Genomic DNA, 57,671 nt, shown 5'->3' with positions numbered 1-57,671 from the left:
AAGCAGCCTCCAGGACGAAATCGCGAGAATCCACCGGGAAACGGGCATCACCGTGCTCTTTGTCACTCACGACATCAAGGAGGCCCTCAAGCTCGGCACCAAGGTCATGATCATGGATCATGGCGAAATTCAGCAGTACGATACCCCTGACGAAGTACTCGCCCATCCGGCTAATTCTTTCGTCGGAAGGTTTTTCCGAAACGAACGACACATCTGCACGATGCCCGACGACAAAATCGGCGAATGTGCATACAACCGCGTTCACGCGTAAAAAAGCGGGGTACCTGCCCCGCTCAATTTTTATCAAAATTTACAAATACCTTCCCGTCACGCTTTCCGCACAATTTTTAACAGCTTCCACCGTCCCGGCCGCGACGATGCGCCCGCCTTCTTCACCGCCGCCCGGCCCCATATCGACGAGGTAATCGGCGTTGTGAATCACGTCGAGATCGTGTTCGATGACCACGATCGTCGCGCCGAAATCGATCAGCGTCTGAAAAACCGTCAGCAGTGTTTTCACGTCGAGGGGATGCAGGCCAATGGTCGGTTCGTCGAAGACAAACAGTGCGTCCTTTTGAGGCCGCCCCATCTCGCTCGCCAGCTTGAGGCGCTGGGCTTCGCCGCCGGAAAGCCCCGGCGTCGCCTCGCCCAAGGTGAGATAGCCCAGGCCAAGATCGTGCAGCACCTGAAGACGCCTGCACACCGCCGGCAGGCCCTGACAGGCTTCAAGCGCCTCGTCGACGCTCATCGCCATCAGCTGCGGCAGCGTCAATGCCCTTTTCGCTTTATTGTGCCAATGGATGTGGTCCGCCTCCGCGCTGTAGCGCGTGCCGTCGCAGTCCGGGCAGGTGATTTCCACATCGGGTAAAAACTGCACGTCCAGGCTGATCGTGCCCGTCCCCTCACAGGTCGGACATTTGAGCGCGCCGGTATTGTAGGAAAAGGCACCGGGCTTAAAGCCAGCCGCCTTCGCTTCGTCTGTCTGCGCGAAAATCTTGCGCAGCCTGTCGTGAACTCCCGCGTACGTCGCCACCGTCGAACGGACGTTGATGCCAATGGGCGTCGCGTCGATCAGCTTGACCTGCTCAATCCCCGACGCCTCAATTCCTTTGACGTGCGCCGGAAGCGGACGGCCCTCGATTTGCGCCGTCAACCCCGGAATGAGGCTCTCCAGAATCATCGTCGTTTTGCCCGAGCCGGACACACCGGTGACCACAGAAAGCCGGCCCTTCGGAAAAGCGACATCCAACGGCTTCACCGTGTGAATCGGCCCGGTTTTCATGCGAATGGCCCCGTTGTCAAATACCGCCGATTCCGGGCAGTGCTTTCGAACCTGGACGGTTTCTCCCGAAAGGTAAGGCCCGATAATCGACGCCGAATCCTTTTCCATTTTTTCAACTGCTCCCTGGGCGATGACCTGTCCACCGTCGGCGCCGGCCTTCGGTCCCATTTCAATGAGCCAGTCCGCCTGTCTCAAAACCTGCGTGTCGTGATCCACCAACACCACCGAATTGCCGTCGTCAATCAAATCGCCCATCACCCCGGTGAGCCCTTCGATATTGGCCGGGTGCAGCCCAATCGACGGCTCGTCCAATACGTAAAGTACACCGGTCGTCCGATTGCGCACGGCCCGGGCCAACTGCATCCGCTGACGCTCGCCAGTCGACAGCGTCGACGCGGCGCGGTCCAATGTGATGTAGCCCAGCCCCAGATCCAAAAGGCGCTTCGCGGTGCCTTCAAAAGACGCACAGATGCTCGCCGCCATCGGCCGCATCTCGTCCGGCATCGTCCCCGGCACGCCTTTGACCCACCCGCAAAGGGCGGTAAGCGTCATTTGGCAGGCCTGATCCAGCGTAATCCCTCTGAGCTTCGGCGCCCGTGCCGCTTCGGAAAGCCGAGTCCCGCCGCAGTCCGGGCAGACTGCCGTCTTTAAAAATTTTTCGACCCGTTTCATGCCCTTCTCGTCCTTGACGTGGGACAGCGCGTTTTCCACAGTGTATTTAGCGTTGAAATAGGTGAAATCCATGTCGCCGGACGCGCCGCTGGTTTTGTTCTGATAGATGATGTTCTTTTTGACGGCTGGGCCGTTAAACACGATGTCCCGCTCTTTGGGCGTCAAATCCTTGAAAGGCACGTCGGTGCGCACGCCCATTTCTCTGGCGATGTCCTTCATCAAAGACCACATCAGCGTCTGCCATGGGCGCACAGCGCCCTCGTCGATGGACAGGGTTTCATCTGGCACAAGGGTCGCCTCGTCGACAGTACGCACCAGCCCCGTGCCTTCGCAGGTCGGGCAGGCGCCGCGGCTGTTAAAGGCCAGATCTTCCGCGCCTGGCCCGTAAAACTGCGCGCCGCACGTCGGACAAGTAATGGCCTTCATCGCCGCCACATTGAGCGACGGCGGCACGTAATGACCGTTGGGGCAGCGGTGGCTGCCCAATCGGGAAAACATCAGGCGCAGGCTGTTCAAAAGCTCGGTCGCTGTGCCAAAGGTGCTGCGCACCCCTGGCACCCCCGGGCGCTGCCGCAGGGCCAGCGCTGCTGGAATATAGCGGACCGCCTCCACCTCTGCCTTTTCCGCCTGGGTCATGCGCCTGCGCGTGTATGCGGAAAGCGCCTCCAAATAACGGCGGGAGCCCTCAGCGTAAAGCACGCCCAGCGCCAGAGACGACTTACCTGATCCCGAGACGCCGGCGATGCCGACCACTTGATTGAGCGGAATGTCGACATCGATGTGCTTGAGATTGTGGACGTCCGCACCCCGCACTTCGATTTTATTTGGAACTTTTTCGCGATTCTGCGCCATTGGCCTGCCTCCTTTATTCTACTTAATGTGCTTTTATTGTATCACTTTTTTTACATTTCTCGTTATCATCATTGACCAAATCGGATTGAATCCAAAGTTATTTGACAAAAATTTTTTCGTCGTCTAAAATAAAACACAAGTCATTCAAATGGCCTTCGGGCTGTTTGTTCCGGCTTTTTTATTTTGGCACTTTTTCGTGTCTTTCATTTCACAACAAATCACAACAAAATAAAAGACAGCTCAAAGCGGTTTTCTTTTTTTTAAAGAAGGCTGTTGTCTGGCGCGTTCGGCCAGTCCTACGTCTATCGATGTCGCGATCTGTCACAGGAAAGGAGTTTTTTTATGAACAATCCAAAACCCGTGAAACACGCGGCAGCCGTTCTGACGGCCATTGCCATCGGCGCTTTTCTGGCAACTTTTAACGAAACCTTTTTAAACGTCGCCTTGACGCCGATGATGCACACCTTTCACATCAATTCCGGTCAAGTTCAATGGGTCTCCACTGCCTACATGCTGGTGGCCGCGGTGACGGTGCCCATGATCAGCTTTTTATACCGAAGTGTGCCTACCCGCCGCTTAACCACGGTGGCCTTTATCTTTCTGCTGGCAGGCTCTTTAATTGGCGCTTTCTCAACAGCTTTTCCCGTTTTGATTGTCGGCCGCTGTGTCCAGGCCGTGGGCACTGGCATGATCGTCCCAATCGGCATGAACCTGACACTGCTCATCGCACCCAAGGGGCGCCTCGGCACCTATATGGGCGTCGTCAGCGCGGTGACGCTGCTGGGTCCGGCATTCGGCCCCATCGCTGGCGGCCTGTTATTGTCCGTCTCTGACTGGCATCTCTTATTTTTCGTTTTTTCCGCGCTGACTGCGGCTGCACTCGTCTTCAATGTCATTTTCATCGACGATTACGCTGCCCTCAGCCAGCCGAAACTCGATGTCCTCTCTGTCATCTTGATCAGTCTGACACTCATCGGGATCATGTACGGCATTTCGACCATCTTCTCGCAAAGCGTCATCGTCGCGATTCTGGCTTTTGTCATCGGGGTCGTCAGCGCGGGCTTGTTTGTCCGGCGTCAGCACCAGCTGGACGAGCCGCTTTTGGACCTGCGTCCCTTTAAGGATGCGTCCTTTGTCAAGGGCATTGCCGTTGTCTTCATCGCCTTCATGTCGGTCTTCGCGATGAACATTCTGCTGCCGCTCTACATGCAGAACGCTCTCGGATTCTCAGCCCTCGATGCAGCACTGACTTTATTGCTGCCCTGCTTATCCTGCGTCGTCTTTGCCCCGCTGGCCGGCAGTCTTTACGATCGATACGGCTTTAAACATTCCCTGCCGATTTCCCTTTTGGTGATGGCCGCTTTTCTGCTCCTCATGTCGACAGTGACCGGCACCCACACCGCGGGCGTACAGATTGCCCTCATTTATCTGCCGATTCTCGCCGGCTGCAACTTCAGTATCGGACCGACCCAAAGCTACGTGTTGGACAACTTGTCTGAAGACCTGCATCCCCACGGCGTCACGATCTGCTACACCGCGATCCAAACGGCTGGATGCTTTGGTTCATCCCTTTACGTCGGCATCCTCAGCGCCGTCGAACAGGGGCGGCTCGCCGCCGGTTTTAAGAGCGCACTGGCTGTCACTGGCGGCTTCCATGTCAGCTGCGCCACTGCCGCGGCTGTCGCGCTCATCGGATTCGTCGTCGCATTGTCATTAACCTGGCATCCCTTTGCCGCCGCTCCGAAACAAAGCAGCGAACAGTTGTCATAGTCCATCATTAAAAAGGTCATCTTGTGATGAGATGGCCTTTTGGCTTGCCGCACGATTTTAATGAGATGCGCCGCCTGCAGATCTCCATGTTTTCTTAAGAAGAAATGCGCTAAAATAGAAGCAAAATTGTTTATCTGTTAATTTAAATATGATAAAGGAGAAATGCTATGCCTTGTACTACGCTTTTAGTCGGTAAACGTGCGTCCTACGACGGTTCAACGATGATCGCCCGAAATGACGATTCGGGCGCCGGCCACTACACGCCGAAAAAATTTGCCGTCGTCACACCCGACGCACAGCCCCGTCACTACCGTTCGGTCTTAAGCCACGTCGAAATTGATTTGCCGGACAACCCGATGCGCTACACCAGCGTGCCCAACGCGCTGGCGGGCGAAGGCATCTGGGCCGCGGCCGGCGTCAACGCTGCCAACGTCGCGATGACCGCGACCGAAACCATCACCTCGAACGCGCGGGTGCTCGGCGCAGACCCGTTGGTCCATTATCTGTCGGCTGACGCGTCACCGGACGGTATCGAAAAACCCGGCGGCATCGGCGAAGAAGATTTCGTCACCCTCGTGCTGCCCTATATCTCAAGCGCGCGGGAAGGCGTGCTGCGCCTCGGCAGCCTCCTCGAACAATTCGGCACCTACGAAATGAACGGCGTGGCCTTTTCCGACGCCGACGAAATCTGGTGGATAGAAACGATCGGCGGTCACCATTGGATCGCGCGCCGCGTGCCGGACGACCGCTACGTCGTGATGCCCAATCAGCTCGGGATCGACCAATTTGATCTCGAGGATGCTTTCGGCGAACAGCGCGATTTCCTCTGTTCCTCTGATCTGAGGACCTTTATCGCCGATCATCACTTAAACCTGTCTTTTGACGACAGCCTTAATCCCCGGGAGGCCTTCGGCAGCCACGACGACGCGGATCACGTCTACAACACGCCGCGGGCCTGGTTCATCGGGCGGTATTTCAACCCGACCACGTATATCTGGGACGGCCCAGACGCCGACTTCACCCCTGAAGCCGACGATATTCCCTGGAGCTTTGTGCCCGAACGGAAAATCACGCCGGAGGATGTGAAATACGTCCTCTCCTCTCACTATCAGGGCACCCCCTACGATCCCTACGGCAGCTATGGCGAAGATAACCGCCGCGGCGCTTACCGCTCCATTGGCGTCAACCGCAACGATTTTCTCGCCATGCTCCAGATCCGCCCGGACATGCCGGCACACGCTCGGGCTTTGCAATGGCTGTGCTTCGCGTCTAATCCGTTCAACGCCTGGATTCCGCTGTACACCCAAATTGACACCGTGCCCGCTTTTCTTGCCACGACAGGCGAACACACTTCAACCGACAGCTTCTACTGGTGCAGCCGTCTAATCGCTGCCTTGGCCGACGCCGGCTATTCAAACTGCTTGAATCACATCGAGCATTACCAACAGGCCGTCCAGTCAAAGGGACAGGCCATGCTCGCCCATTACGATCCGCTGTTGAAGCAATCTGACCCCAGCGAAGCTCAGGCCCTTTGCGAAGAGGCCAATGCCGCCGTCACCGACGCGCTGGAAAAGCTGTGCCACAACACACTGGATCTCGTCCTTTTCGAAACCAGCAATTTGATGAAAAACGCCTACGCGCGGTCGGATGCGTAGGTCTGGTATCGTTTCATCGTCTCGAAAAAATTAAGCATGCAATAAGTTCTGTGCATCAATCTGTTCCCGTGAGATTTGAAAGATATGATATACTTTAATTAATCATCATAGAAAATTAATATGGAGGTATGCTATGGAGAAATCCAAGGTTTATTTCACTGATTTTAGAACACGGCTTGGTGTCCCGCTCACGACAAAGCTGCAGAAGCTGATCAAAAAAGCGGGAATCGGCGATATCGACATGCAGGGCAAGTTCGTCGCCATCAAAATGCACTTCGGCGAACTCGGCAATCTCGCCTACCTGCGGCCGAACTACGCCAAGGCGGTCGCCGACATTGTCAAGGAACAAGGCGGCCTGCCGTTTTTGACCGACTGCAATACCCTCTACCCTGGCAGCCGCAAGCACGCGCTGGAGCATTTGGACTGCGCCAATCTCAACGGCTTCAATCCGACCACGACAGGCTGTCAAATCATCATCGGCGACGGACTGCGCGGCACCGACGACGTCGAAGTCCCGGTGCACGGCGGCGAATATTGCCAGACCGCGTTGATCGGCCGTGCGGTAATGGACGCAGATATCGTCATCAGCCTGACCCACTTCAAGGGGCACGAACAGGCCGGCTTCGGCGGCTGTATCAAGAACATCGGCATGGGCTGCGGCTCCCGCGCCGGCAAGATGCTCCAGCACCAGAGCGGCCACCCCCACGTCATCGAGGACGCCTGCCGGGGCTGCCGCCGCTGCGCGACTGAGTGCGGCTCCGACGCCATCGCCTACCTGGAAAAGGAAGTCGACGGCAAGACCGTCACCAAGGCCTGCATCGACCCGGAATTGTGCAAGGGCTGCGGCCGGTGCATCGGGGCCTGCGCCTTCGACGCCATCGAAAATGACAACTGGGACGCTCCGGCGCTCCTCGGCCGGCGCATGGCGGAGTACACCCAGGCGGTCTGCTACGGGCGGCCCACCTTCCACATCAGCCTGATCACCGACGTGTCCCCCAACTGCGACTGCCACGGCGAAAACGACGCGCCGATTCTGCCCGATATCGGCATGCTCGCCTCCTTCGACCCAGTCGCCCTGGATCAGGCCTGCGTCGATCTGTGCGAAAAGGCGGCACCCATCCGCAACTCTCAGCTGGGCGACAACATGGCCGCCGCGGATTTCCACGATCACGGCGACGTGTGGCTCAACAGCAACCCCAACACCGCCTGGAAAGAAACCCTGGAGCAGGGCGAAAAAATCGGTCTGGGCAGCCGGGATTACAAGCTTGTGACGATGAAATAAGGGCTTCTTCGCTACTCCGGCATCGGTTTATCGCCGATACCGGAGTTTTTTGCGCTTGGCTCTATAAATTTTAATTATTTTGCCAGCTCGGGAAAATGCGCGAACACGATGTCATTCAGCTGTTTCCTAATCATTGAAAAATCTTGATTTAAATCGAGCGTTCGCACGCTGATTTGATTGCCGCTCATATGATAGATATGATCGGGTTGGATGGCTTCGTCCGTTTTGGCATATAGCAGCATGCCAGATACTTCGTGTTTTTGATTCGTGAGTGCTGCCTCTTTGTTTTTCACATAGGTGAAAATTTGGTATAAGTTTTGCGAATGAACCGTCCGCTTGTCGAAATGCTGCTGGGTGGTCCGTTCATAATATTTCGCGTCAATGATCAAAATTTTCCCGTGGTGAGACAGCATGATGTCTGATTGCATCGTTGGCAGCATCGCGTTTTCGTCATCATCGAGCTGCCATGGAATCTGCGATGCATTGGCGTGAAGTGCTGGAAACGCCTTTTTGTAATACGCTAAAATAAATTTCTCGTAGAGATGGTACATGTGCTTTTCATCAAAAAAATCCATGAGTTTGACCCGCCCCGAGGTTGTGGTTTGGATTAAGCCTTCAATGATTAAATGACAAATCGCAATCAGCATCCGGTAGGTGCCATTGTGCCGGTTGAATTGCAATCGCCAGTTGATGCGGCGGGGATCTAAAACGTCCACATTTCCGAAATATACAAGGCATTTTTTTAACGCTTTTTTTCGCTTTTTCGAGAGATCCGAACGGAGCAAAAGTGCCATTGTCGTTTTTATGATTCTGTTCATCTCGGTGTTTTCTGAAAAATCATCGAAGGTGCAGATCATTTGTTTATTGAGCAGGCTTCGTGCTCTGATCGATTCAGACATATTGATCTTTCCGCGCACCGCTGAAAAGGCCCCGTTTCTCTCAATATATTCGCGGTCCAGTCCGCGCTTTAATTGAAGCGATACCCCTTTTGTCAAAATCGCCGAGCAGAGTTCTGCCGCATTGTCAAACGACTCTGCTGCGACCTCTCTATACCCTTGCGCGTTGAGCGCCTGAAACACATAGGCGAGCATATAATAGACATTTTTAATCGGAATCACTGAATCGCGCTCCTGAGCTTGTCGCGCCATTCTTTGACTTTTGATGCCTCGTCAAACCAGTATTCTTTCAAAAGCGGGATCAATTCGTATTCAACGATGCTGGACAAGGCCTGATCACTGACCGTCTCTGGCTTGAAGTGACAAAAAAAGCTGTGTCCGATGCAAAAGCCCTTGCCAAGGGAATCATCGTCAGCGATGACGTCATTCAAGGCAGTGACACACGCAATCAGCCGATCGAATTTTTCGTTGTTCAAGCTTTTCTGATACGCTTTGAAACCCTCGGTGTCAAATCCCGGCTCGATTTCGATAAAAGCGAAGCGCCGGCGCAGGGCGTAATCCAGCATCGCAAGGCTGCGGTCAGCCGTGTTCATCGTCCCGATGATGTAGAGCTTTTTTGGAATGGCAAACTTTTCGTCCGAGTAAAGCAGCTGAATCTTGTGCTCCCGCTTGTCCTTCTCAATCAGCATGAACAGCTCGCCGAAAATTTTACTGAGATTGCCGCGGTTGATTTCATCGATGATGAAGAAATAATCGTTGTCGCTGTCGATTTCAGCTTTCTTGCAGAAATTGTAAAACACGCCTTTTTTCAGCTCAAAGCCGCCCTCTGTCGGTCGAAAGCCCATAATGAAATCTTCGTAGGAATAACTTTGATGAAACTGAACCATCATCACACGGTCGATGTCCTTCACGCCCATCATCGAATAAGCCAGCTTCTTAGCAATAAAGGTTTTGCCGACACCGGGCGCGCCTTCGAGAATGATGTTTTTCTTGTGGTGAAGCAAATTGACGATGTCATGGTACTTTTCCTCTGACATATAGACCTCGCTTAAAAAATCATCCTCCGTATACACCGGATAATTGACGGCTTGATCATCGTCCTCGTCGAGCGCATCCCTTTCAAATATGTCCTTTAATTGCTGAACAAAACCGCTATAAGGCGTGATGTCAGTTAACGTTTTCATCGCGGTGCGGTTCTGAATCATCCAGCTTCCGCGGTCGGTCCAATTGACGTGGCGCAGGTGATTGAAATGATCGGTCCGGTCCGGCTCGTATGCGTAATCCGATGTGACGATGCCCCGTCCGACGATTTCGCTCATGCCTTTTTTGACGAAAATGACGTCGCCCGGCTTCATTTCCCGGACAAACTGCCACGTCGCGTGGGCGGAGTTTTTGTAAGAGGTGTCTTCTTGATAAATTTCCTGCATCTTTTTACGCATAGCCGATTTGGATGGAAATACGCTCAGGTCGCCGATCTCGCCCCAGCCGAGCAGCATGATGCCCTTTTGATAACATTCGTCCCATTTTTCCGCGTTTTGACCCGGCGCGTAAGTCCAATAATGAATGGTCGGGACCTCGTCGTCATTTTCCGGCCTGCCCTGTGTCTCAACCCAAGCGGCGTTAGACAGTTCTGGGAAGGTTGTGTACGGATATTGTCCGCTTTCAAAGACGGCTTCGCAGGCGTCAATCATGTCGAGGTAGGCCTCAGCCGGCGGCACCTTGGCGTTTGTCTTGATATAAGGCTGATAACGCGCGACAAAATCTGCCGGCATGTGTTCGCTATTGTAGAGAAATGCGCGATTTCGGGAATCTAAATTAACGTAAAAATACGGCCTGATCCAGTAGAGTCCCATCGTGATGTTCCACTTAATATACCGCTGGGAAAGCGCCGTATCGTACGCTTCGCAAAAAGCTTTTCGGTGGTCGTCGCTGGCATTTCCCGCCAATTTCAAAGCACTCTCAAATAATTGCCAAAGGTGGTCGATATCGTCCGCTTCTCTGTCCCCTTCAAATCCGTAGAATACTGCATTCATATTATTGAGGACCGGAATACCTGATAAAGACTGCGGCACCTCCGCCGAGAGATCAAAGGCATCAGCCATGCCTTTCATGATCTGGATGCGGTTTTCGTCTTTGATGCCTTTGTTGAACAGTCCGAAAACTGTAAACGGATCGATATCCGTCGGGATACCACCTTTTTCCAACTTGGGCAGCTTCATCTCGATCTTTTCGAAAATTTGGCAAATCTTTCGAATCAGCTCGGCACGGTCTGATTTGAAATTGAACAGTTGATCGGCCAGTTCTGTATAAAAAGCCGTCCATTCATAATGGCCTGTTTTCATGTCCATTCCTCCTCGCTCATCTTTATTAAGCAAATTATCCCATTAATAAATGAAATCGACAAGTCTGCCTGTCGGCTTACGGATGATGATGAGGCGCGTGACGATGAAATAAGCGCCATTAAACTCAAAAAGGGAGACACGAAGTCTCCCTTTTTATTTTTAACCTCACCCCAGCACAAAGCCGGTCATGGCGATGGCGCCGAGGTTGCAGACGTCGTTGAAGACGCGGGCCGGCTCGTCCTTTGCGGCGCCCAGGCACATCAAAAGCGGCAGGAAATGGTCCGGCGTCGGCACGGCGTAATCGGCGTGGGGGTGGGTTTCCCAGTGGATCACCGCGTCGTCGTCCCGGGCCATCACCGCCTGGATGATTTCGGCGTTGAAGGCTTCGGTGGCCTCAGACCCGCCGGGGTTGTCCCATTCCACCCGTCTTAAATTGTGCACGACGTTGCCGCTGCCGAGGATGAGCACGCCCTCGTCTCGCAGGGGGGAAAGCTTTTCGGCCATGGCGTAGAGATCGGCCGGGGCGGCTGTGCCGTCGATGGACAGCTGAACCACCGGGATGTCCGCGTCCGGGAACATGTGGACCAGCACCGTCCAGGCGCCGTGGTCGATGCCCCAGTCGTTATTGACCGCGACGTCGTCCCCGAGCAGCGCACAGACGCGGTCGGCCAAGGCGGGGCTGCCGGCCGCCGGGTATTTCACCTCGTAGAGCGCTTCCGGGAAGCCGTACATGTCGTAGATCTGGCGGGGGGTCTCGGTTTGCTGTACGAACGTCCCCCGGGTGAACCAATGGGCCGAGAGCATCAAAATCGCCTTGGGCTTGCCGTAGGTAGCGCGCACTTCCTGGCCGATTTTGCTTAAGGTCTGGGTGAGGGCGTCATCGTCCAGGGCCAGCATCGGGCTGCCGTGTCCGGTGAAGATGACGGGCATGCGTTGGTTTGTTTTCATTTGATTTCTCCTTTTTTTACATACTTTAATTTTCTGACTTGCCTGTATTATATAAAGCTGGTATACTCAAGTCAATCCGGATTTTTTCCTTAAGTTAGTATCTTTATCTTGACCATTAGGAGGTTTCCAATGAAAAAACAGGATTGCGAAAAGGCGGGCGTCTTCGGCATGTGCCCCTTCGTTACCGCCCAGCATCTCCTTTCCGGCAAATGGGCCATTCTCATTTTGCAAAAACTTGCCGACGGGCCCAAGCGCTTCGGCGCCCTTCAGCGCCAGATCGACATCACCCAGGCGACCTTGTCCAACCAGCTCAAGCACCTGGAGGGCGAGGGGCTCATCCACCGCGAGGTCTTCGCCGAGGTGCCGCCCCGGGTGGAGTATTCCTTAACGCCCATCGGCGAGGCCTTCCGCCCCGTGCTCGAAAGCATCGAGACCTGGGGCAACGCCTACATCGCCTATCTCAAAGAAAAGACCGCGCACTGAGAAGGCCCGTCCTCACTGGCCCTCGCTGCCGATGGACAGCCTGTCCGCCGCGTTTAAGGCCGCGTAGTCGGGGCGTTCACTGAACCGCCCCTGCACCTGACTAAAAGTCCTAAAAAAGCGCGTCTGGTAGTCCTGATAGGCGCGCCCGGCGACGTCGCAGCCGGCGAGCATGCGCAGGGTCTCGGGCCCTTCAACGTAGGCGCGCACCGGCGGCGAGAGCTTCTCGAATTCGGCTTTCGCGTTCGAAAGGGAATCCTTGAGCGCCCTCGTGATTTCGGCCCAGCCCTCGGCGGCGGAGAGCTTCGGCACCTTGTCATTCATGATCGCCTTGATCTGCCCCACCGTCGGCGCGAAGGCGTGGTCCCCGTCGATGTATGCCCCCACCGCGTCGAACACCGCCTTGAAATCCACGTCCTTGAACCGCCACGCCCACAGGGCGGCGATGTCCTCGGCGTCGACGCCTTTATCAAAATCCGGATAAGCGGCCTTGAGCATGGTCATGATTCGTCCTGTTTCGTTTAATTTCATCTTTCACCTCTCGCTAATTTTTTGTAAAAATCTACACTGGATGCCGCCTTGGCCTTCGATTTAAAATTATCGAACCGCCCTTCGGCAATTTTCTGGAAATTTTTATCGGCGATCACCCAGTCGAAATCCATGTGCCAGTTGTCGACCTTGCCGCAGAGATAATCCGAACGGGCGGCTTTGTCGAACACGTCGAGGACGCCCTGAGCGCCTTCCCCGCGAATGCGCGCCTGCAGGTTTTGCTTACGGGCCGCGCTCCATTTCGCGCATTCCCTGACCTTCGGCAGGCCGTTGGGCTCGGCCACATGGCGATTCCAATAATCACGGTACAGGGGGAGATCCTCCCCCGGCGCGTCAGCGCCTGAAACCTCGACGCTAGTCGAGGAAAAAGTATCCTCTCCTCTATTCTGTTGTACTGTACTATCTTTTACTGTACTATCCTTTAATTTACTCTGTGAATTTTTCGGCCGATTATTTTCTGTTTCCAATTTTTCGTGGGCCTGCAAATAGCATTTCAAAATGGGCCCCGTCTGACTGATGTCGCGCATGTCGGCTTCGCTTAACAGCCAGATGTCCCAGTTGATGTTCGCCGATTTGCGCTCGCTGACCGCGTTGTAATACGTCCTTTGGATGCGCCGGCTGGTGAGCACCCCGGCCGCGAAACAGCCCTTGTCGAACAGCGCCCGCTCGGCCAATTCTTCGATAATGGCCATAATCTCTTCCGGCTTCACCCTGTCACGCCCGCTGATGAGGTCCGAGACGTCCAGGGCCACATCCTCCCGCACGGATTCGCGGTAGTCGAGATAATAGCCCTTGTCCTGGTAAATCAGCGTCAAAAGCGCGAGATAGGTCAATGCCGCCGCAGGCCCGTGGTGCGCCCGCGGCGCCCTGAGCTTGCGGTCCGTGAGCAGGCCCACCTCAAAGGGAAACCAATCCAGCCCCGTCTTGCAGGGGCGTCCTCTTTTGTTTGTCATTTTTCCTCCTTATGACTATCTATTTCTCACTTATATAATGCGTAAATTTGCCAAAGGGTTGACAAAAATTTTTGCCCACAGGCAAAAAAATTTTGTTCACGAGTAGAATGGGTCCATTTTGCAAAGATTTTTATGACATGAAAAGATAAAAAAAATTGTCTTCCCCTTTAAACAAGAGGAAGACAAAAAGGAAAAAGCGGGGTTCACCCTTACCGGGCGGCGGTAAGCTCCCGGCAGATGGCTTCAATTTGCCCCGAATAGACGCTGCCCTTCTCCCAGATGAAGTCGAAGGGGTGGGTCATGTGAAAATCGTTAAGGGGGATTTCCCGCAGGGTGCCGCAAGCCAGCTCCGGTGCCACCGCAATGCGGTAGAGAAAGGAAATCCCGCAGTCGTTTTTGAGCAGGGCGATGATGGTGTGCATGTTGCCCACTTCGACCGACGCCTTGAAATCCGACAGGCGGATGCCTTTGGCCGAAAGGCTTCGCGCCAGGATGTCCCGGGTGCCGGAGCCGGGCTCCCGCAGGATGATGCGCTCCGCCGGCAGGTCCCCCAGGGCCTTCACCTGGCCCACGGCGAAGCGGTGGCCCGCCGCGCAGACGGCGACAAAGGGCTGGTGGCTGAAGGTCAGGTGGGCGAAGTCGTCTTTGGGATAATAGCCCTCCACCAGCGCGAAATCGATGGTCCCCGATTGAAGCAGGCCCAGCAGCTTCTGGGTATTGCCGAAAACCACGTGAATGCTCCAGTCGGGATGATTTTTTAACAGCGCGGTCAGCGGGCCGGCGATGGCGTACTCCCCGACGGTCATGGTCACGCCGATGGCGATGGACCATTTCCCGGAGCGGACGGCCTGCATCTCCTTGTGGATGCGGGCGTCGTCATTTTTCTGCACCAGCAGCCGCGCCCGGAGAATTTTCCCCTGGGGGGTGAGGGTCAGGGTCTTCTTCTCGTAATGAAAGAGCTTGACGCCGTAATGATCCTCCAGAAAATGAATGTGCTGGGAGACGGCGGGCTGAGTGAGCCCCAGGACCGCTGCCGCCTTGGTGTAGTTCAAGGTCTCGCAGACCGTCAAAAAGGTCTGCACCCGAAAATCAAGCATGGTGATCCCCTTTCCATAAATTTTTCTTATTGTTTTATAAAAATTCATCATTTTACATTTGTGTTGGCTTTCACTATACTAACACACGAATCCAATCAAAAGGAAAAAATGTTTTGGCCCTCTGCCCATGATAAAAACGCATGGGATGAACCAGAGAAAAAGTTTTGATTTAAAAGGGAGAACACCGTGAAAACATTGATAAAAAATTTGGGGCCGGGTTTGGCCGTCTGTATCGCCATCGCCGTCCCGGCTTGGCTTTTGGGGAAGGTCTTCCCCGTGGTGGGGGGCGCGGTCATCGCGATTGTGGCCGGCATGCTCCTCACCCTGTTCTGGAACGACAAGGGCGCCTGTGACGCCGGGATCCACTGGACGTCGAAGGTCATCCTCCAGGCGGCTGTGGTGCTCCTGGGTTTCGGCATGGATCTGGGCGTCATCCTCCAGACCGGGCGCCAGTCCCTGCCGATCATCGTCTGCACCATCGCCACCTCGCTGGTGCTGGCCTGGCTGATGCAGAAGGCGCTGCATATCCCGGGGAAGACCTCGATTCTCATCGGGGTCGGCAGCTCCATCTGCGGCGGCTCGGCCATTGCCGCCACCGCGCCGGTCATCCACGCGGACGACGACGAAGTGGCCCAGTCCATCTCCGTTATCTTTTTCTTCAACGTGCTGGCCGCCATCTTCTTCCCGATGCTCGGCCGCGCCCTGGGCTTTTCGACCGCAAGCGGCGGGCCCTTCGGGATTTTCGCCGGCACCGCCGTCAACGACACCTCGTCGGTCACTGCGGCGGCCGCCACCTGGGACAGCATGTGGCACTTAGGCTCCCAGACCCTGGACAAGGCCGTCACCGTCAAGCTGACCCGGACGCTGGCCATCATCCCCATCACCCTGGTCCTCGCCATGGTGCAGGCCCGGGCCGAAAAGAACGACCGCGGGGAAAGCGGCGGGTTCAGCTTCCGCCGCGCCTTCCCGATGTTCATCCTGTATTTCGTCCTCGCCGCGGTGGTCACCACGGTCTGCGTCAGCCTCGGCGTTCCCGCTGCGGCCTTTGCACCGCTGAAGGAGTTGTCGAAATTCATGATCATCATGGCCATGGCCGCCATCGGCCTCAACAGCAACGTCGTCAAGCTCGTCAAATCCGGCGGCAAGCCCATCGTGCTGGGCGCCTGCTGCTGGGTGGGCATCACCGTCGTCAGCCTCTTGATGCAGCACGTCATGCACATCTGGTAAGGCGCCTGTCTCTCAACAACCGCCGCCCTCACGTGTCTTGGGGGCGGCGGTTTTGCTGTCTGAGATTTCCATGGCGCACAAAAAAAAGACTGCCCGAAGGCAGCCTCGCATCATTCTGGATTATTTCTTCCGCATGACTTCGATCTGGTAGCCGTCCGGATCGGTCAGGAAATAATAATCCTTGGTCGCGCCGAGCCCTTTGAGGGGGCCGACGGTGTAGCCCTTGGCCTGGTGTTCGGCGTGGGCGGCGTCCAAATTGTCCACTTCTACGGCGATGTGGCCGTAGCCGGTGCCGAGGTCGTAGGGCTGTTCCGGGTCGTAATTGTACGTCAATTCCAGCTCGAAATCCGACTGGCCGTCCGACAGATAGACCAGGGTGAACTTGCCCTCCGGCTTGTCCTTGCGGCGGACTTCCTTCATCCCGAGGGCGTCGTCGTAGAATTTAAGGGAGCGCTCCAAGTCGTAAACGCGGATCATTTCGTGAATCATTTTGCATGCTGGCATGGTGTTACCTCCTATTTATGCTTACTGCCCTTATTTTATTGGAGATGGGGCCGCAAATCAACTGAAATTTTCGTGATGACGAATCCCCCTGCAGCCACGCCCAAGCCTCGCCTGTGTCGTGATTGAAAAGCAATTAAAAAACAATCGCAAAAATTTGCGATTGTTTTGCGATTGTTTTGCGGTTGTATTTTCGCTTTTGCGATTGCATTGATGATGATGATTAACTTCCCCTTGACATCCTTTGCCTGCCGTCGTATATTAATCGCAACAGCATACGACGACAGGCGTAATACGTCAGACCATGTATCTTGACGCAACATGAGAAAGGCGGGTCGCCGTCCGAAAACTGCTCGAATCCATTTTTAACGCGAAAGGAGAACCGCAATGAAAAACAAGCGCAGCCTCTGCCTGATTCTGATTGCCGCCGTCGCCTTGGCCGTCATCGCCTTTGGCGCCGGGCAATATCTGGGGGCCGGGCATCTGTCCCTCGACTCGGACAAGGACAATTTCACCTTCCCTTGGACGAAAGCCCACCAGACCACCGTCCGCAAAAAGCTCGACGCCTTTGACCGCGCCGATATCCACCTCGACAACACGGACATCACCCTCCAAGACGGCGACGACTTTGCCATGGTCTATCACGGGCCAAAGGGCACCTGCCCCACCCTCACCGTCACAGACGGAAAGCTCACTGCCAAAGCAGCGAAGACCGCCGTCGGCGCCCATCAGGACGCCGAGCTGACGCTCACGATTCCGAGGGCGCGCGCTGAACTCAAAACCCTCACCCTGGCCGCTGATAACGGCGACATCACCGTCGAGCCCGCCCAAACCTTCAGGACCCTGACCCTCGAGAGCCAAAACGGCGATATCGACATCGACGCCTGTGACGGGACCACCCTGAAGGCCACGACTTCAAACGGGGATATCGACCTCGAAAGCACGGCCTTTACCACCGCTGAGCTGACCGCCGACAACGGCGACATCTCGGCCGCCCCGGCCGACAGTCTCGCTCGCTACACCATCTCTGCCAAAACCAACACCGGCGACATCGATATCGGCGAGCGCGAATACAACGCCGGCACCATCCGCGTCGGCAGCGGTGACAAGACCATCACCGCCCACACCAACACCGGCGACATCGACATCGAAAACGACTGATGTTGATGAATTAAAAAATCCCTGCCGTCTTGAATGTCAAGACGAACAGGGATTTATTTTTATTCCATCTCTACAAAGACTAACGCTTTTTGTTTAGGAATTATTCTCTGTAATGTTTCTCGTTCTTTTGATTATTTGATATATCCATATTATCCTGCCTATACGAGCTAATGTTATCATTTTGTTATCGGCATTGATAACACCTACTCGATAACTGTGGATAATAACTATATGTAGCATGTCAAATTATAAGCTATTTTGCTTAGAGATTCAACACAAAACTGAAATTTTACTTTTCCTTATATTCATCTGGTATTGCTATTTGAAATGTTTCACACAACAGCATCACATCATGCACATCATTTTTATCGTGTTCATATCCCAAATGAAGCATTACCTGACTCAATGGTTCAATACAAGAAACAGTTATATCTCCAACTTTTCCAATACCGGAAAAAGTTTTTGATGGAAATATATCTCCCTCATAAACAATTCCGTCATCTGTAAATTCAAAACAATGTAAATCAATGATTCTTTGTTTATCATCTTTCCAGACAGTATGACCATCCGTTGTATAATCAGTATTTACTTCCTCAAATCCATGCTGCTTAATCACATAAATATAATCATGATAATGTTTCAGTTCAACAAACAAATCAATATCATTGTGTATTCTTGATTCTCTTTTAAGAAGTGCATCAACACCCCATCCGCCATCTAAATATACTTTAATTTCGTTTTGCAAAGCATATTTTATAATTTCACATGCATCTTCTGTACGTACCATAATCTATCCTCCAAATTCAAATCTTTGTATGCTTTCCAACTCACTAAAAGCCTGAAATTTGTCAGTCTTTCATCCTTTTTGTTATCAATCACCAATTAGCTGTAATCCATTAGGATTTAGCTGATATATTTTATCGCACACCTCTTCAATATACTTTCTATCGTGAGAAATGCTAATGACAGCCCCCGGAAATTCTCGGAGCATTTTTCTTATTACCGGACCGGACAATGGTGAAAAATTTCTTGTCGGTTCATCCAGAATAAGAACATTTGCACCACTTAAGCTCATCCTCAAGAGAAGCACTTTCGCCTTTTGTCCGCCTGATAACTCCCGAATCGGATGCTCCATTTCATCTGGTGTGTATTTAAGTGAACCAAGGTATGTTCTAATTCTTGTACGCTCTTCTTTATCTCCTGTTTTATCAAGGTAATCAACCGGTGTAACATCCAAATCCAGCAGGTCTTCATAAGTTTGAGGCATATATTCTGCTTTAATGTCATTCCGATTTAGGAGTTCTTCCGCTATCTTTTTTAGAAGAGTCGTTTTTCCTGCCCCGTTGGCTCCTATCATACAGATTTTTTCTGAACCTTTTATTTTTAAATGAATTCCTTCTGCTAAAATTCTTTTGCCATCCGGAGTCACAAGCTTTGAAAGTTCATATTCTATGACCGTTTTTCCTGCGGGAATGTGTGAGTTTTCATCCCCTAATTTGACAAAGATTGCTTCTTCCTGTTCCGGCATCTGAGTCATATTTTCATCTTCTTTTTCAAATCTTCGTTCCATTGCCTTAACCGTATGCATTTTGTCCTTTAAGTTTTTGGCAACAGACGGTGCTTGTCTGGTACAACTTCTTAATGCACCTTGTACACTCTGCATAACTCTTTGATATTTTTCATCGCGAATCTTTTTCTCCCTACGGTCACTCAGTGCCCGCTGTTTTTGGATTTCAAATTTATGAAGCCGTTCTTCCACATAGCGTCTATAGGGAAGCTTTGCCACGGTATATCTCGCCTTTGTTTTTCGTATAATCTGCTCGATATGTATCACCATGTTGGCAGTACGCTCTATCAGCGTTTCATCGTGTGAAATAAAAAGCACAATGTGCTTCCAGTCATTTATGATTTTTTCCAGTAATGTAAGCGTCGCAATGTCGATGTCATTGGAAGGTTCGTCCAACAACAGCACAGAAACATCGCGAATGAAAAGCCTCATAAGTTGTGTCTTGACTTTTTCGCCTCCTGAAAGACTACCCATTGTCTGGTTACTGTAGAAAAAATCATTTTTCATTCCAAATTTTCCCGCAATAACAGACAATTCTTTAGGCGTTTTCTCCCAGAATATTTCCTCTTCAGAAAAATATTCGTATATTGTTTTTTCCTTATCTTCATCGAGCATCTCCTGCGGAAGATAACCAAGACGTTCGTGTCCCATTATCCTTTCCCCATCTGCTTCTATATAGTTTTCTACAAGCGACGGATTGTATATCCACTTCATTAATGTCGATTTCCCATTTCCCTCTTCTCCAATAATAACTGCCTTATCTCCATCATTTAGCACAAGGTTGAAATCATTAAGAATTATTCTCAGGTCTTTTTTATGTGTTAAATTTAATTTTTTTATCTGCAACATTAAAGTTTCTCCTTTTCGAAGTCTGAGCCAATTATTATTTTGAACACACAAAAACGAGTCTTTTTTGCATACGCAAAAATAGACTCGCTAAATAGACCCTTATTTCTTTTCCAAAAGGAAAACAAAGGAAATGCCTCTTGCGATAATCCAACTTAAGCGTACACAAAACAAACCTATTCTCTACAGGCTCAATAACTATATGTGTCTTACTTAAATCAAATTATCTATTAATCATTTCCTCACCTTACACAAAATGTGCCTTTCTTTCTTCTAATGGCAATACTATCATACTGTATTTTTTGTGTCAATACATTTCACCTTATGGAAGTGCAAATTAAAATTTTCACTTCCTAATTATACATCCAACCATTACGAAATTCAATCTTTCACAACCTCTTTACAACCACAACCACAGCACTCCAGCAAACGCAGGAGCACCATACCGTAAAACGCTTATGTGTAAATCAACTCCGTTCCTACAACTTCCCTCACACAAGCCTGAATATTATTCATTCTTCCAATCCATTCGTAGGGATTATCTTTCTTTAATTGTTCCGTCACATCTTGTCTGTCGGCATATTCCTTTACCAGTCGAAGAAACATATCCTCTGCTTGCTTATCGACTTCTGCAAGATAACTATGCAGCTTTCCGCTTGTCAGCAGGTTCATATATAACACTTTATAGTGTTCCTTTAAATGCCTTGCATGTCGTTTCCCCCATAAACCAATCGGCTCTATTTCTTCTTCGGCTGGTACTGTGATGTTCGGCAATAAATAATCACCCACCTGTCTATAAGTTCCGCCCATTTCTTCAAAAATTGTCTTTGTCATTTTCCTTTTCCTCCTGTGATTTTTGTCTATCGTGATCGTGTATTATCACGCTTGCGACCTTTAACTGTTCTTGCCTGCTCCAACAAATCATCTATCTGTTTGCGACCAAAAACCTTACGGAGCAGGCTGTAATCTTTATTTTCTGCTTTTAGGATTTTGTTTTCTTCGGTCAATCTTTCATTGACTTTCTCCAAACGCTGATTGGTGCGGTATAACTGTGCATTCGCTGTATTCAGCCTATGATAGTTGTCCCACCCCTCAAAGCAGCGGGCAAGCACCGTTTTGACAAGTTGCTTCAATTTCCTTACAACCGGCTCTGCCATTTTGGTTTTATATGCCTTTGCAGTCATAAATTTCTCTGGTTCTGGCAACTGATATTTCGGTGCAGTATCAAGCTCTATTTCAAGATTTGACAGCTCGTCTTTTGCCTTATCATAGTTCAATACTCGTTCCGACAACACATCAAATTCAATCTGTTTCTGCTCGATTTTCGCACCTAATGCCGCCACTTCTTTTTCTCTTTCCTGCTTTTTATAATCCAAAACAGAAAGATGTTTTTCGTGTGTGCCTAAATGTTCCCACTCAATCCCATAACGTTCCATCACCGCCGCAAGCTGTTCTTTTTCGGACTGTATCCATTGCGACCACTCCGTATCGCCACGACTGCCGCCCTTAAAACCTTGCGTTGCAAGAGCCTGCTTTAGTGACACTCTTGTATCAAGTCCACGCTTGCTGCCTGTGGTAAAAGGTACAAAATCTATGTGCAGATGTGGTGTAGCTTCATCCATATGCAGATGAGCCGAGAACACCCGAAGCTGTGGATTTCGCTCCTGAAAACCCTGATAGTATTCATCTAAAATCTGCTTTGCCAGTTCTCCGTTTTCCGTATCGGCGTTCATATTTCCCTTACCGCCCACCTGTAAAATGATTTCGTGGAACGGTTTTTCCTGCTTGGAACTTCGGATTTTTTCATAATAATCTTTTATCTTTCGGTCTGACCTTATCTGCTTGGCATTGTATCTTTCCAATGCTTCATCAAACAATTCGTGATAAACTGTCTTTATATTTTCATTGCAGTAGTCGATATTGAGATGAGTACGAGTTCCGTCTACATTTTCTGCTCGGAACTTTCGGCTATTGTGATTGACCGAGCCTTTACCGACCATTGCACTTATCGTTCTCTGCATTTTTTCATCTCCCATCTGTAAATTTCAACATTCTCAGGTTTTGTTACTTTTGTCAAAAGTAACGCAAAAGCACTTTTGACGGGTACACCCATCAAAAATGCGACCTGTAAACAGGTTTTGCGTTCTCCGAAGGCTCTCCGAGGGGTGAGCGTGTGCCGGTGGCACACACGCCTGCGAACCGACCGAGCCAGCAGGCGAGACCAAAGAGCCGCCTTTGAAAAGGCACTCTCTGCACACTCCCCTAAACTTTATCCGGTGTCAAAGTGTGACGATGGTGACAATGTTTTTCACAGCGTGCTGCTCTCAAAAACATTGACACCTTTGACACCGTTTGTCACGCCGTCTGCTCGGTTTCTTTCCAAAGTGAAACCTTTCTTCCGTCGTGTGTGCGGCTGTTCTGATAACGGATACCGTAATCACGAAACAGCCTGCTTGCGTTGATACTGAGCCTTAAAGAAAGTACATTCGGCTTTATATCCACCGCAAGCCTTTCGCAAAGTTCCGAAGCAGTTCCTTCCCATCTGTCACTTTCCGAAAAGAGCGTATCCGCTATCTTCTCAAGCAGAGGTTCGGGCGGTTCTTTCCACATCTCCGTTTCCGATTTTGCAAAGTTCCACACCAATCGCTCGCTGTCCCTTACAAGATGGATTTTCATATCCTGCTGGTCTCTGCCAGCAACATCAAGTGTGGCATTGTTGGAAGTACGCTTGTCCTTACTGAGAACAAATGCACCGTCTGCCGCACCCATCAGACCATTCGTGCCTGAAATCATATCGAATATATCTTCCGATTTTTGTTTGCGTGTATGATGAACAATAAGCATTGAAACCTTGTAACTGTCTGCCAACGCTTTCAGCCTTGCCACAACATCATAATCACTTGCGTAGCTGTAATCTGCTCCGCCTGCTTCACGCACACGCTTTAAGGTGTCTATGATAATCAAGCCTGTGTCTGGGTGTTCCCTCATAAACCCTCTTATCTGTTCTTCCAGTCCGCCATTGACCGTTTTACATTCCGTTGCGAAATACAGATTGCCTGTCTCCTTTGCACCGAACATCTGAAACAATCGCTTCTGCAAACGTGGGTAATCATCTTCAAGGGCAAAATAAAGCACCGTTGCCTTACGCACCTTATACTCCCAAAGCGGTGTGCCTGTGCTGATATGATAGGCAAGCTGTGCCATCATAAAGCTCTTTCCCACTTTCGGGGAACCTACGAAAAGGTAAGTTCCCCTTTGGAGCAGACCGTCGATAAGTGGTGTCTGAACCTCAAACACCGTATCATACAGCGTTGTCATTGATACTGTTTTCAGATAGGAAGGGTCTAACTGTCTGAGTATTTCCCTTTGCATTTCTTCAAAAGATTGCTCGTACCCCTTGAAATCCGTATCCTGATTGACTATACTATTGTCAGTACATTTGGAAAGTGACTGTTCCGCATCTGTTGCCGCAGATACATTTGGAATAGTCATTTCTTTTTTATTCTCCATTCGCATCCTCTCCTTTCAAACCGCCGAGAATAATGGAAATCAGTTCTATTACACTCAGCAGTTCATCATCCACACCTTTTCCTGCTTCAATCCTTTTCAGTTCCGCAAGGACTGTGGCAAATTCCGTTTTCAACGCCTTATACACTCTCGGATTGCCCTGTACCACCACATCCTGATTTAAGCAACGGCGGTAACAATACTCCTGTTTTGGCAATCCTGATAGAGCTACAGCTCTGTTAATGAGTTCGTTTTCTTCGGGCGATACTCGAAACCCTACTGTGATATTCCTCCAACGATTTTTGTTATCTCTGTTCTTAGCTGACATTTTCAAAATCTCCTTTCCCTAAATCATCTAATTTTTCTGCCATCTCAATCTGCTTTGACGGAAAGAGGTGTGCGTACTGATAAGTAATATCAATACTTTCGTGACCAACTCGGTCAGCAATCGCCACCGCAGAAAAGCCCATATCAATCAAGAGTGAAATGTGGCTGTGACGGAGATCGTGAATGCGGATACGCTTCACGCCTGCCGCCTTTGCCCCTCTGTCCATCTCGTGATGAAGATAGCTTTTCGTCACCGTAAAGATACGGTCTTTCTTCTTCAATCCGTAAAGCATACCGAGATATTCTTTCATTTCCTCACACAGAAACTTCGGCATTTTAATCGTGCGGTTGCTCTTTTTCGTTTTCGGAGAAGTAATCACATCCTGCCCTTTCAAACGCTGATAGGATTTATTGATTGTGACTGTTTCCTTATCAAAGTTGAAATCTGCCGGAGTCAAAGCTAACAGCTCGCCCTCTCGGATACCGCACCAGTAAAGCATTTCAAACGCATAAAAGGAAACAGGCTTGTCCATCATCTCAAAAGAGAATTTCTTGTATTCTTCCTTTGTCCAGAACAGCATTTCCTTGTGTTCCTCACGTCCCATATTTCCCACCTTTGCCGCAGGATTGGAACGCAGTTCATAGTAGCGGACAGCGTGATTGAAAATGGCGGACAACTGATTGTGCAGCGTTTTCAGATACGTCTGTGAATAAGGCTTTTTCTTCTCATCACGATAGGCAAGCATTTCATTCTGCCAAGTAATAATCTCCTTTGTGGAAATCTCGCTGATTTTCAGTTTCCCGAAATACGGAAGTATCTTTGTGCGTATGATATGCTCTTTGGTAAGCCACGTGTTTTCCTTCAAACGGTTCTTCACATCATTGATATAAAGCTCCGTAAAGGCTTCAAAACTCATATCAAGGTCTGAAGAAGTCTGCAATTTGAACATTCTTTCCCATTCCTGTGCTTCTCGTTTGGTAGCAAAGCCACGCTTGCATTTCTGCTTGCGTTCCCCTTTCCAGTTCACATACCTTGCCATCACATACCAAGTACCGTTATCTTCATTCTTAAATACCGGCATTTACATTTCCCCCTTTCCTGCTCCGTAGAGCCTTTCGTAAAAATACTGGCGATTTACACGCCCTGCAATCGTAATAAAGCCCTTTGCTTTCAATTCCTCATTTAATTGTCTGATGAGTTTATATGCATAAGGTTTTGATACGTTTAGTTCCTGAGCCACATCTTCGGCTCGGATAAATCTGTTTTCCATATCCTTTTTCTTCCTTTCTTAAAATAATTTTTTGCTTGCCGCTTTCTCCGTGTTAAAGTTCCAACAGGCACTCCTGCTTGTCGGCAGGCGCTGTGCTGTCCCAATGCACCGCAGTACATCAGGCGCTCGCTCGTATAGGGGTTCCCGAAAAGTCGGAGACTTTTGGGGAAGAGGAGGAGCAGTGCAGCGAATGAGCTTTTGTGCTTGCACACAAGCGAACGATACGGAACTTGCTCCGACGAGGTCTTGGCGGTTTGGCTTTTCGGACGGTCATTCAGTTGTCGCATTAAGCATATTTGTTTAATTCGTAATTTATTTTACTAAACATATTTGCTATTGTCAAGTGGTTGCAAAGAAAATATTAAACATTTTTGTTTCGGTTTTTCTTGACTTCCACTAAACATTTCTGCTATACTTATTTCACTAAATATAAAAGGAGCGTATCATTATGGCTATCAGCGAAAGAATACATTTTTTCAGACTAATGCGTGGTATGACACAAAAGTATCTCGGTACAGCAATCGGTTTTCCAGAAAAGAGTGCTGATGTGCGTTTGGCACAGTACGAAACTGGTACACGCAAACCGAAAGCAGACCTTACAAATGCATTGGCACAGGTGCTTGATGTTTCTCCACAGGCTCTTGATGTTCCTGACATAGACAGCTATATCGGTCTTATGCACACTCTGTTTACCCTTGAAGATATTTACGGTCTTACTGTCAGTGAAGCAGACGGAGAGGTATGCTTAAAGGTCAACAAGGACAAAGGCAGAGAAGCATATGAACTCCTCAAAATGCTGTATGCTTGGAAAGAACAGGCAGACAAGCTATCTTCCGAAGAAATCAACAGAGAAGAATACGATAACTGGCGTTACCATTATCCAGAGTTCGACACCACACAGCGTTGGGCAAAAGTTCCATCACAGGAATTAAGTGACGCTCTCGTGGAAGCATTCAAAGACCACTTGAAAGATAAATAAGCACCTACAGGACCTGCCACTGGCAGCTCCCTACAGATGCTTTGGCAACGACAAAAAAGCCCTTAACTATGGTTATTAACCACAGCTAAGGGCTTAGTTTATAATATGGAATTTGTTCAGAGCCAAGCTCCGAACTTTAGTCTGCAAGCCACCTGTTAATTGTTCCGTTACCCATAAACCACTGGATAACAAGAATAATGGCACTTGCTATGACTGTTATCAATTTGTTATCAAAAGACTAATCGAAATCGCTGAAACCCGCATAAACACTGGCTTTTTTAAGCAACTCGATTTATTCTAACTCAATCGTTCCTGGCGGCTTGGAGGTCAAATCGTACATGACGCGGTTGACCCCTTTGACTTCGTTGATGATGCGGTTCATACACGTCTGCAGCACCGACCACGGGATTTCAGCCGCTTCAGCCGTCATGAAATCCGAGGTGATCACGCCCCGCAGCACCACCGCGTAATCGTAAGTCCGGTCGTCGCCCATGACGCCCACACTTCTCAAATTAGACAGCGCCGCGAAGAACTGGCCTTTGCCCATGTCGATGCCGGCTTTTTCCAATTCTTCCCGGTAGATGGCGTCCGCTTCCTGGGTGATCTTCACCTTTTCCGGCGTCACTTCGCCGACGACGCGGATCCCCAGACCCGGCCCCGGGAAGGGCTGGCGGAACACGAGGTTTCTCGGAATGCCGAGCTCCAGCCCCACTTTTCGCACTTCGTCCTTAAACAAATCCCGAAGGGGCTCGATGGGGGTCTGGTCGAAGCCCAGCTCGACGACCATTTCCTGCGGCAGGCCGCCCACATTGTGGTGGGATTTGATCACCGCACCGCCGTTGCCGGCGCCGCTTTCGACCACGTCGGGGTAAATCGTCCCCTGGGCCATGTATTTAAAGCCGCCTTCGTCGGTCAGCTTTTTGGCTTCTGCGCCGAAGATTTCGACGAACAGAGCGCCAATAATTTTCCGTTTCTGTTCCGGATCGGTCACGCCCTTGAGCTTTTTAAAATAAGTTTCCCCGGCGTTGACCCGGATGAAGTTCAAATCGAAATCCCCCTTCGGGCCGAACACCGCTTCGACTTCGTCGCCTTCATCCTTGCGCATCAGCCCGTGATCGACGAAGACGCAGGTCAGCTGCTTGCCGATGGCCTTGGAGAGCAGCACAGCGGTAACGGTCGAGTCGACCCCGCCGGAGAGTCCCAAAAGCACCCGGTCATCTCCGATTTTTTCTTTGAGGGCCGCTACGGTGTCTTTCACAAAGGTGTTCATCTGCCAGGTGCCGGCGCATCCGCAGACTTTTGTCAGGAAATTCTGCAACATCTTCTTGCCCTCCGGCGTGTGGACCACTTCCGGGTGGAACTGCACGGCGTAGAGCTTTTTGTCCGGATTTTCCATCGCGGCGATCGGGCAGTTGGGCGTGTGGGCCGTCACGGCGAAGCCTTCCGGCGCCTTGGCGATGTAATCCGTGTGGCTCATCCAGCAGACGGTATCCGCGGCCACATCCTTCATGATCAGGCTGTCCGGTCCGTCGATCGTCAGCTTCGTGTGGCCGTATTCGCTCACCGGAGCCTTTTTCACTTCGCCGCCCAAGGTGTGGGCCATGAGCTGGGAGCCGTAGCAGATCCCGAGAATCGGAATGCCCAGCTCGTAGAGCTCTTTCTGATATGTGGGCGAGGTGGCTTCAAACACGCTGTTGGGCCCGCCGGTCAGGATGATGCCCTTGGGCGCCATGGCCTTGAGCTCGTCGATGGGCGTTTTGTACGAATGGATTTCGCAGTACACCTGGCATTCGCGGACACGTCTGGCAATGAGCTGCTTGTACTGCCCGCCGAAATCCAGCACCACCACCAATTCCCGCGGCGGTGCCGATTGCTTTGTCGTCATAATTTTCTCCTGTTCTTTCACGTCTTTTTACTGTTCAATCTGTTCGAAAGCTTCTTCCATGGCGAGGGATAGACTCGGAATCGGGTGAACGATCCGGGCCAAATCCATGGTCGTCCCTTCCATGACCATCAGCGCCTGAACCTGCGCGATGAATTCGCAGGCGTTTTCGCCGATGATATGAACCCCGAGGATTTCGTGGTATTTGCCGTCCACGATGACCTTGACAAATCCCTGCTTGTCGTTTTTAAAGAGGGAGCCCGGTTCGTCGCCGAGGGGCGCGAGGCCGACCTTGATGTCATCGTGTTCGATGGACGCTTCCTGGGTTGTCAGGCCGATGCTCGCCACTTCCGGGAAGGTGTGAATGAAGTGGGGCATTTGATACACGTCCATCATCCGCCGCGGCTTGTCCCGATCCTCGGCCACGAGGTTTTCGATGAGCATCTTCGCCTGAATCCGCCCTTCGTAAGGCATTTGGCACTGGCCGGTAATGCCGCCGACCGCGTAGACCTGCTTCAGCGACGTCCGGTTGAAGCTGTCCGTCACGATAAATCCGTCGTCGATGTCCAGGCGAAGCTGGCTCAGGCCGGATAAATTGCCCTTGTAAAGCGTGGGCACATAAATCGTCGAGGAGATGACGGTGTGCTCGGTCTTGGGGCGTCCGCCTTTCCTTTCGGCCTCTGCGTCCACCGACGCCAGCTCAATGTGGGTCATCTTCAGGGAATCTTTATAAATGTCCACCGGGCGCATTTTTAAATAAACCTTCGTGCCCCGGCGCTTCATCTGTTCTTCGAGGCGGCCGACAATCTGAGCGTCCAGATTTTTGAGCAGCGCCGACTTGTCCGTGACAATGGACACGTGGGTGCCGAGGGTCTGGAACAGCGAAGCCGCCTCGCAGGCGCGCACGCCGGATCCCAAAATGGTCATCTCTTCGGGAATCTTGTTGAACTCGCACACGCTGTCGTCTTCGACCACTTCCGTGTAATGCTTCAAGGTTTCCCGTTCCTGAGCTTTGAGCCCCGTCGCGACGATCAGCCGCTTCCAGGTCAGGCGGATCTGATTGCCGTTTTCTTCCTTGACGTCGATCATCCCGTTGGTCAGCGGCCGCCCCGCGCCGGAAAAGACGTACACGCCGGCGTCGTCGAGCTGTTTGCGCAGCTTGGCTTCCTCCTGGCGCACCGTTTCATCCTTTTCGGCGACGAGCTGATGCATGTCGAGGGACAGCTTGCCGATGACGATGCCGTGATGGCCGCGGTAGCGCATGCAGTGGCGGATAAACCGCGCGTTTTCGTGATAAAATCCCGCCGGGATGCCTTCTCTCAAAAACTTCCCGCCGAAATCTCCAGCGACCAGCGCCGTCCGGTAGCCGGCCCGTCCCGCTTCCACAGCGGCGGTAATGCCGACGATGCCGCCGCCCACCACGACAATATCAAAATTTCTCGGAATATCCACAATATTATCGCTTAATTCCTTAGATAAATTGGGTTCGATCATTTTTCCTCCTTCGGCTTCATTTGAAAGAGCGCATCCGGATTTTCCAACAATGTCTTCAGCGCGTTCAAAAAAGCCACAGACGCTGCGACATTGGCCGCCCCGCGCTTTTGCGACAGGGTCAGCGAGGCGATGTAATGCATGCCGCCGATCTGCATATCTTTGCGCACGGCGCCCACCGCCAAAACCGGCGCCTTCTGCTTGTCGCAGATATAATTGACCCCGACGCCCTGGCCGAGGGACAGGATGTGAAGCCCGGCGCTGTCGTCTGAAGCGTCCAGCCGGCCGGCTTCAATGTCTTGAAGGGCTTGGCCGCGCTGTGCGGCGAAGGCCGTAGGCGACGCAATATCGTCGGCGTCAACTCCCGGTGTGCACACCAGTCCTTTGGCTTCGCTGAGGGTCATCAGCACAATTTTTCTGCCCGCCCCGCAGGCCTTGGGGTGCAGGGACAACGCGCGCGCGGCCGCCGCGGCGACGTAATCCGTCAGCTCCGCGCCGTCCTTTTCCGACTGATTCCGGCAGGCATCGTGGATTTTTGTCACGTCCACCGTCATGTCCAGCGCGTAGGGGCCAATGGCCACCGCATCGTCCGGATCTTCGCGGTGCGCCAAACGGCCGAGCGCCTCCCCTTGGGGCGAGGTCTGTTCCGCCATGGCCGACGCCGCCACGTCTGATGCCTTTGCGCGTTTTGGCGGCGCTTTCTGCGTGAAAGAATCCTCCATATTGTCCCGAATGGCCTGATAGATTTTCGCAGCCACCGGATCGTGATGGCCGAGAGGCGACGGGGCTTTTGGCTGATCCCCGTGCGTCGAAGGCGTCTGGGGTGCTTCCTTCGGCGCAGCTGGCTCTGCCTCGGCCTGCGTTTCGGCCTTCACAGCCGCGTCTTCCTTCGGCGGCTTCGTCTCTTCGGCCGCATCGGGATGGGTTTTCAGCCATTGGCGGACATCGTAGCGGACGATGCGCCCGTTGGGGCCGCTTCCCGGAGCGAGCTTCGATAAATCGACATGGTGTTCCTCGGCGAGCTCTCGGGCCAAGGGCGATACGCTGACCACACTGACGTCGTTGGGATCAAAATCGTCCAGATGAAACCCGGTGGATTGATCCTGCGCCCCGCCTGCCAGTTCATCCGCTTCCGCCGGCGCTGCTGTTTCGTCTGCCGCCTGTGCTTCCTCAGCGGCCCCTTCAGGTTCCCCTTCAGCGGCGGCTTCTTCCGGCGTGTGCTCCGCCGGTTCATCTGGCGCCGGCTGATCGGCCGGCTGCGCTGTATCCGCTGCCGCCGTTTCGAGTTTCGGCTCTTCCGGCTGATCGAGGGTTTCCTGCATATCCTGACGGCGCCCGTTCTGGGCCCGTTTTTCAAAAATTTTCTTTTTTTCTAAATAAATATCGATATCCCGTTCCGTAATGCGCCGTTCCATTCCGATTTCGGACAGCTCCTGGAGGTCAACGCCCTTTTCCTGGGCGTAGCGTCTCGCCGCCGGTGTGGCCGGCAGGACCTGCTTGCTGTTTCCGGACGGCCTTGGCCGGCCGCCCAAACGCCTTAAGGAAAGACGGTCATTCGCGGATTTTGCCTTTTGGTCGCCCATCAATCAACCCCCAAAAGGTCGTAGACAGACTGCACCACATCTTCTGCCTTCGGCGTCACCACGTCTTCTAAGCCCTTGTTGTAGGGCATCGGCACGTCGAGTCCGCAAAGTCTGAAAATCGGCGCTTCGAGATAATCGAAACATTCGCTTTCCGCGACCGACGCTGAAATTTCCGCGCCGAGTCCGCCGGTCTTGCTTTCGTCGTGAACGATGAGCAGATGCCCCGTCTTCTTAACCGACTTATAAATCGCATCCATATCCAAAGGCGCGAGGGTCATCGGGTTGATCACTTCCGCGCTGTAGCCGTCGTGATCGAGGATGACGGCCGCCTCGAGCACCGAGACCAGAGCCGCGCCCCAGGACACCACTGTCACGCTGCTGCCTTTGCGTTCGGTGTAGGCTTTGCCGAGGGGCAGCACGTAGTCCTCTTCGATCGGCACCTGGGTTTTGTACCCCAGAAGGTCGCGGTTGATTAAGAAGACCACGGGGTTGTCGTCGCGAATCGCCGCTTTCAGCAGTCCTTTGCCCTGGGCCGCGTTGGACGGTTCGACGACCTTTAAACCCGGGATGTGGGCAAAGAGGCTTTCGAGGGTCTGGCCGTTCTGGGGCTGATCGCCGCCGCCCACCGGCACGATCACCGTCATCGGCACATTGACCTTGCCCTTGGACCAGTAGAAAGGCCGCGCTGCTGTCTGCACCAATTCGCCGAAGGCGGTCAGCGCCTGATCCATCGACGCCAGCTCGACAATCGGTCTGAGGCCGGTCATGGCCGCGCCCGCTGCTGTGCCGATCACCGCCTGCTCCGACGACGGGGTGTCGAGCATTCTGTCTTCATCGAGTCCGAGGGTAATGCCGCAGCTGCCGCCGCTTTCGCGCACATCCTGCCCCATCACCACGATGGATGGGTCTGCTTTCATTTCTTCCTGCAATGCCTGACGCATCGCTTCCTTGAAGGATAATTCTTTGATTTCCATGATCCTGTCCTCCTATGCAAATACCGGTGTCAATGCGTCGTTCATCGCCGGATCGTTCGACGCTTCCGCGTAGCTCAGCGCGTCGCTCACACTGCGGGATGCATTGCTTTTAAGCTGATCCAGCACATTCTGCTTCATGCCGTAGTCGTCCACCAGGGACTTTTCAAAGAGCGTGATGGGGTCGTGCTGCTGCCAGATCTTCTGTTCGTCGACGCTGCGGTAAAGCTGGAGATCGTTCGTGTCGTAGCCGCAAAGCCGGTAGGTCTGCGCTTCGATGAAAAACGGCCCTTCCCCAGCTGCCGCGTGCGCCCGCGCCTTTTCGACGGCCATGGCCACCGCAATGGCGTCGTTGCCGTCAACGGTCACCGCCGGAACCCCGCAGCCCTCGACCACGGCTTTGATGTCCTGCGCTGCCAGGTGATCTTCAATTGCGGTGGCCCCGCTGAAGAAGTTGTTTTCGATCAGAAAAACAACTGGCAGTTTCCAGAGCTTCGCCAGATTGAGGGATTCGTAAAAAGCGCCTTCGTCCAAAGTCCCGTCGCCGCCGAAGCAGAGCACGGCCTGCCCGTCTTTTTTTTGCTTGTGGGTCAATGCCGCGCCGCAGGCAACCGGGTAACCCGCGCCCGGCGCCGGGCTCGTCCCTAAATTGTGCACCGAGGCATCCGCCAAATGGGCCGATCCTGCCAAGCCGCCGTCGATGCCCACCGCTTTGCCTAAAACTTCAGCCATCATGCTCTTGATTTCCATCCCCGAGGCGATGGCCTGAGCGTGGTTGCGAAAGCTCATCACCACATCGTCTTCCGGATCAATGGCCATGCAGGCCCCGACGGCAGCGGCTTCCTGCCCAATGGACAGATGGGACACGCCGTTGATCTTGTCCGATGCGCTGATGGATTTTAAGGTTTCTTCGAAAAACCGCGCTTGGTTCATGCGGTAATACATCGTTGCCAGTAATTCTTCAGTAAATTTCATATTGAACGCCCTCCACTTTTGTGCTGGTTCTTTTTAATTCATTAATGTCAGAAAACTGTTGATGATCATTAAATCTTCTGATGTTGTGATTTTGATGTTATTGTAATCTCCCGGGATGATGGCGACGGGCAGACCTAAACGCTCGACGAGAGCGGCGTCATCTGTCGCCTCGATGTCATCCGCAATCGCCTTTTCGTACGCGTTTAAAATCAGTTGGTAATCAAAAGCCTGAGGGGTCTGCACCTCGTAGAGCACCCGGCGGTCGAGGGTCTGATTGACCGTCAGCGTGCTGCTGCCGTCGCCTGCCGGCTTCACGGCCTTGATCGTGTTTTTCGCCGGGACCGCCGCAATGGCCGCTTTGTACTTCAGTGCAAAATCAATGCTGTCATCAATTAAAATCTCGCCGATCATCGGCCGTGCGCCGTCGTGAATGAGTACCACATCGCAGCGCGGGTCTGCCGCTTTTAAACCGCAATAAACCGACTGGCTGCGCGTTTTTCCGCCTGCGGTCGTCCTGATCGCGTGTTGAAAGGTGTGCGCTGCCGCAATATCCCGCTTATAAATCTCCCGATCGTCCGGATTCAAGATGACGATAATTTCGTCAACCCGTGGACTTTCGTCGAAGGCCCGAATCGTCCAATACAAGATCGGCTCGTCCTTGAGTTTTAAAAACTGTTTGTTGGTTTTCGTCCCCATCCGCCGGCCCCGGCCCGCCGCCGGAATGACGACCGAGACAAAGGGGCGCGCGTCAGGCGTTTTTGTTTTCAATGGCTGCTATCCTTTCCGCAGCGCTGTCGTCCTCGCAAAGCGCTGTGATCCGTCTGGCCGTCTCGCCCTTGGCGTCGTCCCGCCGCAAATCGATACGCAGAATCGGCGCGAAACCTTCGTCCTCGAGGAGATCCGGCCATTCACAGAGGATGAGGCGGCCGTCGTCGAGATAATCCTCAAAGCCGATTTCCTGCAGCTCCTCGTAATCTTCGAGACGGTACAAATCCATGTGCACCGCCGCCGCGTCCGGCCCGTACTCGTTGATCAAGGCGAAGGTCGGACTGGTCACATCGGCATCGATACCGAGACCGCTTACGATCCCCTGAGTCAATTTCGTCTTGCCGGCGCCGAGATCGCCGGTCAAAAAAATCAAGCCGCTCGCGCCTTGAAGCGCCTGTCCGATTTTCTGGCCAATGGCCAGGGTCTGCTCCGGCGAGGCGCTTTCCCATTTTTTCTCGATCATCATTCCTGGATGTAGTGGGCCATGAAGTGGCGGAGCCGTTCGATGGTGTCGTTGAGCTGAATGGGACTCGGCAGGAAGACGATTCTGAAATGGTCGGGTTTGGGCCAGTTGAACCCTGTGCCCTGAACGATGAGGACTTTTTCCCGTTTGAGTAAATCAAGGGCAAACTGCATATCGTCGGTGATGTTGAAAGCCTCGGTGTCGATCTTGACAAAGGCGTACATCGCGCCGCTGGGCTTCGTGCAGGATAAGCCCGGGATGGAGTTGATGCCTTCGTATACAATGTCGCGCTGTTCGTGGAGCCGGCCGCCCGGCGCGATCAAATCCTGAATACTCTGGTAGCCGCCGAGGGACGTCTGGATCGCGTACTGCGCCGGTACATTCGCGCAAAGGCGCATGGTCGACAAAATGTGGATCCCTTCGATGTAATCCTTCGCGCATTCCTTGTTGCCGGAAAGCACCATCCAGCCGACGCGGAATCCCGGCACGCGGTGGCTCTTGGACAAGCCGTTTAACGTGACGACGAGCACATCCTCCGTCAGGCTCGCCATATGCGTGTACGGCAGGTTGTCGTAAATGATGTGGTCGTAGATTTCGTCAGAGAAGATGATGAGACCGTTGTCTTCCGCAATCTTGACAATGCCTTCGAGAATTTCCTTCGGGTAGACCGCGCCGGTCGGGTTGTTCGGGTTGATGACGACGATCCCCTTGGTTTTGTCGGTGACCTTCGCGCGGATATCGTCGAGATCCGGGTACCAGTCGCTCTGTTCGTCGCAGAGATAATGCACAGCCTTGCCGCCGGCCAAGGTCGCCGCCGCTGTCCACAGCGGATAATCCGGCATGGGGATCAGCACTTCGTCGCCGTCGTTGAGCAGCGCAGACATGCAGAAGCTGACCAGCTCGCTGGAGCCGTTGCCGATATACACGTCGTCTTCGTCGACGCCCATGACGCCCTGGGTCTGGTAATATTGGACGATCGCCTTGCGCGCCTGGAACAGCCCCTGTGAATTGCAGTAAGCTTCTGAATCTTTTAAGTGCAGGCGCACGTCGCGGATGACTTCGTCCGGCGCATTCATTTCAAAATGCGGCGGGTTGCCGGTGTTCAGCTGAATGATGTCGATGCCTTCCCGCTGCATACGATCAGCTTCCGCGACCACTGGCCCGCGGATGTCGTAACACACATTGTCCAGTTTATGGGATTTCTGAAATTGTCTCATGATTTCCTAACTTCTTTCTCTTTATATTTTTTTATCCTGATCGTCAAGAATCCGCTTGATGACCGTTTGATAACCGGTTCCGTGCTTCAGGCATTTGTTGACCCGACTGATCGTCGCTGAGCTTGCGCCCGTTTTCTTTTCGACGTCAATAAATGTCTTCCTCTCCGCCAACAAAAGGGCGATCATCAATCTGTGGGACATGTCCTCGATCTCTTTGATCGTGCACATATCGTCGAGGAGGGCTTCGCATTCCTCCGGTGTCTCGAGGGACAGCAGTGCTTTGATCAGCACGTCACGTTCCTTTTCCATGAATCATACCTCTATTCTTTGCTGATACGCTTGCTACATAAAATATACTACATTATACCACTTTACTGTCGCAAGTTAAACCACCCGTTCTAGATTTATTCGTGAAACCCCGGGTGTTCTGTGTTATAATTGGAACGATTTTAGATTAAAGAGGAGAACCCTATGAAATTATACAACACGATGACCCACCGCAAGGAAACCTTTGAACCCATCGAAGCTGGGAAAGTCAAAATGTATTCCTGCGGCCCGACGGTCTACAATTATTTTCACATCGGCAACGCCAGACCCTTTATCGTGTTCGACGTGCTGCGCCGCTATCTCGAATACGTCGGCTACGATGTGACCTTCGTTCAAAATTTCACCGACGTCGACGATAAAATCATCAACCGTTCCCACGAAGAAAACTGCACCGCCAAAGAAATCGCAGACAAATACATCAAAGAATATTTCACCGACGCCGACGCGCTGGGCATCCGCCGCGCTGACGTGCACCCCCGTGTCTCCGACACGATCCCGGAAATCATCGACATGGTTCAGACCCTTGTCGATAAAGGCCTCGCCTACAATATCGACGGCAACGTGTACTACGCCGTGGAAAAATTCCCCCATTACGGCTGCCTGTCCGGTCAGAACATCGAAGACCTTGAAGCCGGCGCCCGCATCGACGTCAACGACGAAAAGCAGAGTCCGCTGGATTTCGCTGTCTGGAAAAAGGCCAAGCCCGGCGAACCCTATTGGGAAAGCCCCTGGGGCAAAGGCCGCCCGGGATGGCACATTGAATGCTCAGCCATGAGCCGCAAATTCCTCGGCAAGACCATCGACATTCACGGCGGCGGCCAGGATCTGATCTTCCCCCACCACGAAAACGAAATTGCCCAATCCGAAGGCGCCAATGGCTGCACCTTCGCCCACTACTGGGTCCACAACGGCTACATCAACATCGACAACGAAAAAATGTCCAAATCCAAGGGCAACTTCTTCACCGTCCGGGACATCGCCAAGAAGTACGATCTGGAAGTCGTCCGCATGTTCATGCTGATGGCCCACTACAGAAGCCCGGTCAATTTCTCCGACGAATTGCTGACCCAGGCCAAAAATGCCCTCGAACGCCTGTACACCGCCAAGTTCCAGATGCAGTACCTCCTCGATCACTGCGAGGACAAGGCCCCAAGTGAAGACGAAGCCCAATGGGTCGATCATCTTCAGCGCTACAACGATCAATTTATCGCCGCGATGGACGACGATCTCAACACCGCCGACGCCATCGCCGCGATGTTTGAGCTCGTCCGCGACGCCAATTCGACCCTGATCGAAACCTCATCGGTGCAGACCGTCAAAGCGGCCCTTCACATGTTTGACCAGCTCTCCGACGTTCTGGGTCTGGCCACCAAAAACAAGGACGAAAAAGAAGGCAGCCTCGAAGACGAAATCGAAGCCCTGATCGAAAAACGCCAGGCCGCGCGCAAGGCGAAAGATTTCGCGACGGCCGATGCCATCCGCGACGATCTCGCTGCGAAGGGCATCATTCTTGAAGACACACGGGACGGCGTCAAATGGCACAAAGCATGACAACCATCGCCGCCCGCCGGGACGACGCCAACATCTTGGCGGAGCTTAACAAAACCTATTCCAAGTCGGAAGCGCGGATGATGAATCCGCTGACCCTCGCCTACATCGGGGATGTGGTCTACTCCGACTACATCCGCCGGTATCTCGTCGCCGAGGGCATGACCAAGGTCGACCGCCTGACAAAGCGCTCCATCGACTACGTCCGCGCCTCGGCTCAGGCGAAGGCGATCCGCCTGATGCTGCCGGAGCTCACAGAAGACGAGCGCGCCATCGTCCGCCGGGGCCGCAACACCAAAAGCCTGCCGCCGAAACACGCCGACGTGATGGATTACCGCTACGCGACGGGGCTCGAAGCGCTGTTCGGCTACCTGAATTTGACGGGCAGCCGCAAAAGAGAGCTCACCCTCATGGCCCGGGCCATCGATCTCACCGAAAATGCTTAAATCGACACAAAAAAAATCCAAAGCTGATCGACTTTCAGCTTTGGATTTTTTTATTGCAGCACTTGCTTATTCTGCATCTTCTTTTTCTTCTGCATCATCCGATTTTTCATCTAATGCATCTGTTGAAGCTGCTTCTTCTGCAGGTTCTTCTTCGGCTGCATCGGATGCTTCTGCTGCTTTATTTTCAGATTGCACTTTTTCCGCTTTTTTGTCAGCGCCGATGCCCATCTTATCGATAACCTGCGCAACAACGGCACACATCACCGCGAAGAACAACTGCGGCAGCGCGTACTGCATAATCGCGAGGACAATCTGCTGAACGATGTAACTGGTCGGAACACTCGTACCCATCGCCTTGTACTGTGCAGCCATCGAAGCAACCTGCGACACGGACAGGAAAATGCCGTAGAAGAATGCGGCTAAAAAGATAACAGCCAAAACGTTGAGGACGACCGAACGCCAACCCAATTTGTGTTTTTCCATGAATAAGACTCCTTTAATAAAATATGATTTATGATTACGCCGTCTAGTCTATCGAACAATTCTTAAAAAAATCATCAAACCCGCGGCGTTTATGAAATGAAATGTTTTTCTTAATCTTATCCTAAGATTGTAACGGCCCAAGTTTCCAGAATGACGCCTGGCCATCGGTCTGAAGGTAGCCAGCCATTTCTGACAGCTTCGCCGCACTGACCGGGAACAACCCCTCTTCTGTGGAAATCGGCTGGTAAATCATATTGTCGTCCTGGGTCCCGGCGCAGATTTTGAACAATTCAATGAGGACTTGCTCAATTTCCGCCGTCGTGCCGGCAATACGCGGCAGCATTTTCTGCATAATGGTCGTATCGATCGCCTTTTCCGGAACCATCAAGCCGTATTCCGCGTTGTAGTACAAGAAGAAGCAGATTTCATCGCGCACCCGGAAACCGATCTGCGCCTGAGCGCGTTTGAGGATTTCGTTGATGACATTAAGCAGGGTGACCATGTCCGTGATGGTCTTCCTGTGATTTTGAATTTGTGCGAGGGAGGTGATGTCCCGTTCAAAGAACGTACTCTTGAGCGCAATGGGCTGGAAGGCTTCGGGCGGCTCCGCCGTCAAAGTCAAATCGGGCGATGTCATTTCGATAACCGCTGCCTGTTCGATCAGCCGCGGGGTGATGCCGTCCACGCCGCTGTCACTGCTGATGGTGCCGACAATGATCAAATTCTGCGGCAGGTAGAGATCGCCGTAATACGCCCGGGCTTCGTCGTCTCTGGCGAGGAGCTCTTCGCTTAAAATTGGATCGGTCACCAATTTGCCCCCCGCAGCCCGACGGGTGTTCATGATCGAGAGGATTTCAGAGAAATACTTTTCGATCGGCGCTGCGCACATTTCATCGAGGAGAAGGAAGTACGGCTTGTCCGGATTTTCCACGGCTGCCGCCACGAAATCGATCATCGCGCCGGGAATAAAATGCCCGTCCGCGTCGGCGTACCCCAAGAGTCCGTCGGCGTTCTGCCAGCTGGGGCGCACCGGAATCATTTTGAAACGGCCGTTCTGGTCGTTCGCCCCCACCGCTTGGGCAAAGCCTCTGATAAAAGCCGCCTTGCCAAGGCCGGCGACACCGGTGACCAGCGGCATCGATCCGGATTTGATACTCAAGAACAAATCGGCGACCTCATCCTGGTTGCACATGCCGCCTGATGCATTGATGAACTGCACAATGCGGCGCATTAAACCGACAATGTCCGCCGGCGGATCCTGAAGGACTTCTTCAAAATGAAGATCGTGGCGATGGCGCGGTTCGGCCTCAATTTGTTTTTCGGCTTCTTTTTCGGAGCGCATTAAAATTTTCTGAACCTTGAGCTGGGCTTTGATCATCGATTTCTGAAAAGCGAGCAGATCTTCTTTAGTCAGTCCGCCGGTATTGACCACCTGAACGGCCGTCTGCGGCGCCGGCTGATAATCCCTTCGATACATGGGCTGCCACGGTGGCGCAGCGGTTTCACGCTTGCGGGCGACAGCTGCAGCCATGGCCTCAGAAATCGTCGCTTCCGACGCCACTTCTTCTTCCGGCTCATCATCGGCCTGAGGCGCCGCGTCTGCTTCTTCCGTCTCTGTCTTTTCGCCGCCTGCTTCTTCTGCAGCAGGGGTTTCATCTGATTTTTCTGCGTCTGGGACTGCTTCGATTTCGTCGTCCAAATCATCTAAATCGTCCAGATCATCTAAATCGTCCAGATCGTCCAAATCGTCCAGATCCTCTAATTCGTCCAAATCGTCGTCAGGTTCAAGGGGTGCCGCGCTTTCCGATGTACGGGCGGCGTCGCGCGCCTTCGGTTCCTGAGCCGGTTCTGACGGATTGGCTGCTTCTTCCGCCGCGAGTGCTTCCTCTGCGGGTGCTTCCGCCGGCACGGCAATGACCTCCGGTTTTTCGTCGCCGATGATACAGCGGTGCAGGTAGTGATTGTACACGTCGAGCATCTCGGCCAGATCCGCTTCGAGAATCTTTTCCCCCGGCACGACGCCGGCGTATTCCCGGTAACAGATGATCCCGCCGACAAATCGCGCGTCCGGCAGATCAATATCCGCCGTTTTTGTGCTGAAGGTCCCGGGATGGACCATCGCGCGGATTTCCGCGACTTTCGGCGGCAGCGCTTCCGCGACCAATTCGTCGACCGCTTCATCCGGATCCAGCATGGGATCCAGATCGCCGTTCTTCACGATTTCTGCGCGGATGGGCTTAAACCCGAGGGACAGTGCCAGATACAGCTTCTTGCTGTCTTTGCTCAACAAATATTTGACGCCGACCCCCGTATTGGCAAAGCGCGTGATCTGCTTGTCGACGATTTCGATCCACGGAATATCCGCCCAATCGTCCTCGCCCGCGAAGCCGTAAATGCGGTAGCGTTTTTCGTCAAAGCCCTTCAGCCCTTCGATGCTGCCCGGAATCCCGTCGGTGATCACATCCTTGAAGGAGTAGCGGAAATCCCTGTGGTAATAATCCGCGTATTGTTCCACCCAGTCCGACAAGCTTTCCTGAAGCGACGGCCCGTCGAGGCGGCTGAAGTAATAGTCGATTTTCTGTTCGAGGAGGCTGACGATCAGATTGCGGTCGTCCATCGTCATTTCGTCCATCAAATCCTGATCGATGCCAAAATAGAAATGCTCGTCCTCCTGGACTGTCGACAAAAGCTTTTGATCTGCCAGAAGCAGATAGGGCCCGTCCATCAGGAAATCCAAGATGGCATCCAGTTTGACGTTGGCGATGCCTTCGAGATTTCGTTCGGATTTCGGATCGGGCTGTTTGCCGTCCTCGATGCGCTTCTTATAGAATTTCTGGACATTGGCCGAAACCACAAAGACGTCGCTGCGCCAGCGATTATCAATGTTTTCAAAATAGCTCTTCAAAAATACCAAATCGTAGGAATCGGTAAAATGGGACAGCGACTTGCCGGGCCCGAGCAAATCGAACAGCGTCTGCTTGCGTGTCAGGCCTTGATCTGAAGGCAGAATCAATTTGGCCGCAAATTCGTTTTCGCTGAGCTTTTCAATAGACAGGTAAGGGCGCTTTTTCTGTTTTTCCTGTGTCATGTCCCCATCGAAAAATTCCTCGTACTGGGGAAACATGCTGTAAAATTTCCGGCTCAGCGCCTTGCTCCATTCCAGACGATAGCCGCCGACGCCGTCACTGCTTTCGAGATAAGACGGATATTCCCGCCCTTCAAACAATACCATGACGCGTTTTTCCCGGCCTTCTGCGCTGAAAAAGTCGATGAGCGCGTCGGGCAGGTCGACCGCCCCGTCGCTGAACATTGCCGGTGTCGACAGACATTTGACCTGGTATTCGTTGAGCCGCTCCCACAATTCACCAAGGTCCTCTGTGGCATCGCTCACCTCAACCTCATCTGGGATTGCGCCGCCGGCCGCCCGGATCTGTTCCGAAAAGGACATGCCCGGCTGCTGTTCCAAGGTTTTGCTTGTCTCCTCTTGCGCTTGCGCTTTCGCCTTTTCGGCCTCTGCGAGCTGCCTGGCCGCTTCCTGGGCGGCCATTGTGTCGATGCGGTCCAATTCGATGGCGGCCGCTCTTTCCCGTTCGGCCCGCGCCGCCGCTGCATCCTGAACCGCCGGTTTTTCAGCCGGTGCGGCCGCCTGCGGGGCTTTCGGTATTTCTTCGATGACCGCGTCTTCAACTTCCGGCTCCGGCGGGTTAACCGGCGCCGATTTTGGGGAAACCTCGGCAGCCTGAGGCGCTTCCAGTTTTTCCGCCGGCTGCGGCCGGCTCGCTGCCCCTGCGCCTTCAGGTCTGCTCTGAGGCTTCGGCGGTTCCGGCGCCCCGCTCAAAATTTCGTCCGCCGTATGACCGGAGGCCAGCGTGGTGCCGGTGTTGGCAAAAATCGAACGCCGTGTCTGAACCGGCGGCAAATCGGCCTCCGGTGTTTCCACTTTGGGCAAAGCGTGACCGGTCACTTCTTCTGCCGTATGGCCTGATGCCAGTGTCGTGCCGGAGCGTCTCACCCGTGCCTGGCGCGTGGTGTGTCGGCTGGTCGGCGTCGTCGCAATCCGGGCTTCACCGCCATCGACCGGATGGGGAATGCTCGTGTGGCTGCTGCCGCTTAAATGTCCCGGTCTCGGCGAGACCTGATCGGCCGTGTGACCGGACGCAAGTACGGTCCCCCCTGTCCGTCTTTTCTGCTGCCGTTTTTCTCTGACCTTGGCTTCCAGCTGTTTTTTTATTTCTGCGTATTTGTCTGCGTTTTCCGCGCCCTCTGGCTTGGCTGCTCGAGCCAGTGCCTCCATGATTTCGCGTTGTGATGCCATTTTATCCTCCCCGGCGCCGTGATTTAACTTGCGCCGTTTTCACTCATGATGTTTTATTATTATAACACAGGATTTGACAATAAAAAACAGCCTCCAGCCATGCTGGAAGCTGTTGCGCAAAATCGATTTGAATTAAAGATTTTCTTTGAAGAATGCTTCGAGTTCTGCAACTGCGTCTGCTTCGTCTGCCCCTTCAGCCTGTACCGTGATTTCGTCGCCATTTCTTGCGCCGAGTCCCATAACAGAAAGCATGCTCTTGCCGTTTGCCTGTTTGTCACCTTTGACCAATGTGATTTCTGAAGCGTACGGCTGTGTTTTTTTGACCAAAATGCCTGCCGGGCGTGCGTGAATACCTGCTGGGTCCGTAATGGTGTACGTAAATTCTTTCATTTGTATGAACTCCTTCAATTTTTCAAATCTGTATTTAAGGTTATTTTATCATTTTTAGACTTAAAATCAACCGGAAAAAAGGGTATTATTTTTCCAAACCCGATTCTTCTGCCGGAAGCGGCTTTTTCAAAATACCGAGCAGTGCCATCGTGATCACTGAACCGATCAGCAGTGCCAAGAGGTACAGCGGCCAATGCCCGACAACCGGGAAGACGAAGATGCCGCCGTGGGGTGCGCGCAGAGTGCAGTTAAAGACCATAGACAGCGCACCAGCAACCGCCGAGCCGACGACGCAGCTTGGGATGACGTGTCCCGGATCAGAAGCGGCGAATGGAATGGCCCCTTCAGTGATGAAGGATAATCCCATGACGTAGCAGGAAATACCGGACTGACGTTCGCGTTTGGTAAAGCGATTCTTGAAAATCGTCGTCGCCAGCGCGATCCCCAGCGGCGGAACCATCCCGCCGATCATCACCGCGGCCATGATGTCGTAATTACCGGAGGCCAGCATCCCGGTCCCGAACAGGTAGGCCGCTTTGTTGAACGGGCCGCCCATATCGATGGCCATCATGCCGCCGACAACGAGGCCAAGGACCGCTTTCGAACCGTTGCCCATGCTTTCCAGTGCATTGTACAGCAGCTGATTCAGCGCTGACAGCGGCCAGTTGATGAACACCATGATGATGCCGATCAATAACACCCCGACAAAGGGATAGATGAGCATGGGTTTGATCCCTTCGAGGGATTCAGGCATGTGGCTGCACAGTTTCTTCAGCCCCAGGACCAGATACCCGGCGATGAAACCCGCTGCCATCGCGCCGAGGAACCCGGCTGAAACGAGAGAGAGCTTTGGATCAAGACCTGAATACAAAAATGCCAGCTTGCCTTTGTAGAAACCGATGCGGATCCCTTCTTTAGCCAGCCAGCCGCCGACAAAACCGACAGCCAGACCTGGGCGGTCCGCAATACTCATCGCGATGAACCCGGCGAGCACCGGCAGCATGAATGCAAATGCGCCGTTCCCAACCTGGTTGAAGAACGCGGCGACCGGCGTGCCCGTCCCGAAGGATGAGCCGATGTTCCCGGCGTCGATCAAGAAGGACAGCGCCATCATGATCCCGCCGCCAATGACGAATGGCAGCATGTGGGAAACACCGTTCATCAGATCTTTGTAAATCTTGCGCCCGACCGATTCTTCTTCGCCGCCTTCGTCGTCAGACGCGGCCGCGCCGTCAGCCGCATGGTAAACCGCGCCTTTTTGTGCGAGCGCGTCGTTGATTAACTGTTCCGGTTTGTTGATGCCGTCTGCCACTTTGGTGATCAAAACGTGCTTCCCGTCAAAGCGGTCCATTTCAACTTTTTTGTCCGCTGCGACGATGATGCCTTTGGCACCTTCAATTTCTTCCGGGGTGAGCTTGTTTTTAATCCCGCCGGAGCCGTTGGTTTCAACTTTGATCGTGTAACCCATCTTCTTGGCTTTTTCTTCGAGGGATTCCGCCGCCATGTAGGTGTGGGCAATCCCTGTCGGACATGCCGTAACGGCTAACAGATCGTAGCCGGACGATTCAGGTTTTTCGTCTGCTGCTTGTGCTTCCGGAATATCGAGTTCTTCATCGCCGAATTTTTCCGTTTCCTTTGCGTCGATGATTTTCAAAAATTCATCTTTGTCTTCACAATCGATGAGTGATTTTCTGAAATCTTCATCCATGAGCATCATCGACAATCTGGACAACATTTCCAGATGGGTGTTGTCTGCGTTGTTCGGCACAGCAATCGCAAAGATCAAATTGGCGGGCTGGCCGTCCATCGATTCAAATTCAGTTCCGTCTTTGCAGACCATACACGCCAGACCTGCGCGGTCAACCGCTGCTGTCTTGCCGTGGGGAATCGCAATCCCTTCGCCGATGCCGGTCGTGCCTTCCTGTTCACGTTTGGTCAGCGCCGCTTCATAGCCTTCGGGATCGTTAAGATTCCCGGTCGCCGTCATCAGCTTCACCATATTGGAGATGGTTTCCGCTTTCGTGCCCGATGGGCCATTCAGCTCAATCCCTTCCTTCTTGAGCAAATCCGTAATTCTCATATTTCCCTCCTGCGAAAATAATTGTGAATGATATTATGAAAATAAATATTAAATACCAAATGAATTGACTTCAGCCAGTACTTTTTCAACATCTTCTGCTGTGGCCAAGGCGTCGGAGAAGGCCGAGGCGGAGCCAGTCGCCACGCCCATTTTGAAAGCCGCCTTCAAATCGCCGTCATTTTGGTGATAACCTGTGATAAATCCGGCCACCATGGAATCGCCCGCGCCGACCGAGTTTTTAACCTGGCCTTTCGGCGCCGGGCTCTGAATGATTTCGCCGTTTTCCGCAACGAGAATCGCGCCGTCCCCCGCCATCGAGATCAGCACATTGCGTGCGCCCTTATCCTGCAGTTTCTTCGCGTAGGTGATGATGTCTTCGTTCGTTTCGAGCTTGACGCCGAACATGTCGCCCAATTCGTGATTATTCGGCTTGATCAAAAATGGATGATAAGGCAATACGTTGAGTAAGAGATCCTTGGTGGCGTCGACCACAATTTCGATCCCACGCCCTTCAAGTCTCGCCATGATGCGTTCGTAAATATCCCCCGGCATGCTGGCTGGAATGCTGCCAGCCAGTACCAGCGTATCGCCAGCTTTCAGCTGATCCAATTTTTCGTACAGCTTTTCTAAGTCGGCTTCGGCAATCACCGGACCCATCCCGTTGATTTCACTCTCTTCGTCGCTTCTGAGCTTAACATTAATGCGGCTCATGCCATTGTCAATCTTAATGAAATCCGTCGCGACGCCTTGTTCGGCGAGCATACCCTGGATTTTATCTCCGGTAAAACCGGCAGTAAAGCCGAGAGCGACTGCCTTCATCCCCAGATGTCCGAGCACGATCGCAACATTGACCCCTTTGCCGCCGGGATAAAGCAGTTCCGCGTGGGTCCGGTTCACCTGCCCCAATTTGAAGTGGTCCACGCTGACGATATAGTCGAGCGACGGATTAAACGTAACGGTATAAATCATACATCAGCCTCCAAAATTTTAACTCTTTGTTTGTATCGTTTATCGATTAATTGATCGGTGATGATCACCGCATTCGATAATTTGCCGAAAGTCACCGGTGTGATGTGGTTGAATTTCGAATGATCCGCTAAAACGTAGGTTTTCAGGCACCGGTTGAACGCATCTCGTTTAACCTCAGACTCTTCGATGTCGGGCGTGGTGTAGCCGAGATTGTAGTCAACGCCGTTTGCGCCGAAAAACCCCGCCGTAAACTGGTACTTCCTGAGGGAATTGATCGCGCCGCTGCCGACAATGGCTTCCGTCTCCGACCGCAGCCGGCCTTCCAAAACGTAGACAGTGCAGCCGTTATGCATCAGAATTTCAGCCTGAATGAGACCGTTCGTCACGTAGATCGCGCCTGTTTTCGACGGCCCGATGATCGCCCGCGCCAACGCCTCTGTGGTGGTCCCGGCGTCGATGTAGACAAAATCGTCCGTTTCAATAAGACCGGCCGCCTTTTTGCCAATCGCCGCCTTTTCCTGCTTAAATTGCGTGCGTTTCATTCCGATTTCGCTTTCGCGGGTCGAAAATAGATTGCCAATCCGAGCTGTCGCACCGCCGTGAACCTTGTTGATCAGGCCTTCCGCATCCATCGAACTAAGATCCCTTCGGACTGTCGATTCTGAAATGTGGAGCAGATCGCTTAACTCAGCAACCGTCACCGAGCCCTTTTCCTTGATATTTTGTAAAATAATCGCTTGTCTTTCTTCTGTCAACATGGTGGTCACTCAACTTTCGATTTTCAATCTCTTTACCGGTAGTATACTCCGCTTTTCTTCCAAAGTCAATCATTTTAATTCATATCTAGTCAAAAATAATCATTATTTGTTATAAAATAAGCACCTCCAGGATTCTGAAGGTGCTAAAAAAACTTCTGCCTTATTACCGAAACGAACGCACTGTCGTTTTAATTATCCCGCGGCAAATCAATATACGTTTCGGCCTTTCCCGTTTCAGCGTCGATCACGTCGACCTTTTGTTTGTCTTTTGTATAATAATTGACGCAGATTTTGTTGCCGTAAGCGGACTGGCAAGGGATTTTTACCGATTCAAAGGAATACAGCTTTTTAAAATTACTGCCGTCGCTGTCGAGACGCCACACGCTGTATTGATCCAAATGATCGCCTTTTCCGCGGCCGGTTGCCTCTTCATCATCGGTCAGTAAATAATAATACTTGCCGCTCTTGTCGTGATTGAGCTGCTCGTAGCCAAAAACACTATCCGGCTGACGGATATCTATCGTCTTGCCTGTCTTTAAATCCTTGACATGAATTTGTCTGTCTAACCAATACACGACGTGATTCTGATCTGTATAGACGACCCGCGGCTCTTTGGCGCCTCTGTTGTTGGCATAGAGGCCGTCCGAAAAGCTCACAATGTCTTCCGAATTGTCTCCGTTTAAGTCGGTGCGGACGTATTCTCTCTGGCTGTGTTTAATGTAATAGATATGGCCATTGTCGATGCTGACCGAGTTGTAATACACGTCTGAACCGACGACAGTTTTTTTATGACTGCCGTCAAGCTTGATTGACATGAGGCTGCCGGGTTCAAGATCATCGATTAAATCGTAGTTTGTCACCACAAAAAAAATTCGCCCGCGGTACACGCCCATCCAATTGATAGCTTTGGACGCATCGGAATCTTCGTACACCGTTTCTTCCTGCTTACTTTCAGGATTAAGCTTGAAAATGCCACATCCGCCATCTTCTAAATCACATTCGTAATAAAGACAGCCATTATAAAAGTTGAGGAATTGGCCATAATTATTCTGCAGTTTCTCTGTCTTTCTGCCGTTAGAGCGGTAAATCGCGTTGTCAGACGTGTAATAGAGCCATTTTCCAGATTTAGCGGTATGGCCGCCAGTGACACAGATGTCCGTGTAGCTGAACTCAAGGTTGCTGTTGGTGTTGCCAGCGTTTTCTTTCTGATTTTGACGCGCATCCTGATAAACCGCCGCTTGTTCGATGTTTTTTCGATTCCGAACTCGTCGAAAAACGAAAAAACCCAAAATGGCCACCGCAGCTGCCGCAATGAGTACAACAGTTAAAATCGTCGTTTTCTGCTTGTCTTTGTCTGGGCGCGTATTTGTATGCCAATTTGGGTCTTGAGAATAATGGTCCTCGTCTGAGCCTGGGGATAATAAATCCTCGGTTTCTTCGTAATCTTTCATGATTCACCTCTATTTTTTTATATGATATTACTTGCTAAGCGCAAACGCCTCCGTCTTGGGGGTTAACTGATCTGAATGTACGGCTGCATTCTTGAAAAATAACAATCCGACTCTTTTTGTTTTGGGTGTGTAAGTCCTCTGTGACTGCGTTTTCTTCGTTCACGCGTCCGTTCCCTTCAGACATTCAATTATTCATCCGCCGCCAGTGTCTTTGCCGTACCATTTGAGCTAATCGATTTGATCGTCCCGTCGTTTTCCATGACGAAAACGCCGTCGTTATTTACGCTGACAAATCCCACGCCGTTTTCACTCGTGTAGAGCTTTGTCGCATCGCCGCCATCCGCATCGAGGCGCCACAGCGTATAAGAGAGTCCGTTTGCTGAAGACGAATAGCCATCGTAGTCATAATCATCCTCGCTGTTATCTTCATCGTAAATTTCATCATCGCTATCGTAATTGTCGCTTTCATCACTGCTGTCATAGTCATCGTCTGTGTCGTAACTGCTCGTTTCAGGGTCTACATAGCTGATCACATAAACGTATTTGCCATTCGGGTCTTTGCCCAAATTGTAAGTGTGAGTCCAATCATCTGATTGAAATACCACCTTGTCTTTTGTTTTTAAATTATAATCGATGTATGTATTCAAAAAAGCGGTAAAATAAACATGCTGATTGTCAACGTAAAAAGAGGGCATCGTATCCGATCCGTTATTATTCAAATTTTTGACGTCAAGTGTCAACTGATCATCCCCGCCGCTTAAATTCACGTCGCGGATCACAAAATTTTTCGCATCGAAATAATAGATCCGATCGCCGTCGATGCTGACCTCGCCGCTGGTATTTTGAACAGACAAAACTTTCTTTTGATTGCCGCCGTCTAAATCCATCGCCGTCACACGGGTGGTCGGTCCGAAGCTGCTGCCGCCTTCCTGCCAGTCGTCCCCCTCAGCAGCCTCTAACTGAACCACATAAACCTTGTCCTTGTAGACCATGACTTTTGAAATATTATTGTCCGAGGTGCTGTAGATTTTTTTGTCGTTTTCAGCGTCGAGATCCATGCGCTCGACAGTCTGTTCATCATCGTCGGTTTCCAAAACGTAAAATTTATTTTTATAGACGTTTAAGCTGGAATACACGTCGTCTGATAATCGCTTGACCTTGCTGCCATCCGTTCGGAAAAGGCCATTTTCTGTACTGTAGTACGTCCAATCTCCGGCGTGAACCATTCTGCCGCCTGCCGCATAGGCAGAATCCAACGATGTTCCGGAATAAATCAAATTGCCGTTGGTATTTCCGGCGCGGTCGGCACCGGACACGCCGCCGTTCCCGGAATTTCCGAAAAACTTGCGGCTGCTCTTACGGCTATCATTGTTTGAAAGACTTTCCGCTTTTTTTCGGTTGATCTCAGCCTTCTTGTCATCGCCTTTTTGATCGTACACGTCCGCGATTTGATTGTAACTTTCGCTGGTCTCCTGCCGCTGATTCGCCGTTTCAAAATATTTCAGCGCCTGATCGTAATGACCATTGTCATAATACATTTTCCCCATTTTAATATAAGGTCCGGGATTCTTCTTTTCAATCTGAGCCGCGTCCTCAAAAGCGAGCTTCGCCTGAGCAAATTTCCCGTCGTCCATGTATTTTTCCGCCAGATCGAGCTTCTTTTCGTATTGGGCGTGCGCGTAAGTCTTGTAGCCGAACACGCCGATGACTGCGATCGCCGCCGCCAGCACGACCAAACAGATCTTCATCCGCGTCGTCCACACCCTTTTGGGTTTTTTGATCGGTTTTTGTGGCGGAGTCGGCTCCTTCTCTTGTGGTGACGTTAAATCTTCTGTGACTTCGTAATCTTCGATCATCTTTTTCTCCCGTTTTACCTTCATCTACAATTTCTCTGTTTTTTCCTCGATGTCATCCGAGATGTCCTCATTGTCTTCTACACTTTTCTGCCTGATGGCCGCGTCAAGCAGCTGCGGCGTGATGCCGTACTGTTCAGCGATGCCTTCGTAGGCGTCTTCGCTGGTCAATTCCTCCGACGCGATCATCCGTTCGTGTCTGAATTTTCGGTCAAACTCATCAGCTGAAATATCGTAACGCGTGTTCAAATACTTTTTGAGAAAAACAGCCGCAGCCACGATGACGGCCGCACCGATCACGACAAGCACCAATCCAATTACCACAGGTTACAACCATCCTTTCTCTTGAAGCTCTTCGTACCGGCTTTCCAGCACCGCAATTTCCGAATCCGTCGACGCCGCATCGCCCGCTTTATGCATCATGGTCCGGTAATTACTTGCGAAGGCCGCGTAATTCCGCTGATCCGGATCCCGATGCTCTTCCTCTTCCAAAATGAGAAAGCAGCGCTGCATGTACCCTGTATAATCGTCCGGGTAGGCTGCAGTCATCTGATCGAGCGTCGCATCCGCCTGGCTGTATCGGCCGGCCTTCTGATAACAAATGGCCAGATTGCGGTAGGTTTGCACCGAAGAGAAGCCGCTTTCTATAAGCTGGCGGTACTGGGCGATCGCCTTTTGATAATAGGCCGCACCGCCGTTTTCCGCCGCATAATAATAAGCTTCTCCCAATTTTTCTCGGATCGGAATATTGTTGGCAAAGGCGTCCTCACTTTGCGCTGTCTCCAACATCTGGATCTCATCGTCAAAACTTTTCCGCTTCCGGTAAAGATCGGCGAGAGATAAAATGGCCCGCTGTTTCAGGGCGTGATCCTTCGTTTCGCTGATCACCTGTTTGTAATCGCTGACCGCATCCGATTGATATCCCTGCCTTTCGCTGATCTGCCCCGAAAGGTAATCGGCGCCGTCGGTGTTATTCCCATCCCGCCGCATTTTCTGAATCACCTGCTGTGCTTTTTCGTATCGCCCCTGGGCGCAATACGTCAGCCCGAGAACAAGGTGTTCCTCCAGCGACGGCTCCAGATCATCTGCCTTTTTCAGATTGTATTCGGCCCGGTCGTAGTCGCCGTTTTCGTAGTACGCATTGCCGAGGAGATAGTACAGCTCGGCGCTGTCGCGCATGGCCGGCTTACTGCTGAATAATTCCTCGATGCCCTGAATCACTTTAGTATACGCGCCGTTCGCCGTGTAGGTTTCGTACAGACCTTGGTAGCCTGCGGGCTCTGATTTTTTCAGCTTAATCGCCTGCTGATAACAATGCTTCGCTTTTTTTAGATTGCTGTCTGCCATATAGGTTTCACCTTGGCTGATCAGCGAATCGTAAGTTCGGCTGCGCGCCGTATGCATTTGAAAAGCGCCGGCAGACATTAAAACCGCTCCGGCCGCAAACATCGCGATAATCCCGTACCATCTCGACTTTCGCTTGCGCTCTTCGTTCAAGACCGCCTGATTGTACAAATCTTTCTGAAGGATGTCTGCGTAAATATCGCTGAATTTCTGATACCGGCGGTCTGGATTAAAGCTGATGCAGTTCTGGAGGATAAAACGAATGACCGGCGACTGCACCGCCTCAAGCTTGCGTTTCATCATGATAATCGGCGCTTCGTCATTCGCTTTGATTTCAAGCGGCCGCTCGCCCAGCACGAGAAAATAAAAGGTCGCGCCGTACCCGAATACATCCGTCCGAAAATCGTTGGGCTCGCCGCGAAGGCGCTCCGGAGCCGTGTAATACCGGGAGCCGAACAGCCCTCGGCTGCCTGCAGCGCGGTGCTCTAAATTTTGCGCCACGCCAAAATCAATCAGCTTGGCCTTGCCATTCTCCTGGATCATGATGTTGTCCGGCTTGACGTCGAGATGAAGAAAGCCCTGGCTGTGGACGTCGTCCATGATTTGCGCCACGTTCTGCATCCACAACAGCACCGTCTCTTCCGGCACTTTCCCGTTTTCTTTCACGATGATCTGAAAAGACTTGCCTCGGACGTATTCCTGAACGATAAAAAACGCATTGTCGTTCTGTTTAATCTCGATAATGTGCGGGACTCCGGGATTATCCAGCTTCCTTAGGGCTTCGACCTCGTCAAAGGCATTGAGTTTGGCGTGATCGCCCTTGTGAATGATTTTAACCGCCCGCTGAAGCCTGAGCTGATCATTGCTAACGACGAGATAAACCTCGCCCATGCCGCCTCTTCCGATGGGCGCGACAACCCGGTAACGGTTTTGGAAAAGCGCATTGATCTCCGCTTTGGCTTCCCGCAGCCGATTTTGTTCATCATTCATCTTCGAACCGATACCTTCTGACGCCAATCGTCAAAACATCGCCGTTTTTAATTTTGGCTTTTGCTCCCGGCGCCTTCTGGATACCGTTAAGCTTAAATCCGTTTTTCGAATTTAAATCCTCGGCAAAAAATGTCTCGTTTTCCCGGGTAATGGCCAAATGCTGGCGGCTGATTCCTCGATCTTCAATCACATAGTCGACCTTTTCGGCTTCCCGGCCGAGGATAAACGGCGTCTTTGTGATCATGAAGGTGTCTCGGCCATCGAGCCAGGCCATGACTTTGACCGGAAAAGGCGAATCGCCGCCGTTGTAATTGATCGGAATCGTCGCGCTGTTGGCCTCTGCCTTCGGCGCATCGGCAAGAATGGTCGTCCTCCCTTCCTCGTCCGCCGCAGCAGCGTCCCCGCTTTTTTCTCCAACAGAATCGCCGTCCATATCAACCGTCATCGCCACGTCGCCAATGGTCACACTATCGCCGTCCATGATGGCGTAGTAGGTATCTGCCGCGATTTTTTCACCTTCGATGCGCGTCCCCTTGACCGACCCCAAATCGCAAATCACAACTTGGCCCTGCTCAACGTTGATCACGCAATGCCGCGCACCCACAGACGGATCGTCCAAAACGGCTGAAGCCTGGCGTCTGTCGCGTCCAATCACAGCCGGAAACCGAGTCAACATCAAATCATTCTGCCGTCCGCTTTCTGAACGCAAGGCGATCGTTCTCCGAGATTGAGGCGCCGGATGTGGCATTCCTGCTTCAGGTTGAACCGGGCGGGGCTGCGGTGCTAGATGAGGCTGATTTGAAAACTGCGGCTGAATCCCGGATATTTCCAAACTAAACGGCGAAACTTTCTGGCCGTTTTTGACCATTTGCCGAATCACCAGCGTGTAAATCAAACCAAAAAGGCTGATCACAAGCGCCAAGATCAACCCCGAGCCAACATGAAAGAAGTGGACTTGGGCAATGCCCGATAATCCCACGGTGCCCAGACTGCTGCCGAGTGCCTGTTGAACCTGCTGATTTAAACCGATACAGGCCAGCAGCGCGTAAATGGACATCGCCGCCGTGACAATGAGTCCGCACAAAATCATTTTTGTAAACTGATCTACATCTTTTTTCGCCAGCAAGAAATAACACGCGATGCCATACATGACCGGTTCGATGTAAATCAAAAGCGATACGGCAAACATCACGGACAGGTTGAACGGACCAAGGGCATTGATCAAATCCGATAGATTGACGTTAAGCGCCTGGGCTAACGTCGAGGTCCCGTTGATCAGCGTTTTAATGGTGTAGGGCAGTGTCAATCCCGATCCCAGCGACCCGCCGCCAACGAATGCGACTTTTATACGCATCCAGGGCAGCGCCGTCGCGATCAGCGCCAAGCCCGCGAGCACCGCGTAAAAGATTACTCTTTTGTCAGTTTTCTGATTCATCTCGTCATCCTTGTTGTTAATCCCCTGTGGGCACATCCTTATTTTTGCACCGTAAAAGCTGTTTCAAAAAAGGCGACGACATCTCCCGGATGAATGGGGCGTTCTTCCTGCGCATTTAGCTGGACGCCATTCACATAGGTGCCGTTGGTCGAGCCTTCGTCTCTGATCAATAAATAAGGCTGGCGGTCGTCCCTCAGAACGGTAGCGTGCTGACGGCTGATTCCTCTGTATTTCATCACGTGATCACAGGTTCTGCCCCGTCCAATGGTAAATGGCGTTTTGTTAATTTCAAAACCGGGAACCGTCGGATCTTTGGAAATGAAATGGCCGTACACCGGCGCCGCCTGTCCCGACTGGCTCAAGTGAATCTCATCCGGGTCGACCGTTCTAACCCGTCTGTTGGCCAATACGCTTCCTGCCTGTTCTTCAGGCGCGTCGATCTGGGGCGACGCCGGTGCATCGTCGTGTGCTTCATTTTCCACTGCACCTTCCCAATTTTCAACCGATGGCTCGGCTTCAGAGACCGGTTCAACCTCCACAACCGGTTCCGATTCAACACGTGCCGCATCATCTGTGGTATCGATTCCAGCGATCTGCTTGACCCATGCCACCTTTTGCGAAAGCTTTTCAATCAGTGCCTGAGCCTGAGCGTCATCGCCTGTCGCCATCATGGCACGGTAGTCTTCCTCCAGCGCTTCGACCTCGCCCTGGGCGAACAATGTCGTCATCGACGCAAAGGTAAAGGTCTTGGTCCCGATCCCAATCTTGTCCCCGTTTTGAAGTGTTCGCGCCGCGCCGGGATCCATACGTTCCCCATTGACGTCCACGCCGCCGAGGCCCTTTTGATCGATAATCTGCCACTCGCCTTGATCCAAGACGATACAGCAGTGAATCGGTGCAATTTCTTCGCCTTCTATGGTCAGCTGGCACAGATTTTCAAAGCTGCCAATATTAAAAGGTGACGTCTCAATACTGATTTCCTGTCCTTCGCATTCCAAAACCGCTGGTACCATCATTTTTTTACTCATCATCAATTCCCCCATTCTAAATTTTTATTTAAAATTATCGTCGATCCCGTTTCACACGGTACAAAACCAGAACACTGGCAACCGCCAGAACTGCGATGTAGACGATTAATATCTTCCAGTCGAAAAACAGACGCGGCGCTTTTGCCGCGTAGGCACTTTCCGCCTTGTGGGGAAAATGCATGCCTGTCTTGTGATATTTTTTCTGAATTTTAAGTGTCAGTCCGTTAAGCCGGGCGATGCGGCCCATCGCCTCCATGCCCCATTTGCTGATCATGACATTGGCCATTTTCTTGGAAAAGCCCTTCAGTTCGAACAAGACACCGCTGAAAATCAGCTGGCAAATGACAACAAGGGGCGCCAGCAGATTCGCCGTCTCGTTTTTCTTCACAAGGCAGGAAATAAAAATGCCGGTCACATCCGCTGCGTACATGATCAGGAAAAGGCTGATCGTGTATTCCGGCAGGGTGCTTGAAAAATAAATTCCTTTCGTCGGGAAGTCGATGTGCTGCCAATAATAGGCCATGAAAATGGCGGTCTGCACGGCACACACCACCCCCTGCCAAAATACCTGAGCCAAAACGTAGGACCAGAGATTCATGCCGGTGAGGTACTCGTGTTTGACAATGTCCCGTTCCTGACAAATGATCGTCAGCGCATTGAACATCCCGATGTAAATGCTCGCGCTGACAATTGTGAACAGCGCGGATTTCGTGCCCTCGTAAGTGTCAAAAAAGATTCCGTGGGTCACGTAGACGATCAAAATAGCAATCACGATCGGGAAACACAGGGTAATCCATATTTTAGATTTTTCGACCCAAAACAGCTCGACATCTCTGTGAAACAGCGTGCCCAGCTGGGCAAAAAAGCCCGGGGTTTTTCTATTCTTAAACATGATTACCTCTCCCTGAAATACTGACTGCGGTAATATCTGGCGTAAGTTTCAACATTTTTTTCGACTTTATCGTAAGCGTCGACCAAATCAGTCACGTCGAAAAACGACAATGCCTGATCGGGTGATCCGTAAAAGCAAGCCCGACCGCCTGGGCCCATAAATAAGATTTTGTCAAACGCCTCGATATTTTTCAAGGTATGGGTGATGACAATCAGCGTCTTACCGTGGCGATGCGCCAAATTTTGAAGCGCAAGCACGAGCAGTTTTTCGGTTTTGGGATCCAGCCCCGATGTCGGCTCGTCGAGAAATAAAAGCTTCGGGTCAGAGATCAATTCGCTGGCGATGCTCACCCGCTTGCGCTCACCGCCGGAGAGTTCCCGGATGCGGCTGCCCCACTTGGCCGATGTGATGTCCAGCGCGCCGAGGCAGGCCTCTATTTTTTGTCGGCGCTCCTGCTGGGTCACGTCGCCGTTTAGTCGGAGGGCAGCCACATATTCGAGGGTTTTCATCACCGTTAAATTGGGGCGGATCAGATCCATCTGCGGCACGTAGCCAATTAAACTTTTTTCGGCGGAGGTGTTAAAATCCTGACCGTTGATTTCAACGGTGCCACCCGTCGCTTTTTCGTAGCCGATCACACAATTGACAAAGGTGGATTTGCCCGCACCGGATGTGCCGAGAACCGCAACCAATTCCGACGACGTAAATTCCACGTTGACGTGGTCCAAAATGGTTTTCTCTTTTTTATGAAAACCGCTTTGTCTTGGATCCCGAACCTGAACCACCCGGCACAATTCGTGCACCGTCAGCTTTTCTCCCGATTGGGGTGCCAGATAAATGAGCAGCCCCGACGTGTAAATGAGGGTGACTCTGCCCAAAACGAGCACATCGTTGTCTTTCAGCACGACGTCGTTTCGCACCGGGTGATGGTCGAGCAACGCCGGATGTTTTTTAGCAGTGTTGCGGTAAACAATCCCGCCATTTTGGCGGCGGAATATCCCTTGAACCTGCGCGACAGAAAAACTGTCCAGCACAATATCGCAGGACGGCGCTCTGCCGACAGTCACCTCGCCGCGATCGAGCAGCCCATGGAGGGCAACCCTTTCCCACTGCTGATTACTGTAATCCCCCAGCAGAAAAATCATCAGCACGCCTTCGCCCTTGTACATTTTCATAAAAGACGCATCTCCGCCGATGTAAAGAATCGTACCGTTCTTCAATCGGTACGCATGCGTGTCGTGTGCGGTGCGCCGGCCGTCGATAAAAATGCCGTTTTGGCTTCCGCGATCCTGATAATACCATCGGCCACCTTTGTCAAAAATACAGCCGTGGTCCCGCGAAACAAACTGCGACGTCAGCGCAATGTCAGGACGCTGTGAATCGTCTTGTTTCGAAGAGAAGCGGCCAATCGTGTTGTCGCTTTTCTTCAAAGTGACGATATCGATTTTTTTTGCGTTGTCCTGTAAAATCAAAAGACTTGCTGTTGAGCCCTCGAAATCCATGGGTTTCCTTTCTCTTTCGCTTTTTGTACAGTCAAATCATCAGACGATTTATCTTTTCTGAATACTATCTTAATTTTACCACTTAAAGCCTTCAAAGTCATTCCCTTTTATACAGCGCCCATCAATTATTTGATGCGCCAATAGCGTCCGATTTCCCACTTATATGTATAGCGCACATTGGCAAAAAGACAACTTTTCAGATGAATAAAATGTCTCCCCATAAAAACCTGCTAACAAAAGTCAAGCGTAAAATAAAAATAATTTAATGCTGATTTCCTGCATCACAAAAAGACCGGACGTGAACCCGATCTGAAAAGAAATATTTGTTTGAACCGCGATCAGCAGC

The 57,671-nt window shown here is 52.0% G+C and carries 50 protein-coding genes (1 of these 50 running past the window's edge); 10 read left to right on the top strand and 40 right to left on the bottom strand.

Annotated features, from left to right (window positions below):
• Window positions 1–271: the end of an ABC transporter ATP-binding protein gene (locus tag FYJ52_RS07435; protein ID WP_154576593.1), read on the top strand. The gene continues 524 nt to the left of window position 1, outside the view; only the last 271 of its 795 coding nucleotides appear in the window; the start codon falls outside the window, past its left edge; the stop codon is at window positions 269–271.
• Window positions 272–310: 39 nt separating this feature from the next.
• On the opposite strand, the gene FYJ52_RS07430 is transcribed toward FYJ52_RS07435, so the two are convergent.
• Window positions 311–2,806, bottom strand: coding sequence for an excinuclease ABC subunit UvrA (locus tag FYJ52_RS07430; RefSeq protein WP_154576592.1), 2,496 nt, complete (start codon window positions 2,804–2,806; stop codon window positions 311–313).
• 342 nt (window positions 2,807–3,148) lie between these two features.
• On the opposite strand from FYJ52_RS07430, the gene FYJ52_RS07425 reads away from it, so the two are divergent.
• From FYJ52_RS07425 to FYJ52_RS07415, 3 genes are all read left to right on the top strand, one after another.
• On the top strand, window positions 3,149–4,576 hold the full coding sequence (locus FYJ52_RS07425; RefSeq protein ID WP_154576591.1) for an MFS transporter: 1,428 nt from the start codon (window positions 3,149–3,151) through the stop codon (window positions 4,574–4,576).
• A 167-nt stretch (window positions 4,577–4,743) separates the two neighbouring features.
• Window positions 4,744–6,231 carry a C69 family dipeptidase gene (locus FYJ52_RS07420; RefSeq protein ID WP_154576590.1) on the top strand — a complete coding sequence of 496 codons (1,488 nt, stop codon included), beginning with the start codon at window positions 4,744–4,746 and terminating at the stop codon, window positions 6,229–6,231.
• Window positions 6,232–6,364: 133 nt separating this feature from the next.
• Entirely contained in the window at window positions 6,365–7,513 is a 1,149-nt protein-coding gene (locus tag FYJ52_RS07415) for a DUF362 domain-containing protein (protein ID WP_154576589.1), read from the top strand.
• Between the two features lie 74 nt (window positions 7,514–7,587).
• Here the strand turns inward: FYJ52_RS07415 and mcrC are convergent, their stop codons facing one another.
• The 3 genes from mcrC to ygiD form a co-directional block, all read right to left on the bottom strand.
• Window positions 7,588–8,661, bottom strand: a complete 1,074-nt coding sequence (gene mcrC, locus FYJ52_RS07410) for a 5-methylcytosine-specific restriction endonuclease system specificity protein McrC (protein ID WP_154576588.1) — start codon at window positions 8,659–8,661, stop codon at window positions 7,588–7,590.
• Window positions 8,628–10,751, bottom strand: a complete 2,124-nt coding sequence (locus FYJ52_RS07405) for an AAA family ATPase (RefSeq protein ID WP_408003708.1) — start codon at window positions 10,749–10,751, stop codon at window positions 8,628–8,630. Before FYJ52_RS07405 ends, mcrC begins: the two co-directional genes overlap by 34 nt.
• Before the next feature lie 165 nt (window positions 10,752–10,916).
• Window positions 10,917–11,699 carry a 4,5-DOPA-extradiol-dioxygenase gene (gene ygiD, locus FYJ52_RS07400; protein ID WP_154576586.1) on the bottom strand — a complete coding sequence of 261 codons (783 nt, stop codon included), beginning with the start codon at window positions 11,697–11,699 and terminating at the stop codon, window positions 10,917–10,919.
• Window positions 11,700–11,828: 129 nt separating this feature from the next.
• On the opposite strand from ygiD, the gene FYJ52_RS07395 reads away from it, so the two are divergent.
• Window positions 11,829–12,182 (top strand): winged helix-turn-helix transcriptional regulator, encoded by a 354-nt coding sequence (locus FYJ52_RS07395; protein ID WP_154576585.1) that lies wholly within the window; start codon window positions 11,829–11,831, stop codon window positions 12,180–12,182.
• 12 nt (window positions 12,183–12,194) lie between these two features.
• Here FYJ52_RS07395 and FYJ52_RS07390 read toward each other — a convergent pair whose 3' ends face one another.
• From FYJ52_RS07390 to FYJ52_RS07380, 3 genes are all read right to left on the bottom strand, one after another.
• Window positions 12,195–12,710 carry a replicative helicase loader/inhibitor gene (locus FYJ52_RS07390; protein WP_154576584.1) on the bottom strand — a complete coding sequence of 172 codons (516 nt, stop codon included), beginning with the start codon at window positions 12,708–12,710 and terminating at the stop codon, window positions 12,195–12,197.
• Entirely contained in the window at window positions 12,707–13,681 is a 975-nt protein-coding gene (locus tag FYJ52_RS07385; RefSeq protein ID WP_154576583.1) for a DUF4373 domain-containing protein, read from the bottom strand. The genes FYJ52_RS07390 and FYJ52_RS07385 overlap by 4 nt, the downstream gene beginning before the upstream one ends.
• 209 nt (window positions 13,682–13,890) lie before the next feature.
• Window positions 13,891–14,778, bottom strand: a complete 888-nt coding sequence (locus FYJ52_RS07380) for a LysR family transcriptional regulator (RefSeq protein ID WP_154576582.1) — start codon at window positions 14,776–14,778, stop codon at window positions 13,891–13,893.
• A 186-nt stretch (window positions 14,779–14,964) separates the two neighbouring features.
• Between FYJ52_RS07380 and FYJ52_RS07375 the strand changes: the two genes are divergently transcribed.
• The gene (locus FYJ52_RS07375; protein WP_328598783.1) at window positions 14,965–16,005 is read left to right on the top strand and encodes a YeiH family protein; all 1,041 of its coding nucleotides are present in this window, start codon (window positions 14,965–14,967) and stop codon (window positions 16,003–16,005) included.
• Window positions 16,006–16,125: 120 nt separating this feature from the next.
• On the opposite strand, the gene gloA is transcribed toward FYJ52_RS07375, so the two are convergent.
• Window positions 16,126–16,509: a lactoylglutathione lyase gene (gene gloA / locus FYJ52_RS07370; RefSeq protein WP_154576581.1), complete on the bottom strand. Its 384-nt coding sequence runs from the start codon at window positions 16,507–16,509 to the stop codon at window positions 16,126–16,128.
• 35 nt (window positions 16,510–16,544) lie between these two features.
• Complete coding sequence (locus FYJ52_RS07365; protein WP_154576580.1) at window positions 16,545–16,829, bottom strand: hypothetical protein; 285 nt, start codon at window positions 16,827–16,829, stop codon at window positions 16,545–16,547.
• Between the two features lie 64 nt (window positions 16,830–16,893).
• Between FYJ52_RS07365 and FYJ52_RS07360 the strand changes: the two genes are divergently transcribed.
• On the top strand, window positions 16,894–17,667 hold the full coding sequence (locus FYJ52_RS07360) for a DUF4097 family beta strand repeat-containing protein (protein WP_154576579.1): 774 nt from the start codon (window positions 16,894–16,896) through the stop codon (window positions 17,665–17,667).
• Window positions 17,668–17,956: 289 nt separating this feature from the next.
• Here the strand turns inward: FYJ52_RS07360 and FYJ52_RS07355 are convergent, their stop codons facing one another.
• The 8 genes from FYJ52_RS07355 to FYJ52_RS07320 form a co-directional block, all read right to left on the bottom strand.
• A complete protein-coding gene (locus FYJ52_RS07355; protein WP_009247521.1) occupies window positions 17,957–18,454 on the bottom strand; it encodes a nucleotidyltransferase domain-containing protein in 498 nt (165 codons plus the stop codon).
• Between the two features lie 84 nt (window positions 18,455–18,538).
• A complete protein-coding gene (locus FYJ52_RS07350) occupies window positions 18,539–20,083 on the bottom strand; it encodes an ATP-binding cassette domain-containing protein (RefSeq protein WP_009247522.1) in 1,545 nt (514 codons plus the stop codon).
• 453 nt (window positions 20,084–20,536) lie between these two features.
• A complete protein-coding gene (locus tag FYJ52_RS07345) occupies window positions 20,537–20,914 on the bottom strand; it encodes a TnpV protein (protein ID WP_009247523.1) in 378 nt (125 codons plus the stop codon).
• Window positions 20,915–20,940: 26 nt separating this feature from the next.
• Complete coding sequence (locus FYJ52_RS07340; protein ID WP_009247524.1) at window positions 20,941–22,101, bottom strand: plasmid recombination protein; 1,161 nt, start codon at window positions 22,099–22,101, stop codon at window positions 20,941–20,943.
• A gap of 334 nt (window positions 22,102–22,435) precedes the next feature.
• Window positions 22,436–23,590, bottom strand: coding sequence for an AAA family ATPase (locus FYJ52_RS07335; RefSeq protein WP_009247525.1), 1,155 nt, complete (start codon window positions 23,588–23,590; stop codon window positions 22,436–22,438).
• Window positions 23,580–23,915 (bottom strand): plasmid mobilization protein, encoded by a 336-nt coding sequence (locus FYJ52_RS07330; protein WP_009247526.1) that lies wholly within the window; start codon window positions 23,913–23,915, stop codon window positions 23,580–23,582. Before FYJ52_RS07330 ends, FYJ52_RS07335 begins: the two co-directional genes overlap by 11 nt.
• On the bottom strand, window positions 23,905–24,996 hold the full coding sequence (locus FYJ52_RS07325; protein ID WP_009247527.1) for a site-specific integrase: 1,092 nt from the start codon (window positions 24,994–24,996) through the stop codon (window positions 23,905–23,907). The genes FYJ52_RS07330 and FYJ52_RS07325 overlap by 11 nt, the downstream gene beginning before the upstream one ends.
• On the bottom strand, window positions 24,997–25,185 hold the full coding sequence (locus FYJ52_RS07320) for a helix-turn-helix domain-containing protein (RefSeq protein ID WP_009247528.1): 189 nt from the start codon (window positions 25,183–25,185) through the stop codon (window positions 24,997–24,999).
• Window positions 25,186–25,633: 448 nt separating this feature from the next.
• On the opposite strand from FYJ52_RS07320, the gene FYJ52_RS07315 reads away from it, so the two are divergent.
• Window positions 25,634–26,164 (top strand): helix-turn-helix domain-containing protein, encoded by a 531-nt coding sequence (locus FYJ52_RS07315; RefSeq protein ID WP_009247529.1) that lies wholly within the window; start codon window positions 25,634–25,636, stop codon window positions 26,162–26,164.
• A gap of 292 nt (window positions 26,165–26,456) precedes the next feature.
• Here FYJ52_RS07315 and guaA read toward each other — a convergent pair whose 3' ends face one another.
• The 9 genes from guaA to FYJ52_RS07270 are packed head-to-tail and all read right to left on the bottom strand — an operon-like array spanning window position 26,457 to window position 35,823.
• Window positions 26,457–28,049, bottom strand: coding sequence for a glutamine-hydrolyzing GMP synthase (gene guaA / locus FYJ52_RS07310; protein ID WP_154576578.1), 1,593 nt, complete (start codon window positions 28,047–28,049; stop codon window positions 26,457–26,459).
• A gap of 27 nt (window positions 28,050–28,076) precedes the next feature.
• Window positions 28,077–29,540, bottom strand: a complete 1,464-nt coding sequence (locus FYJ52_RS07305) for an FAD-dependent oxidoreductase (RefSeq protein WP_154576577.1) — start codon at window positions 29,538–29,540, stop codon at window positions 28,077–28,079.
• Window positions 29,537–31,120: an E3 binding domain-containing protein gene (locus FYJ52_RS07300; RefSeq protein WP_154576576.1), complete on the bottom strand. Its 1,584-nt coding sequence runs from the start codon at window positions 31,118–31,120 to the stop codon at window positions 29,537–29,539. The genes FYJ52_RS07305 and FYJ52_RS07300 overlap by 4 nt, the downstream gene beginning before the upstream one ends.
• On the bottom strand, window positions 31,120–32,094 hold the full coding sequence (locus FYJ52_RS07295) for an alpha-ketoacid dehydrogenase subunit beta (RefSeq protein WP_154576575.1): 975 nt from the start codon (window positions 32,092–32,094) through the stop codon (window positions 31,120–31,122). The genes FYJ52_RS07300 and FYJ52_RS07295 overlap by 1 nt, the downstream gene beginning before the upstream one ends.
• Window positions 32,095–32,106: 12 nt before the next feature.
• Entirely contained in the window at window positions 32,107–33,066 is a 960-nt protein-coding gene (locus FYJ52_RS07290) for a thiamine pyrophosphate-dependent dehydrogenase E1 component subunit alpha (RefSeq protein ID WP_154576574.1), read from the bottom strand.
• 33 nt (window positions 33,067–33,099) lie between these two features.
• Window positions 33,100–33,834, bottom strand: a complete 735-nt coding sequence (gene ispD / locus FYJ52_RS07285) for a 2-C-methyl-D-erythritol 4-phosphate cytidylyltransferase (RefSeq protein WP_235901569.1) — start codon at window positions 33,832–33,834, stop codon at window positions 33,100–33,102.
• Entirely contained in the window at window positions 33,815–34,297 is a 483-nt protein-coding gene (gene tsaE, locus FYJ52_RS07280; protein WP_154576573.1) for a tRNA (adenosine(37)-N6)-threonylcarbamoyltransferase complex ATPase subunit type 1 TsaE, read from the bottom strand. The genes ispD and tsaE overlap by 20 nt, the downstream gene beginning before the upstream one ends.
• A complete protein-coding gene (locus tag FYJ52_RS07275; RefSeq protein WP_154576572.1) occupies window positions 34,297–35,514 on the bottom strand; it encodes a pyridoxal phosphate-dependent aminotransferase in 1,218 nt (405 codons plus the stop codon). Before FYJ52_RS07275 ends, tsaE begins: the two co-directional genes overlap by 1 nt.
• 21 nt (window positions 35,515–35,535) lie before the next feature.
• On the bottom strand, window positions 35,536–35,823 hold the full coding sequence (locus FYJ52_RS07270; RefSeq protein ID WP_154576571.1) for a YerC/YecD family TrpR-related protein: 288 nt from the start codon (window positions 35,821–35,823) through the stop codon (window positions 35,536–35,538).
• Between the two features lie 162 nt (window positions 35,824–35,985).
• Between FYJ52_RS07270 and cysS the strand changes: the two genes are divergently transcribed.
• Together cysS and FYJ52_RS07260 are read left to right on the top strand one after the other, a co-directional pair.
• Window positions 35,986–37,392, top strand: a complete 1,407-nt coding sequence (cysS, locus tag FYJ52_RS07265; protein WP_154576570.1) for a cysteine--tRNA ligase — start codon at window positions 35,986–35,988, stop codon at window positions 37,390–37,392.
• Window positions 37,377–37,835 (top strand): Mini-ribonuclease 3, encoded by a 459-nt coding sequence (locus tag FYJ52_RS07260; RefSeq protein WP_154576569.1) that lies wholly within the window; start codon window positions 37,377–37,379, stop codon window positions 37,833–37,835. Before cysS ends, FYJ52_RS07260 begins: the two co-directional genes overlap by 16 nt.
• Window positions 37,836–37,901: 66 nt before the next feature.
• Here FYJ52_RS07260 and FYJ52_RS07255 read toward each other — a convergent pair whose 3' ends face one another.
• From FYJ52_RS07255 to FYJ52_RS07190, 14 genes are all read right to left on the bottom strand, one after another.
• Window positions 37,902–38,318: a hypothetical protein gene (locus tag FYJ52_RS07255; protein WP_154576568.1), complete on the bottom strand. Its 417-nt coding sequence runs from the start codon at window positions 38,316–38,318 to the stop codon at window positions 37,902–37,904.
• Window positions 38,319–38,439: 121 nt separating this feature from the next.
• Window positions 38,440–42,633, bottom strand: coding sequence for an MrcB family domain-containing protein (locus FYJ52_RS07250; protein WP_154576567.1), 4,194 nt, complete (start codon window positions 42,631–42,633; stop codon window positions 38,440–38,442).
• Window positions 42,634–42,765: 132 nt separating this feature from the next.
• Window positions 42,766–43,023, bottom strand: coding sequence for an HPr family phosphocarrier protein (locus FYJ52_RS07245; protein ID WP_154576566.1), 258 nt, complete (start codon window positions 43,021–43,023; stop codon window positions 42,766–42,768).
• A gap of 85 nt (window positions 43,024–43,108) precedes the next feature.
• Window positions 43,109–45,103: a PTS fructose transporter subunit IIABC gene (locus FYJ52_RS07240; protein WP_154576565.1), complete on the bottom strand. Its 1,995-nt coding sequence runs from the start codon at window positions 45,101–45,103 to the stop codon at window positions 43,109–43,111.
• A 48-nt stretch (window positions 45,104–45,151) separates the two neighbouring features.
• Window positions 45,152–46,072, bottom strand: a complete 921-nt coding sequence (pfkB, locus tag FYJ52_RS07235) for a 1-phosphofructokinase (RefSeq protein ID WP_154576564.1) — start codon at window positions 46,070–46,072, stop codon at window positions 45,152–45,154.
• Window positions 46,069–46,830, bottom strand: a complete 762-nt coding sequence (locus tag FYJ52_RS07230; protein ID WP_154576563.1) for a DeoR/GlpR family DNA-binding transcription regulator — start codon at window positions 46,828–46,830, stop codon at window positions 46,069–46,071. Before FYJ52_RS07230 ends, pfkB begins: the two co-directional genes overlap by 4 nt.
• A 188-nt stretch (window positions 46,831–47,018) precedes the next feature.
• The gene (locus FYJ52_RS07225; protein WP_154576562.1) at window positions 47,019–48,281 is read right to left on the bottom strand and encodes a DUF5050 domain-containing protein; all 1,263 of its coding nucleotides are present in this window, start codon (window positions 48,279–48,281) and stop codon (window positions 47,019–47,021) included.
• A 188-nt stretch (window positions 48,282–48,469) separates the two neighbouring features.
• Window positions 48,470–50,137, bottom strand: coding sequence for a DUF5050 domain-containing protein (locus FYJ52_RS07220; protein WP_205960804.1), 1,668 nt, complete (start codon window positions 50,135–50,137; stop codon window positions 48,470–48,472).
• Window positions 50,138–50,161: 24 nt separating this feature from the next.
• A complete protein-coding gene (locus FYJ52_RS07215) occupies window positions 50,162–50,458 on the bottom strand; it encodes a hypothetical protein (RefSeq protein WP_154576560.1) in 297 nt (98 codons plus the stop codon).
• Between the two features lie 3 nt (window positions 50,459–50,461).
• The gene (locus FYJ52_RS07210; protein ID WP_154576559.1) at window positions 50,462–52,468 is read right to left on the bottom strand and encodes a serine/threonine-protein kinase; all 2,007 of its coding nucleotides are present in this window, start codon (window positions 52,466–52,468) and stop codon (window positions 50,462–50,464) included.
• Window positions 52,461–53,903 carry an FHA domain-containing protein gene (locus tag FYJ52_RS07205; protein ID WP_205960803.1) on the bottom strand — a complete coding sequence of 481 codons (1,443 nt, stop codon included), beginning with the start codon at window positions 53,901–53,903 and terminating at the stop codon, window positions 52,461–52,463. The genes FYJ52_RS07210 and FYJ52_RS07205 overlap by 8 nt, the downstream gene beginning before the upstream one ends.
• 38 nt (window positions 53,904–53,941) lie before the next feature.
• Complete coding sequence (locus FYJ52_RS07200; protein WP_205960802.1) at window positions 53,942–54,934, bottom strand: FHA domain-containing protein; 993 nt, start codon at window positions 54,932–54,934, stop codon at window positions 53,942–53,944.
• A 31-nt stretch (window positions 54,935–54,965) separates the two neighbouring features.
• On the bottom strand, window positions 54,966–55,823 hold the full coding sequence (locus tag FYJ52_RS07195; RefSeq protein WP_154576556.1) for an ABC transporter permease: 858 nt from the start codon (window positions 55,821–55,823) through the stop codon (window positions 54,966–54,968).
• A 2-nt stretch (window positions 55,824–55,825) separates the two neighbouring features.
• Window positions 55,826–57,325: an ATP-binding cassette domain-containing protein gene (locus tag FYJ52_RS07190; protein ID WP_154576555.1), complete on the bottom strand. Its 1,500-nt coding sequence runs from the start codon at window positions 57,323–57,325 to the stop codon at window positions 55,826–55,828.
• Window positions 57,326–57,671: the final 346 nt, after the last annotated feature.

The organism is Pseudoramibacter porci, assembly GCF_009696145.1.
GTDB lineage: Bacteria > Bacillota > Clostridia > Eubacteriales > Eubacteriaceae > Pseudoramibacter > Pseudoramibacter porci.
This window is presented reverse-complemented; position numbering and strand designations above follow the sequence as displayed.

Bases quoted from the DNA above. Each gene is read 5' to 3' on its own strand.
- FYJ52_RS07430 (WP_154576592.1), bottom strand. From the start codon at position 2,806: ATGGCGCAGAATCGCGAAAAAGTTCCAAATAAAATCGAAGTGCGGGGT.
- FYJ52_RS07425 (WP_154576591.1), top strand. From the start codon at position 3,149: ATGAACAATCCAAAACCCGTGAAACACGCGGCAGCCGTTCTGACGGCC.
- FYJ52_RS07420 (WP_154576590.1), top strand. From the start codon at position 4,744: ATGCCTTGTACTACGCTTTTAGTCGGTAAACGTGCGTCCTACGACGGT.
- FYJ52_RS07415 (WP_154576589.1), top strand. From the start codon at position 6,365: ATGGAGAAATCCAAGGTTTATTTCACTGATTTTAGAACACGGCTTGGT.
- mcrC (WP_154576588.1), bottom strand. From the start codon at position 8,661: ATGGCGCGACAAGCTCAGGAGCGCGATTCAGTGATTCCGATTAAAAAT.
- FYJ52_RS07405 (WP_408003708.1), bottom strand. From the start codon at position 10,751: ATGAAAACAGGCCATTATGAATGGACGGCTTTTTATACAGAACTGGCC.
- ygiD (WP_154576586.1), bottom strand. From the start codon at position 11,699: ATGAAAACAAACCAACGCATGCCCGTCATCTTCACCGGACACGGCAGC.
- FYJ52_RS07395 (WP_154576585.1), top strand. From the start codon at position 11,829: ATGAAAAAACAGGATTGCGAAAAGGCGGGCGTCTTCGGCATGTGCCCC.
- FYJ52_RS07390 (WP_154576584.1), bottom strand. From the start codon at position 12,710: ATGAAATTAAACGAAACAGGACGAATCATGACCATGCTCAAGGCCGCT.
- FYJ52_RS07385 (WP_154576583.1), bottom strand. From the start codon at position 13,681: ATGACAAACAAAAGAGGACGCCCCTGCAAGACGGGGCTGGATTGGTTT.
- FYJ52_RS07380 (WP_154576582.1), bottom strand. From the start codon at position 14,778: ATGCTTGATTTTCGGGTGCAGACCTTTTTGACGGTCTGCGAGACCTTG.
- gloA (WP_154576581.1), bottom strand. From the start codon at position 16,509: ATGCCAGCATGCAAAATGATTCACGAAATGATCCGCGTTTACGACTTG.
- FYJ52_RS07365 (WP_154576580.1), bottom strand. From the start codon at position 16,829: ATGTTGCGTCAAGATACATGGTCTGACGTATTACGCCTGTCGTCGTAT.
- FYJ52_RS07360 (WP_154576579.1), top strand. From the start codon at position 16,894: ATGAAAAACAAGCGCAGCCTCTGCCTGATTCTGATTGCCGCCGTCGCC.
- FYJ52_RS07355 (WP_009247521.1), bottom strand. From the start codon at position 18,454: ATGGTACGTACAGAAGATGCATGTGAAATTATAAAATATGCTTTGCAA.
- FYJ52_RS07350 (WP_009247522.1), bottom strand. From the start codon at position 20,083: ATGTTGCAGATAAAAAAATTAAATTTAACACATAAAAAAGACCTGAGA.
- FYJ52_RS07345 (WP_009247523.1), bottom strand. From the start codon at position 20,914: ATGACAAAGACAATTTTTGAAGAAATGGGCGGAACTTATAGACAGGTG.
- FYJ52_RS07340 (WP_009247524.1), bottom strand. From the start codon at position 22,101: ATGCAGAGAACGATAAGTGCAATGGTCGGTAAAGGCTCGGTCAATCAC.
- FYJ52_RS07335 (WP_009247525.1), bottom strand. From the start codon at position 23,590: ATGGAGAATAAAAAAGAAATGACTATTCCAAATGTATCTGCGGCAACA.
- FYJ52_RS07330 (WP_009247526.1), bottom strand. From the start codon at position 23,915: ATGTCAGCTAAGAACAGAGATAACAAAAATCGTTGGAGGAATATCACA.
- FYJ52_RS07325 (WP_009247527.1), bottom strand. From the start codon at position 24,996: ATGCCGGTATTTAAGAATGAAGATAACGGTACTTGGTATGTGATGGCA.
- FYJ52_RS07320 (WP_009247528.1), bottom strand. From the start codon at position 25,185: ATGGAAAACAGATTTATCCGAGCCGAAGATGTGGCTCAGGAACTAAAC.
- FYJ52_RS07315 (WP_009247529.1), top strand. From the start codon at position 25,634: ATGGCTATCAGCGAAAGAATACATTTTTTCAGACTAATGCGTGGTATG.
- guaA (WP_154576578.1), bottom strand. From the start codon at position 28,049: ATGACGACAAAGCAATCGGCACCGCCGCGGGAATTGGTGGTGGTGCTG.
- FYJ52_RS07305 (WP_154576577.1), bottom strand. From the start codon at position 29,540: ATGATCGAACCCAATTTATCTAAGGAATTAAGCGATAATATTGTGGAT.
- FYJ52_RS07300 (WP_154576576.1), bottom strand. From the start codon at position 31,120: ATGGGCGACCAAAAGGCAAAATCCGCGAATGACCGTCTTTCCTTAAGG.
- FYJ52_RS07295 (WP_154576575.1), bottom strand. From the start codon at position 32,094: ATGGAAATCAAAGAATTATCCTTCAAGGAAGCGATGCGTCAGGCATTG.
- FYJ52_RS07290 (WP_154576574.1), bottom strand. From the start codon at position 33,066: ATGAAATTTACTGAAGAATTACTGGCAACGATGTATTACCGCATGAAC.
- tsaE (WP_154576573.1), bottom strand. From the start codon at position 34,297: ATGATCGAGAAAAAATGGGAAAGCGCCTCGCCGGAGCAGACCCTGGCC.
- FYJ52_RS07275 (WP_154576572.1), bottom strand. From the start codon at position 35,514: ATGAGACAATTTCAGAAATCCCATAAACTGGACAATGTGTGTTACGAC.
- FYJ52_RS07270 (WP_154576571.1), bottom strand. From the start codon at position 35,823: ATGGAAAAGGAACGTGACGTGCTGATCAAAGCACTGCTGTCCCTCGAG.
- cysS (WP_154576570.1), top strand. From the start codon at position 35,986: ATGAAATTATACAACACGATGACCCACCGCAAGGAAACCTTTGAACCC.
- FYJ52_RS07260 (WP_154576569.1), top strand. From the start codon at position 37,377: ATGGCACAAAGCATGACAACCATCGCCGCCCGCCGGGACGACGCCAAC.
- FYJ52_RS07255 (WP_154576568.1), bottom strand. From the start codon at position 38,318: ATGGAAAAACACAAATTGGGTTGGCGTTCGGTCGTCCTCAACGTTTTG.
- FYJ52_RS07250 (WP_154576567.1), bottom strand. From the start codon at position 42,633: ATGGCATCACAACGCGAAATCATGGAGGCACTGGCTCGAGCAGCCAAG.
- FYJ52_RS07245 (WP_154576566.1), bottom strand. From the start codon at position 43,023: ATGAAAGAATTTACGTACACCATTACGGACCCAGCAGGTATTCACGCA.
- FYJ52_RS07240 (WP_154576565.1), bottom strand. From the start codon at position 45,103: ATGAGAATTACGGATTTGCTCAAGAAGGAAGGGATTGAGCTGAATGGC.
- pfkB (WP_154576564.1), bottom strand. From the start codon at position 46,072: ATGATTTATACCGTTACGTTTAATCCGTCGCTCGACTATATCGTCAGC.
- FYJ52_RS07230 (WP_154576563.1), bottom strand. From the start codon at position 46,830: ATGTTGACAGAAGAAAGACAAGCGATTATTTTACAAAATATCAAGGAA.
- FYJ52_RS07225 (WP_154576562.1), bottom strand. From the start codon at position 48,281: ATGAAAGATTACGAAGAAACCGAGGATTTATTATCCCCAGGCTCAGAC.
- FYJ52_RS07220 (WP_205960804.1), bottom strand. From the start codon at position 50,137: ATGATCGAAGATTACGAAGTCACAGAAGATTTAACGTCACCACAAGAG.
- FYJ52_RS07210 (WP_154576559.1), bottom strand. From the start codon at position 52,468: ATGAATGATGAACAAAATCGGCTGCGGGAAGCCAAAGCGGAGATCAAT.
- FYJ52_RS07205 (WP_205960803.1), bottom strand. From the start codon at position 53,903: ATGAATCAGAAAACTGACAAAAGAGTAATCTTTTACGCGGTGCTCGCG.
- FYJ52_RS07200 (WP_205960802.1), bottom strand. From the start codon at position 54,934: ATGATGAGTAAAAAAATGATGGTACCAGCGGTTTTGGAATGCGAAGGA.
- FYJ52_RS07195 (WP_154576556.1), bottom strand. From the start codon at position 55,823: ATGTTTAAGAATAGAAAAACCCCGGGCTTTTTTGCCCAGCTGGGCACG.
- FYJ52_RS07190 (WP_154576555.1), bottom strand. From the start codon at position 57,325: ATGGATTTCGAGGGCTCAACAGCAAGTCTTTTGATTTTACAGGACAAC.